Genomic DNA, 57,671 nt, shown 5'->3' with positions numbered 1-57,671 from the left:
TTCACGGCGGCGTCGAGGAGTACGTGCGCGCCAAGGCCCGCATCTTCGATCGGGGAGCGCAGACGCTGATCTGCGAACACGAGGCACTGGCCCAGCTCCGCGCATTGTCCGGTCCCGCAGTGGATTTCCCGCCGGTGATCCTCACCGAGGAGGCGATCGCCGACCGGTGGCCGACGATCGAGACCATCGATCCGCGGTCGACCATGCGGTACCCGCACAATCAGCCCAACGGCCAGTTGGCGGTGCTCGCCGTCGAAGCCTCGCTGGGGCGGCAGCTGACCGCGGCGGAGATCGCCGACGCGCTCGACTCGTTCACCGCGTTGCCGCATCGCCTCGAGGTGGTGCGCACGGTCGGCGGCAAGCGCTGGATCGACGACACCCTGGCGACCACCGCGGAGAGCGTCGTGGTGGCGCTGACCGCGATGCCCGCGCAGCAGCGGGTGGCGGTGATCGTCGGCGGTCTGGACCGGGGCATCTCCTATCGCGAGCTCGACGACTTCCTGCTGACCGGAGTGCGCTCCGTCGATCTGATTCAGATCCCGTCCAACGGTGCCGAGATCGGACGGGGCTACGCGGCCGCGCAGCCCGACCGCGTGCACGCGGCCGAGGACCTGACGGCCGCCGTGCAGGTCGCGGCCGCCCTCGACGTCGACGCGGTGCTGCTGTCCCCGGGCGCCCCGAGCTATGACGCCTACGTGAATTTCGAGGCGAAGGCCGCCGCGTTCATCGCCGCTGTCGATCAGCTGTGACGCGCGGCCGCAGGATCGGGGAGCGACCCCATTTGAGGAAGGCCCGGGGTTTCGCGCGGCGCGGATGCGGCGGCGTGGCAGAGTGGGGCCCATGCGATTGACGGTCCTGGGGTGCTCCGGCAGTGTGAACGGGCCCGGAGCAGCCTGCTCGGGGTATCTGTTGCAGGCCGAAGGCCACGATCCGGTGCTGGTCGATTGCGGGCACGGCGTGTTCGGGGAACTGCTGGAGCACGCCGACCCCAACAAGGTGTCGGTGTTGCTGTCGCACCTGCACGCCGATCACTGCCTGGATCTGCCGGCCATGCTGGTGTGGCGGCGCTGGGCGCCGACGCCCGCGGCCGAACGCTCGCCCCTGTACGGCCCGCCCGGCACCGCCCTGCGGATCGGCGCCGCGTCGTCGGAGTACCCGGGAGAGATCGACGACATCACCGACACCTACGACGTCCACGAATGGGTGGATCGATCGCCGGTGACGCTGAACGGTCTGCACATCGAGCCGTTCCAGGTGAGCCATCCGCCGTGCACGTTCGGCCTGCGGATCACCGGCCCGGACGGCGAGGTCTTCGTCTACAGCGGCGATACCGGCTACTCCGACATCGTCGTAGAACTGGCCCGAGACGCGGACCTGTTCCTGTGCGAGGCGTCGTGGACGCATGAGCCGACGATCCGCCCCCCGGACATGCACCTGTCCGGGGTGGAGGCCGGCATGCTGGCCACCCGCGCGCGGGCGCGGTCGCTGGCCCTGACCCACATCGTGCCGTGGACCGACGTCGACACCATCCTCGACGAGGCCAGCGCCCACTATCAGGGCCCGCTGCAGGTGGTCCACCAGGGGCAGGTCATCGAAGTGCGCCCGCCCTTCCCCGGCTGAGGAGGCGCGGTCCCGGCGCCCCCGGTGCGTGCCGCGGGCTCACGATAGGATCGACGGCGTGAGCACACGAGCAGACGGCCGCGCCGACAACGAGCTGCGGCCCATCAGTTTCACCCGAGGTTTCACCAGCAATCCGGCGGGATCGGTTCTCGTCGCCTTCGGCAACACCCGCGTGCTGTGCACGGCGTCGGTCACCGAGGGCGTACCGCGCTGGCGCAAGGGTTCCGGGGAGGGCTGGCTCACCGCCGAATACGCCATGCTGCCCGGCGCGACCCACGAGCGGTCGAGCCGAGAGTCGGTGCGCGGCAAGGTCGGTGGGCGCACCCACGAGATCAGCCGCCTGATCGGCCGCTCGCTGCGCGCGTGCATCGATCTCGCCGCCCTCGGTGAGAACACCATCGCCATCGACTGCGACGTGCTGCAGGCCGACGGCGGCACCCGCACCGCCGCCATCACCGGCGCCTACGTGGCGCTGGCCGACGCCGTCACCTGGCTCGGGGCGGCCGGCAAGCTGACCGACCCGCAGCCGCTGAGCTGCATCATCGCCGCCGTCAGCGTGGGCGTGGTGGACGGGCGCGTGCGCCTGGACCTGCCCTACGAGGAGGACTCGCGCGCCGAGGTCGACATGAACGTGGTGGCCACCGACGCCGGCACCTTCGTGGAGATCCAGGGCACCGGCGAGGGCGCCACCTTCCCGCGGGGCACCCTCGACAAGCTGCTCGACGTCGCCATGGAGGGCGTGGATCGGCTCGTCGTCGCCCAGCGCGAGGCGCTGGCCCTGCCGTACCCCGGCGAGCTCCCGTCCGCCGAGTGACCCGCTGATGACCAGGGTCCTGCTGGCCAGCAACAACGCCAAGAAGCTGGCCGAGTTGCGCCGCGTGGTGGAGGCGGCCGGCATCACCGGTCTGACGGTGCTCGGGCTGAGCGACGTCGGCGCCTACCCGGAGCCGGTCGAGGACGGCGCGAGCTTCGACGAGAACGCGCTGATCAAGGCCCGCGCCGGGGTCGCGGCGACGGGACTGCCGACGCTGGCCGACGATTCCGGTCTCACCGTCGACGCGCTCAACGGCATGCCCGGCGTGCTGTCGGCGCGGTGGAGCGGTGGCCGCGGCGATGCGGCGAACAACGACCTGCTCCTCGCGCAGCTGCGTGACGTGCCCGCGGAGCGCCGCGGCGCGGCCTTCGTCTCGGTGTGCGCGCTGGTGCATCCGGCGGGGGAGACGGCGGTGGCGCGCGGGGAGTGGCGCGGTCGGCTCGTCACCGAGCCCCGCGGCGCCAAGGGCTTCGGGTACGACCCGCTGTTCATCCCCGACGACGACCTCGCCGCCGGGCGCACGTCCGCCGAACTGACTGCGGCGGAGAAGGATTCGCTCTCCCACCGCGGGAAGGCGTTGGCCGAGCTGGTGCCGGTGCTGCGGGCCCTGGCGAATGAGCCCGATTCCCCCGATGATGCCGACGCAGCCGACAGCGCGGGCGGGTGAGGGGGTGACGGCCGACGATCCGATCGCCGCCGCGCGGGCCAACTGGGAACGCGCGGGCTGGACCGACGCCGCCGTCGGGATGACCGCGGTGACCTCGGTGATGCGTGCGCATCAGATTCTGCTGGCGCGCGTGGAAGCGGCGCTGCGCCCCTTCGATCTGAGCTTCTCCCGCTTCGAACTGCTGCGGCTGCTGGCCTTCTCGCGTTCGGGTTCGTTGCCGATCACCAAGGCCAGCGACCGACTGCAGGTGCACGTGAGCAGCGTGACCCACGGCATCCGGCGCCTCGAAGATGCCGGGCTGGTGCGCCGCGAACCGCACCCCAGCGACGGCCGGGTGACCCTGGTGGAGATCACCGACGCCGGGCGCGAGCTCGTGGAGCGCGCCTCCGTGGTGCTCAACGACGAGGTCTTCGCGCGGCCCGGCATGGACGATGCCGAAGTGCACGCGTTGATCGGCGCGATCGACTCGCTGCGCCGCGACGCCGGCGACTACTGACTCACGGTCGACTCCCGAAACCACGACGCCGGCGACTACTTCCGTAGTCGCCGGCGTCGTGGAGTCGCGGAATCAGCGCAGGGTGTTGATCACGGCGCTGAAGTCCAGGTTCGGGAAGCGGTCGGAGAAGACGCGGTAGATCTGCGCCGCGTGCTCGCCGAGCGGTGCCCGTGCGCCGGTGGAGACCACGGCGTCCATCGCCAGACCGAGGTCCTTGTACATCAGCGCGGCCGCGAAACCGGGAGCGAAATCGTTGTTCGCCGGGGACGCGGGTGCCGGGCCGGGCACCGGGCAGTTGCTCTCGATGGCCCAGCAGTTGCCGGTGGCGCCGGTGATCACGTCGTAGAGCGCCTGATCGGCCAGACCGAGCTTCTCGGCCAGCGTGAAGGCCTCGGCGACCGCGATCTGCTGGACGGCCAGCAGCATGTTGTTGCACAGCTTGGCGGCCTGGCCGGCCCCGGAACCACCGCAGTGGATGATCTTCCCGGCCATCGGGTCCAGAACCGAGCGGGCCGCGCTGACGGCCTCGTCGGTGCCGCCGATCATGAAGGCGAGCGTGCCCGCCGTCGCACCCTTGACGCCGCCCGAGACGGGGGCGTCGATCTGCTCCAGACCGCGTTCGGCGGCCAGGGTGTGCAGGCCGCGCGCATCGTCGACCGAGATGGTCGACGAGTCGATCAGCAGGGCACCCGTCGGCACGAAGGGCAGCAGCTCTTCGTAGCAGCTCCGCACGATGGCGCCGTTGGGCAGCATCGTGATGATGGTGTCCGCGGTGGAGACCGCGTCGGGGATGGCCTCGACCACCACGACACCGTGCTCGGCGGCGGTGGCGCGGGCCTGCGGCGAGAGGTCGAAGCCGATCACGTCGTGGCCGGCCTTCACCAGGTTGGCCGCCATCGGGCCGCCCATGTTGCCGAGCCCGAGAAATGCAATGGTCATGTGCTGCTCCGTCATCGTCGTGTGGTGTGGTGGCGATCGGCGATGGCGCGCCCGATCACCACCTTCATGATTTCGTTGGTGCCCTCCAGAATGCGGTGCACGCGCAGATCTCGCACGATTTTCTCCACGCCGTACTCGTGGAGATAGCCGTACCCGCCGTGCAACTGCAGCGCCTGATCGGCCACCCGGTGGCAGTTCTCGGTCACGTGGAGCTTGGCCATCGCGCAGCGCTCCACCTTGTCCGGCTCGCCGTCGTCGAGCGACTGCGCGGCGCGCGCCAGCAGCAGCCGAGCGGCCGCCTGCGCGGTCGCCATCTCGGCGAGTGTGAACCGGATGGTGGGCTCGTCCAAGAGCGCATGGCCGAAGGCCTTGCGGTCGGCGACGTACGACGCTGCTTTGTCGAACGCGGCCTGCGCGCCGCCCAGCGAGCAGGCGGCGATGTTCAGACGTCCGCCGTTGAGGCCGTTCATCGCGATGCCGAAGCCGCGCCCCTCCTCGGCGCCGAGCAGGTTCGCCGCCGGGACCCGCACCTGCTCCATGATCACCTGGGCGGTGGGCTGGGCGTGCCACCCCATCTTCACCTCGGACGGGCCGAAGCTCAGGCCGGGACTGTCGGCCTCCACCAGGAAGGTGGAGATGCCCTTCGGTCCGGTCTCGCCGGTGCGGGCCATCACCACGTACAGGTCCGACCGGCCGCCGCCGGAGATGAACTGCTTCACCCCGTCGAGGACGTAGTCGTCGCCGTCGCGGCGGGCCCGGGTGGTCAGCGCCGCCGCATCCGAGCCCGCGCCGGGCTCGGTGAGGCAGTAGCTGGCAATGGTGTCGAGCGTGGCCAGGCGTGGAATCCACTGTGCGCGTTGCGCATCGGTGCCGTAGGCGTCGACCATCCAGGCGCACATGTTGTGGATCGAGAGGAAGGCCGCCACCGCCGGATCGGCGTAGGCGAGCTGCTCGAAGATCCGGACGCCGTCGAGCCGACGGAGGCCGGAGCCGCCGTGCTCGGTATCGCAGTAGATCGCGCCCATGCCGAGCTGCCCGGCCTGGCGCAGCTCATCGACGGGGAAGTGGGACTGCGCATCCCACTTCAGGGCGTGGGGCGCGATCTTCCGGTCCGCGAAATCGGCTGCGGCAGCAACGATCTCCCGATCGTCGGCGGAGAGGTCGGCGTCGGTGTATCCGTGCATCGTCGGCTACTTCATCGTCGGGATGACGAACTCGGCACCCTCGGAAGCGCTGACCTGACCGGTGCGCACCGCCGACGACGGGAAGCGCGAGGTGATGGTCTTGGTCTTGGTGTAGAACTGGATCGACGTCGGACCGTGCTGGTTGAGGTCGCCGAAGCCGGAGCGCTTCCAGCCGCCGAAGGTGTGGTAGGCCACCGGCACCGGGATCGGCACGTTGACGCCGACCATGCCGACCTCGACGCGCGCGGCGAAGTCGCGGGCGGCGTCGCCGTCGTTGGTGAAGATCGCGACGCCGTTGCCGTACTGGTGGTCGTTGGCCAGGGCCAGCGCCTCTTCGTAGTCGTCGGCGCGGGCGATCACCAGCACCGGTCCGAAGATCTCGTCGGTGTAGACGGCCATGTCGCGGGTGACGTGGTCGAACAGGCTCGGTCCGACGAAGAAGCCCTTGGTGAGGTCGGTGCCCTCGAAGTCGGCGTCGGCGGCACCGGTGCCGCGGCCGTCGATCACGAGGTCGGCGCCTTCCTGCACGCCGAGGTCGAGGTAGTGGTTGACGCGGTCCAGTGCGGACTGCGCGACCAGCGGGCCGTAGTCCGAACGCGGGTCGAGGCTGTGGCCGACGTGCAGGCCGGCGATGCGCTCGATCATCTTCTCGCGCAGGCGATCTGCGGTCTCGGCGCCGACGGGGACGGCCACCGACAGGGCCATGCAGCGCTCGCCGGCGCTGCCGTAGGCCGCGCCGAGCAGCGCGTCGGCGACCATGTCGAGGTCGGCGTCGGGCAGCACGATGGCGTGGTTCTTGGCGCCGCCGAAGCACTGCGAGCGCTTACCCTGCGCGGCTGCGCCGGTGTAGATGTACTGGGCGATGTCGGAGCTGCCGACGAAACCGAGGGCCTTGACGTCGGGGTGCTCGATGAGGGCGTCGACCGACTCCTTGTCGCCGTGCACCACCTGGAAGACGCCGTCGGGCAGACCGGCCTCGGTGAACAGTTCGGCCAGGCGGACCGGAACCGACGGATCGCGCTCGCTGGGCTTGAGGATGAAGGCGTTGCCGCAGGCCAGGGCCGGGCCGGCCTTCCACAGCGGGATCATGGCCGGGAAGTTGAACGGGGTGATGCCGGCGACCACACCGAGCGGCTGGCGGACCGAGTGCACGTCGATGCCGGAGCCGGCGCCCTCGGTGTACTCGCCCTTGATCAGGTGCGGGATGCCGATCGCGAACTCGATCACCTCGAGGCCGCGCTGGATGTCGCCGCGGGCGTCGGCGAGGGTCTTGCCGTGCTCCAGCGACAGGGTGGTGGCCAGTTCGTCGATCTCGGCGTTGACCAGATCCACGAAGCGCATCAGGACGCGGGCGCGGCGCTGCGGGTTCCAGCTCGCCCATTCGCGCTGGGCCTTGGCGGCCGAATCGACGGCGGCGGCGACGTCGGCGGTGGAGGCCAGCGGCACGGTGGCCACGACGGTGCCGGAGTTCGGGTCGTAGACGTCGGCCTGTCGGGCGTCGGGAGCGTCGACGCGGGTGCCGTTGAGGAAGTGGGGAATGGAACGAAGATCAGCCATGCGAGGAAATATACTAGGACATCCAAGTAAATGAAAGAGGGGCGTCCAAGTAATTTGCCGAGGGGCGTCCGGATACGCGAAAGCGGGGCGCCCCCGTAGGTGGACGCCCCGCCGTCGACGGAAGAAAAGGCCAGGTCAGGACAGGAAGCGGTCCCGCACCTCGATGTTGCGGATGTGCTCGACCCAGAACGACAGCAGTGGAATGGTACCGGCGAGGACGGTCAGGAAGGTCTTCCACACCGACCAGCGGACCTTCATCGCCAGGTCCAGGGTCATCAGGAAGTACAGGAAGTAGATGGCGCCGTGCACCGGGCCGATCCACTCGAGGCCCTCCACGCTGAAGCCGTACTTGGCGATCATCTCGGCCACCAGCACCAGCAGCCAGACGCCGGTGATGTACGCCAGCACACGGAAGCGCTGCAGGGACGTCCGGATCGACGCCGCCGACGCGGTCACCCGCGGCTGGTCGGTGGACGCGGTGGCGGGCGCGGTGGTGGTTTCGGGCGTGTCGGTCACTCTTGATCCTTTTCGAGCGGGCGGGAGTCGGGCTCGCCGCCGAATCCGGCGAGGTAGCGGTTGTAGTCGGAGCGCGCCTGGTCGTCGTCGTCGTCGTCGAGCGCCGCGACCGACGGGTCGGCAGCGGTCGGCCGCTCCGGCAGGATCCCGGCGGGGATCTCGGTGGGGCCGCTGCGGCTCCGTTCGGTTTCGACGGAGTCGGGGTCGGCTTCGAGCATGACGAACCGGCGGTAGGCCCACACGAAGGCGATCGCGAAGACCGGCCACTGCAGTGCGTAACCGAGGTTCTGTGCGGTGCCGGAGGCGGACTCGAAGCGATCGAGCTGCCACCAACCCATGCCGACGCAGACCAGCGCGGCCACCACCACGAGCGCGATCAGCGCCGGGCGATGCCGCTTCCTCGGCTTCTGGGGGGTGTTCTCCACACCCTCGACGGTACCTGTTGTATGCGTGTGACCTGTGCCGCGGCGACTGCCGCCGTCGTCGTTCGCGGTCGGTAGGGTGGCGCTGAACGAGCAGCGGGGAGAAGGAGAGCACGCGATGGCAAGCGATGCGGAGCGCACGGTGCTGCGTCGGGCGCGACCGGCGTTCGTGCTGTCCGGACTCATTGCGCTGGTGCTCGCAGCCCTGACCGTGCTGCCGCTGGTGCTGTTCGCCGAACTCGCGCGGGACCTGATCGACGGCGCGGACCGCGACCGTCTGGTGCGGTTGGCCTCGGTCGGGGCCGGGGTGCTGGTGATCGGTGTGGCAGCGGGTGCGATCTTGCTCACGCTGCTCCATTTCTACGACCAATACTTCGCCGCGGCGCTGCGCCGCACGATTCTCGACAAGCTGGTGCGGCTGCCGCTGGCCTGGTTTCTGTCGCTCCGTCGTATCCGGCTGCGCACCCTGGTGCACGACGATGTGAACGCGCTGCACTACCTCGTCACGCACGCGGTGGTCGACGTGGTGGTCACGGTGGTGACGCCGCTGGCGATGCTCGGCTACCTCTTCACCGTGAACTGGACGCTGACCCTGGTGCTGCTGATCCCGGTGGGCGGCTATCTGGGGGCGATGATGGTGCTGGCCTTCCGTGATCAGTCGCGGCTGACCGAGATGCTGGAGTGGGACCGGAGGCTCCCGGAGGTCACCGAGGAGTACATCCGCGCGCAGCCGGTGAGCCGGATCTACGGCGACGACGCCGTGGTGGATTTACCCGGCGAACTGTCGCAGATGTCCCGCTTTCTGAAGACCTGGCAGAGCGGGACCCTCGGCAGCAAGGCGATCCTGCTGCAACTGAATCGCCCGATGACGGCGATGGTGCTGGTGGTGGTGGTCGGCACCGGCCTGATCGTGACCGGGTGGATGTCCGCGGCGGCGATCGTGCCCTTCCTGATCCTCGGCACCTCGTTCGGCGATCGGATCCTGGCGGCGTCGTACGCGCCCAACGGTCTGCGGGAGGGCCGCGATGCGGCCGCGCGGCTGGACCGTTTCCTGGCGACCGAGGAACTGGCGCGGGCCGCACGCCCGGTGGAGCTACCGCCCGCGGACCGTCCGGCCGTGTTGACCCTGCAGAACGTGGTGGTGACGACAGGGGAGGTCGGCGGCCTCGATCACGTGAGCCTGGCCTGCGTGCCCGGCGGGGTGACGGCGATCGTCGGCTCCGTGGACGGCGGACGCGAGGCACTGGCCGCGGTGGCCGCGCGCTGGCGGGATCCGGACGCGGGCGCGGTGCTGCTCGACGGCTCCGATGTGCGCGACTACGACGAGTCCGAACTGCGCCGACAGGTCGGCGTGCTGCACCGCAGTGTGCGGGTGGTGCCCGGCACCGTCGCCGACAATCTCGCGGTGAGTAGGCCCGAAGCGACGCGCGCGGAGATCGCCGAGGCGGCGCGCGGCGCGCACCTGACCGAACTCATCGACCGGCTGCCGGACGGTTTCGACACGGTGGTGGTGCCGGACCGGCTGTCGGCCGGGGCGCGGCAGCGGCTGGCGCTGGCACGCGTGCTGCTGGCCGATCCGCGCCTGTTGATCCTCGACGAGGCGGTGACGGCCGCGGATCCGGACTCGACGTGGGAGGTCCGCGAGGGCATCTCGCGGCTCGTCGCCGGACGCACCGTGCTGGTCCTCGCCGAGCAGCTGCGCCCGGTGGTCCGGGCCGACCTGATCGTCGTTCTCGCCGACGGACGGATCGTCGAGCAGGGCAGTCATGCCGAACTCATGGCCGTCGACGGGGAGTATGCGCGTCGGTACCGCAGCGAAATGGGGGAGCTCGCGTGATCTACTCCGACATCGCCGCCGTCACCGGACCCGCCGGACGCCGCGACCGCATCGCCTTCGTCGGGCTGACCCTGCTGTCGACGCTCCTGCAGGCCTCGTCGGTGATGACGCTGATCCCGGTCCTGCACGCGCTGTTCGGCGCCGAGCCGACGCAGGCGTGGCCGTGGGTCGGGCTGCTGGTGGGGCAGTTGGCGGCGACGTGGCTGGCCGACAATGCGGCGGCGCGGTTCGGGCTGCGCGTCGGCTTCGGGCTGATCGACGCGATCGAGACCGCGGGGCCGGCGGCGATTCGGCGCCTGGGCGTGGACGAGCTGGCGGGCACGCGGGCCGCACGTCTGCGGGAACTGTTGGCCACGGCGGTACCGGAATCGGTGACCGCGGTGGTGCTGCTGGGCTCGCCGCTCCTGCACGCGTTGGCCCTGACGCCGCTGCTGGCCCTGATGCTGCTGCCGATCGCGTGGCAGCTGTCGCTGGTGGCGCTGGCCGGCGGTCTGGCGATGGCCGGTGCGGTCGCGGCGACCAGTCGGGCGCTCGCCGCCGCCGAGACCGCGTTCGGTGACGTCGACGACCCGGTGCTCGACTTCGCGTGGACCCGACCCGCCCGCCGCGGCGACCAGTCCGGCCCCCGCGCGACGGCGGCCGTGGTGAAGGCGTCCCGTCGCCGCAGCCTGCACCTGCTGGCGTGGCAGCTGCCCAGTCACCTGGTGCTGTCGTCGGTGTTGATCGTGGTCCTGCTGGTCTTCGGCGCGGTGGTGAGTTGGCTGTACCTGTCCGGATCGATGTCCGGGGTCACCGCGGCGGCGATGGCCGTGGTGCTGTTCCGCGTGGTGGAGGCGACCGGCGCGCTGTCGTTGTTGAGTGCGCCGCTGGCGTCGGCGACGAGCATGCTGGCGCAGGTGCGGGCCCTGGTGGAGGCCGAACGCGCCGAGGCCGTCGTCGCACCGGTCACGGCACCGGAACGACCGTGCGCGGTGACGCTGTCGCAGCTGCGGTTCGCCTATCCGGGCCGCACGCCTGCGCTCGACGGGATCGACCTGGAACTGCCCGCGGGCAGCATCACCGCGGTGGTCGGCGGCTCCGGATCGGGCAAGTCGACGCTGCTGGAGGTGCTGTCCGGACTGCGCCGCCAGAGCGGCGGCACGGTGCTCTTCGACGGCGAGCCCGCGCTGCTCGCCGAGCGTCGCGCCCGGACCGCGGTGGCGTTCGCGGAGATCGGTCGGGACCGGGTGCTGGGCAAACCCGCTGGCCTGCTGCTGGTCGACGACGCCGCCGACCCCGAACTGGTCGCGGAAGTGGGACGGCTGCGGGGCACGCGGACCGTCGTGCTGGTGACGCGTCGGCCCGCGGTGCTCGCGACCGTCGATCAGGTGGTGGTGCTCGACGCCGGGCGCGTCGTCGAGACCGGGACGTTCGCCGAGCTGTGGGCCCGCGGCGGTCTGCTGGCCGACCTCGCGCAGCGGTGGGAACAGGCCGAGAACTGGCAGCTGTAGGCGCCCGCGTACGCTGGACCGGCAAGCGTGAGTGGCGGAATTGGCAGACGCGCTGGATTTAGGTTCCAGTGTCTTCGGACGTGAGGGTTCAAGTCCCTTCTCGCGCACCAGAAGCCCCGTCGGCCACCTTCCCGCGAGACGATTCGGTTCCCGCGGCCCGGCGGGGCGCCCGCGGGAACCAGAACCTTTCGCGGGAACGGCGGCCTCTCGCGGAAGTGCGTGCCTCTGCGAGGATGGGGGCGTGGAGAAGGTTGAGCCCGTCAGTGACCAGGTGCGTACCGTCCGCGCCGCCGCCGTCCAGTTCCAGGGCGTGGTCGGCGACGTCCGGGAGAACCTGCGGCGCCTGGAGACGCTGATCGCGGAGGCGCTGGATCGGGGCGCGGAGTGGATCGCGATCCCGGAGTTCGCGACGTCGCCGCTGCCGTTCCTGCCCGACGCCCACCGCAGCGTGCTGCCGCCGGAGAACCCGGCCGTCGACCTGCTGGTACGCACCGCGACGCAGCACGGGGTGCGGATCGGCGGCTCCCTGCTGATCGCCGACGGCGACGAGATCTACAACCGCTACCACTTCGTCGAACCCGACGGCACCGTGCACCGGCACGACAAGGATCTGCCGACGATGTGGGAGAACGCCTTCTACGGACCCGGGCACGACGACGGCCGTTTCGCCACCGCCGACGGCGCGGTCGGGGCGGCGGTGTGCTGGGAACTGATTCGCAATCAAACCGCGCGACGTCTGCGCGGCGTCGACGTGGTGATGACCGGCACGCACTGGTGGAGCGTGCCGGAGAACTGGGGCGGCGCGGTGGACCGCACCTTCGGGCCGCTCGCGCAGTACAACCGCTACCTGTCGGAGAACGCGCCGAGCGAGTTCGCCCGCCGCGTGGGCGCGCCCGTGCTGCAGGCCTCGCACTGCGGCGAGTTCGCCACCGACTTCCTGCTGGTGCCGGGAATGGCCCGGACCGCGCCGTACACGACCCGCTATGTAGGTGCCACGCAGATCGTCGCGGCCGACGGCACCGTGCTGACCGCCCGCAACACCGCCGAGGGACCGGGCGTGGTGGTGGCCGACGTCGAGCTCGGCGCGCAGCAGCCGCGCCTGCCCATCGACGACGACTTCTGGACCCCGCGGCTCCCGCTGGCGCTGCGGCTCTACTGGCACCAGCAGAACGCCTGCGCCACGCGCTACTACCGCGACCGCGGGCGCGCGTTCGGGCTAGCGGCGGCGGGCCGCGCGTAGCGGTTCACCCCACCAGCGGCGCGAACTGTTCGCAGGTTCGGGCCGCTGGTGTCGGCGTCAGCGGCCGACGGTCTGCCGCCGGGGCGCGGTGGACGATGCGGTCGACGGCGCTGCGGGATCCCGCTTGTCCTTCTCCGCTCCGAGGCCGGTGCCGGTGGTGTCGTCTTCGCGCAGGCACATCGACCGCACCACGTCGTGGTAGGTCACCAGGCCGTAGACCAGCGGCACGTTCAGGGCGTTGCCGATGATCCGGAACGGCGAGATCAGCAGCGCGTCGCCCGCCCGGATCGGGTCGACCAGCGCCGAGCCGATTTCGGTGAACAGGTGCACCGACAGGTAGTAGGTGAAGTACGTGGCGGTGAGCGACTTGGTGACCGTCAGCTCGGTCATCGGCACCGTCGCGCCCAGGTCGGCGCCCGTACCGAGGTTGTGGCCGAGGCCGATCAGGATGTCCAGCGGCGCCCCGCCCACGTAGGGGATCGCGCCGCCGATGTAGGAGCCCATCGTTTCGACGGTGGACCAGTCCGCCGGATCGGCCGGAATCAGGTTGTGCGGGATGCGCACCGACTTCATCTGCCGCAGCACCTGCTTGGTCTGCGCCTGGATCCGCCGCTTTGCCGCCGCATCGGGGGCCTGCTGCTGTGCGGCATCGCTGACGCGGCCGACGATGCGGGCCAGCGTCAGGTCGCCGATCGGCGTGCACGTCTCCGAATCGGCGAGCGCGAGCTGGTCGGCGATGCCGGCGATGATCGGATGGATCGGGATGTCGTAGACCACGTCCTCGCTGGGTTTACCGGCGAGGGCCTTCTGCTCGGGCGTCACGCGGGCCATGCAGTTGTCCAGAATCGACTCGCTGATGGCCGAGTACAGCTGGGTCAGCCCCAGCCGGAACACGGCGAAACCGATGGTCAGCAGCATGCTGTACGACGGGAAGCCGAGCTCCGGGATCACCGCGCCGCTCAGATCGAAGACGTTGGGCGCCATCTCCACGCCGATGCGGGCCGGCGCCAGCACGCCGAGGAAGAAGTACAGCCACGCCGACTCCACCGCCTGCGACAGGGTGATGTTGGTGACCGGGATGGCCTCGTTCTGCTTGCCGTCGCGGATCTTGAGCAGCCCCGAGACGATCGCCTGCGACTGCGGCGAACGGTACTTGGTCGACGGGTCGTCGGCGCTCGCCCCGAGCGTCCGCGGATGCTCGGACAGGGCGAGCGTGGAGACGGTGATCCGTTCCATCTCGGACTTGATCTGCGGGTGCTGCGCGAGGACGGCGCTGCGCACCTGCGGCGGCAGGCCGGGCAGCGCGGACTGCACGATCGACTCGTAGATCACGCCGAGGGTGGCGAATTCGCCACTGACACAGATGGTTTCGGTCGACTCGGACGGTCGGGACGGCTGGGTCGGCGACGACGGCGACGAGGGGGCCGAGTGCGGCGCACGATCCGGGGCGGGGAGCAGGGGCGAGACCGGGGTCGGAAAGAACGGCGTCTTCTGCCGGGCGATCCGGTCCTGGCGCTCCTGGTAACTCTCCGGTATGGGCGGAATATTCGGTGAATCTGCGGTGGCCGGTAGGCTCGGGCCGGTGACCTCGCTTCCGCTCCGTGACCAGTCCGTCGTGCAGGCCCTCGGGACCGCGCTCCGCGAGCGCGACTTCACCGCCGCCGGCATTGCCGATCTGCTCGGTGAGCAGGCGGGTGCGGCGCTGACCGTCGGCACGTGGTGGCCGGCCCTGCGCGCGACCGAGCGCGCCGACGAGGCTCGTCGCCCGTTGGCCACGCTGATCCGGCTGTTCCTGCTGGGCGGCCTGGAACCCGAGGCGCACGTGCGCGCGGCCTTCGCGCCGATCGCCCCGGCGATCCTGGTGGAACAGGGCGTCCTCGCCGCCGCCGACGGCGGCTTCCGCGCGGTCCTCGACATCCGGCCGCACGGCAGCGACGATCACGAATACCTGGTGGTCAGCGATCAGGACGCGCTCCTGAGCGCGGCCACCCTGGCGCACGACCATGTCCTCGGGATCGGGGGCGCGTCGATGTCGTTGGCGCACGCGGTGGTGCGCACCCCGGCCGCGCGCGCCCTGGACCTCGGCACCGGCTGCGGCATTCAGGCGCTGCACCTGGACTCGCATGCCGAGACCCTCGTCGCCACCGACACCAATCCGCGGGCCCTGGCCCTCGCGCAGGTCACCGCGGAGCTCAACGGCATGTCCTGGGATCTGCGCGAAGGCAGCCTCTTCGAGCCGGTGGCCGGCGAGCGTTTCGATCTGATCGTCGCCAACCCGCCGTTCGTGGTGGGCGCGGGCGGCCAGGACTACATCTATCGCGACTCCGGCATCGCCGGCGACGGCATCAGCCGCCGGCTGATCGAGCAGGTCGCCGACCACCTCGCGCCCGGCGGCGTGGCCCAGCTGCTCGCGAACTGGGTGGTGCACGACGTCGACGACTGGCAGGCCCGCATCGGGGAGTGGGTGCGGGCCAGCGGCCTCGACGCCTGGGTGGTGCAGCGCGAGCTGGCCGATCCGATCAGCTACATCTCGCTGTGGATCGCCGACGCGGGCGAGACCCCGGAGGCTGCCGCCGAACGCGGCGCGCTCTGGCTCGACTGGTTCGAACGTGAACAGATCGTCGGCATCGGGATGGGGCTGGTGACGCTGCGCAAGCCCGATACCGACCGCGAACCGGACGTGGTGATCGAGGAGATCACCGCGGCCGGCCAGGAAGTGACCGGCTTCGAAGTACAGGCCTGGTGGGCGCGGCGGGACTTCCTGCGCACCACGTCCGACGACGACCTGCTGGCCGCTTCGCTCAGCACCTCGCCGGTCTTCCTCGAAGCGCAGTCGCTGCCCGGATCGGACGGTTGGCAGGAGATCTCGGCGGCGGTGACCCGCCCCGGCGGTCCCGGGGCCGTGCTGCCCGTCGACGAGGTGATGACCGCCCTGCTGGCCGGCTGCCGCGGTGAAGTGCCGCTGAGCGCGCTGATCGGACTGCTCGCGGACTTCCACGGGGTCGACGCCGACGCGCTCGCCGAGGTGACCCTGCCGGTGGTGCGCGAGGCGATCACCCGCGGCATCCTGTTCGTCGCCGGATAGCCGTCGCGCCCGCCGGTTGGAAGGGCGCTCAGGCCGGGCCCACGACGGCGTCGAGGGCCGCGGCGAGGTCGGCGCGGAGGTCGTCGACGTCCTCCAAACCGACCGAGAAGCGCAGGTGGCCCAGCGTGCGGAAGCCCTCGGGGTAGGCGGCCACGCGCGGCCCGGAGGTGCCCACGTGGACGATGAGCGACTCGTCGTGTCCCACCGAGACCGCCGAGGTGATCACCCGGAGTTCGTCGACGAACCGGTTCTGCAGGTCGGGGCCGCCGTCGAGCGCGAAGGCCAGGATCCCGCCGAAGCCCCGGCCGTCGAACAATCGCTGCGCCGTCGCGTGCTGCGGGTGGCTCTCGAGTCCGGGATAGGCGACGTAGGCGATCCGATCGTCGGCCTCCAGGAACCGGGCCAGCGTCAGTGCCGACTCCTGGTGGCGGGCCAGACGCAGCGGCAGCGTCACCGAACCGCGGACGATCAGCCAGGCGTTGAACGGTGACAGCACGCCGCCGACGTCCACCATGGCCTCGGCCCGGATCGGCTCGATGAGTTCGGCGCGGCCGATCACCGCGCCGCCCATGGCGTCACCGTGGCCGTTGATGTACTTGGTGAGGGAATGCACCACCAGGTCGGCGCCGGCCTCGAGCGGGCGCAGCAGCGGCGGCGGGGTGAAGGTGGAGTCGACCATCAGCAGCACGTCGCGGCTGTGCGCCAACGCGGCGAGCGCCGGGATGTCGGCGACCTTGGTGGTGGGATTGGCGATCACTTCGCACGCGATGAGTCGGGTGGTGGGGCGGATCGCGGCGGCGACCGCGTCGAGATCGGTGATGTCGACGAAGGTCGCCTCGATGCCGTACTTGCGCGGCAGCAGTGTGGTCCAGAGCTTGTAGGTGGCCTCGTAGGTGGTGTCGGAGACCACCACGTGATCGCCGGTGCGCAGGTGTGTGAAGAACACCGCGTGCAGCGCCGCCACCCCGGACGCCAGAGCGAGCGCATCCTCGCCGTGTTCCATCGCGGCCAACTTCTGTTGCAGCGCAACCTGATTGACACCGGTGTTGCGCGTGTAGACGAGGTGATCGGGATCCGACCAGTCCATGGTCGAAGGGTCGTAGGGCAGCCGATAGGAGTTGGCCATGGTGATCGGCACCCGGATGGCCTCGCCCTCGCCGTGGACGTGGTTCCCGCCGTGCACGCTCAGCGTGTCGTCGGCGAGGGTGGCCGGAACGGACCGGTCCGGACGGGGCGTGTGCGGGCGCTGCGGGGACATGGCGAACTCCTTCTCGGGTGGATCAGGCCCGCACGAGAGTCGCCCCTCGCTGCGGGGTCGCGGCGGCGTCGGCCAGGATCGCCGGCAGGCGATGCAGTTTGTCCACACCCCGGTGTCGGCGGAACTCCGCCCAACCCCAGCAGGTGGCGAAGACCGCCAGGACGATCAGCGTCGACAGGCCCGCACCCCAGGGACGGGGTGCGAACAGGGTCGGGAGGGCCAGGAGGGCGACGGCCTGGATCACGTAAGCGTCCAGGCTGCGCGTCCCGACCGAGACCAGCGGCCGCAACCAGTCGCGACGCATCCACTGTAGAAGGCGGCCGAAGACGGCGTACACGCACGCCACCACCAGCCACGACGCGAGCGCGCGCAGCGGGCCCAGCTCCACCTTGCCGAGGAGCTCGGGCGCCTGCCACAGCCAGCGCTCGATCCACAGGCCGTGCGCCAGCAGCACGCCGACCAGCACGGTCACCGCCGTCAGGCGGGGGAGCGCAGCGTCGAGACGGCGGCGCACCTGCCACTGCTCCCACTGCCAGCCGACCACCATCGCCGGGATGAACAACACCTGCCATGCGGCCCAGTTCTGGATCGGCCCGCCGTCCGGGGCCGCGTTGAGATACATCCACCAGGCCGGTGCGACCTGGCTGACCACGTACAGCGCGCCGGACGCCGCGAGCACCCAGGTCCACCGGCCGCGCATCAGCAACGGCACCACGGCGAAGGCGAACGTCATCAGCACCAGGTAGACCACCAGGATGTTGCCGCCGCCGGGCAGGAAGCGCAGCGTCAGCGCCCACCAGAGTTGCTGGAGGAAGGGCTCGTCGCCGGGGAGGCGCGCGACCAGGAAGTACTCCTGGCCGGACAGCAGGGTGGCCGTCGCCACCGCCGCCAGTGAGATGGCGACCTGCGCGACGTAGAGGACCAGCAGGCGCTGGGCCAGCCGCTGATAGGCGAACTGCAGGCCGTGGCGCTGCGTCCACCCGCGGTAGACCAGGCCCAGCACCAGGCCGGAGAGCAGTACGAACGCGCTCATGCCGTCGACCAGGGGGAAGGCGTGGGTGGGCAGGGCGATCAGCATGCCGTTGGCGAAATGGAGGCTGATCATGCTCCAGATCGCCAGGCCGCGGGTGGCATCGATGGCCAGATCTCGACTCATGGTGGCCCGACGGTAACGGCGCCCCGCCCCGGTGACCGGGACGACGCGCCGTTACTGGTGTGACTCGTGTTGCAGTTGTTACTTATGTGGCCCGACGGCTACGAGTACAGGTTCGCGATCGCGACCTTGTAGCTGTCGTGGATGACATTGCGCTTGAGCTTCATCGTCGGAGTCAGCTCACCGGAGTCGATGGTGAAGTCGGTGGCGAGGACGTCGAACTTCTTGATCTGCTCGGCGGCGGAGACCTTGGCGTTGGCCTCGGCCACCGCGGTCTCGAACTCGGCGCGCAGGTTCGGGTTCTTGGCCAGTTCCTCCATCGAGGTGTCGGCGGGCAGGCCGTGGCGCTCGAGCCAGCCGGGCGCGGCCTCCGGGTCGATGGTGATCAGCGCGCCGATGAACGGCTTCTGGTCGCCCACCACCAGGCACTGGCTCACCATCGGGTGCGCCCGGATGGTGTCTTCCAGCTGCGCGGGGGAGACGTTCTTGCCGCCGGCGGTGACGATCAGTTCCTTCTTGCGGCCGGTGATGAAGAGGTAGCCGTCCTCCAGTCGGCCGACGTCGCCGGTGTGGAACCACCCGTCGCGGATGGCGTCGGCGGTGGCCGCCTCGTTCTGCCAGTAGCCGGTGAAGACGACCGGTCCGCGCAGCAGCACCTCGCCGTCCTCGGCGATGCCGATGGACACGCCCGGCACCGGGCGACCCACCGAGCCGATGCGGCTGTGCTCGACGTTGTTGGCGGTGACCGCCGCGGTGGTCTCGGTGAGGCCGTAGCCCTCGAAGACCGGGATCCCGACGCCGCGGAAGTAGTGGCCGAGGCGCTCGCCCATCGGGGCGCCGCCGGAGACGGCCGCTTCGCACTGTCCGCCGAGTGCGGCGCGCAGCTTGCCGTAGACCAGCTTGTCGAAGAGCGTGTGCTTCAGGCGCAGCACCAGGCCGGGGCCGCCGGCGTCGAGCGCGCGGCTGTACGCGATGGCCGTGTCGGTGGCCTTGTCGAAGATGTTGCCCTTGCCGCCGTCGACCGCCTTCTGGCGCGCCGAGTTGTAGACCTTCTCGAAGACGCGCGGCACCGACAGCACGTAGTGCGGCTTGAAGACGCCGAGGTGCTCCACGAGGTTGGGCAGGTCGCTGGTGTGGCCCAGTACGACGCCGTTCTCCATGCAGCCGACCGCGATGACGCGGGCGAAGACGTGCGCGAGGGGCAGGAAGAGCAGGGTGGACTTGCCTTCGTTGAGGCCCGGGCCCACCGAGTCGCGCACCGCTGCGGCCTCGGCGATGAAGTTGGCGTGCGTGAGGACCACGCCCTTCGGGCGGCCGGTGGTGCCCGAGGTGTAGATCAGGGTGGCCGCGTCGCTGGACTTGGCGGCTTCCTCGCAGGCGTCGAGGATCGAGTCGGAGATGTCGGCGCCGCGCTTGTACAGCTCGGCGATGGCGCCGCCGTCGATCACGAGGGTCTCGTTCAGCGCGTCCGCGGCCGCGATCACGGCGCCGTGGCGGGTCTGCTGATCGGCGTCCTCGACGATGAGCAGCTTGGTGCCCGAGTCGGTGAGGATCCATTCCACCTGGTCCGGGGCGGAGGTCTCGTAGATCGCCACGGTGGTGGCGCCGGCACGCCAGATGGCGTAGTCGATGAGGCTCCACTCGTAGCGGGTCGAGCTCAGCAGCGCGACCCGGTCGCCGGGGGCGATGCCCGAGGCGATCAGGCCTTTGGCCACCGCGTCGACTTCCTCGGCGAACTGCTGGGCGGTCACCGTGAGCCAGTGGCCGGAGTCGCCGAGGCGACGGAACACCGGCATGGTCGGATTGGTGCGGCGGAGCTGCTGAATCCGCGTGACGGTGGTGACGTCGTCGCCGACGGTCAGCGTGGAGGGAGTGGTGTACTCCTGCATGGCGTGCGATCCCCTCGAAGAGATGTGATGGTGCGTTGCGGTCCCAGGTTCGGGCGAACCTCGTGAAGGGAACCCTACCAGCGAGTCAAGTGGTGCATGTCACAGGGCTTTCGGGGGGTAGAATCAGCAAACGATGACTACTTATGAGCGCGCATGAGCGGCGCCGACAACACCAGTTCAGCGACCGGCTCGTTCGACGACTTCGACATCGACGAGCGGGTACGGGCGGCCCTCGACGAGGTCGGGTACGAAACGCCCTCGCCCATCCAGGCGGCCACCATTCCGCCCCTGCTGGCCGGACGCGATGTCGTCGGCCTCGCGCAGACCGGCACCGGTAAGACCGCGGCCTTCGCCATTCCGGTCCTGTCCCGACTAGACACGTCCGCGCGGAAGCCGCAGGCACTGGTGCTCGCACCGACCCGCGAGCTGGCCCTGCAAGTGTCCGAGGCGTTCGGGCGCTACTCGTCGAAGATGCCCGAGGTGAAGGTCCTGCCGATCTACGGCGGTCAGAGCTACGGGATCCAGCTGTCCGGCCTGCGCCGCGGCGCGCAGGTGATCGTCGGCACCCCCGGGCGCGTGATCGATCACCTGGACAAGGGCACGCTCGATCTGTCCGAGCTGTCGTACCTGGTGCTCGACGAGGCCGACGAGATGCTCAGCATGGGCTTCGCCGAGGACATCGAGCGGATCCTGGCCGACACCCCCGACCAGAAGCAGGTGGCGCTGTTCTCGGCCACCATGCCGCCGACCATCGGTCGACTGGCCCGCAAGTACCTCAACGATCCGCAGGAGGTGAAGGTCAAGGCGCAGACGAGCACCGCGTCGAACATCAGCCAGCGGTATCTGCAGGTCTCGCACCAGCGCAAGCTCGACGCCCTGACCCGCGTCCTCGAGGTGGAGACGTTCGACGGCATGATCGTCTTCGTCCGCACCAAGTCGGCCACCGAGGAACTGGCCGAGAAGCTGCGCGCCCGCGGCCTGTCCGCGCAGGCGATCAACGGCGACATGGTGCAGGCGCAGCGCGAGCGCACCATCAACCAGCTCAAGGACGGCACCCTCGACATCTTGGTCGCCACCGACGTCGCCGCACGCGGCCTCGACGTGGACCGGATCTCGCACGTGGTCAACTACGACATCCCGCACGACACCGAGTCGTACGTGCACCGGATCGGCCGCACCGGCCGCGCCGGCCGCTCGGGCAACGCACTGCTGTTCGTCTCGCCCCGGGAGCGTCACCTGCTGCGCGCCATCGAACGCGCCACCCGTCAGGAACTGACCGAGATCGACCTGCCGTCGGTGGAGGACGTCAACGCCCAGCGCGTGGTGAAGTTCGGCGAGTCGATCACCCGAAACCTGGAGTCCGAGAACCTGGACATGTTCCGCGGTCTGATCGAGGCCTATGCCCGGGAGAACGACGTGGCCCTCGGTGACATCGCCGCGGCGCTGGCGCTCGAGACCCGCGACGGCGGCTTCCTGATGACGCCGGACCCGCCCGGCGGCGACCGTCGCGATCGCGGCGACCGTCGGGAGCGTGCCCCCAAGGGCGGCGGCAACTTCGCGACCTACCGCATCGCCGTGGGCCGCAAGCACAAGGTGTCGCCGGGCGCGATCGTCGGTGCCATCGCCAACGAGGGCGGCCTCACCCGCGGCGACTTCGGCAACATCAGCATCCGCGACGACTTCAGTCTGGTGGAGCTGCCGGAGGACCTCGACAACGAGACGCTGGGGATGCTCAAGCACACCCGGATCGGCAAGCACCCGATCGATATCCGCAAGGACATGGGCGCCCCGCGTCAGCGCGGCGGTAACAAGGGCGGCTACGGCAAGGGCGGCAAGAAGGACCACTGGGGCAAGCGTCCCCCGCGTGTCGCCGGCCGCGGTCGCGGCTGAGCGGGTCCGGACCCCTCGTACACGGGCCCGGGCGGACATCGTCAATCGATGACCGCCCGGGCCCGTGTCTGTCGTCGGCCCGAATCGCGTCGTCCGGTGTGCACGACGCCAGCGGCCTGAACCGTCAGGCGAACAGGAGGGGGAGTCCCTCGGCCGCGGTGGTCTTGATCCGCAGGTTCACCCGGGTGAGCTCGGAGGCCTCCGGATTCACCTCGATCACCTGGACGCCTCGCAGGGCGGCGGTCTCCGGGAGCGAGGCCGCCGGATGGACGACGCCGCTGGTGCCGACCACCACGACGAGATCGGCGGTGTCGAAGGCGGCTTCGGCGTAGTCCCACGCGTGGATGGGCAGGGCCTCGCCGAACCAGACGACCCCCGGTCGCACCCGCCCCGGACACGCCGGACACGCGCTGAGCTCGGCGCGCAGGGCCGCGTCGAGGGCGGCGGGGCGGCTGCATTGATCGCAGCGGGGTGCGAAGAGGCTGCCGTGCAGGTGGCACACTTCGTCCAGGCCTGCGCGTTCGTGCAGATCGTCGACGTTCTGCGTCACCACCCGCACCGATCCGCCGGCGGCGCGGCGGTCCCGGGCGAGCGCGGCGATCGCGTGGTGTCCCGAGTTGGGTTCGGTGGCGCGCACGCCCGCGGCGCGTTCGGCGTACCAGCGCCACACCAACTCGCTGTCGTGCGCCCAGGCCTGCGGCGTCGCCAACTGGCTGACGTCGAACTGCGCCCACAAGCCGGTGCCGGCGTCGCGGAAGGTCGGCACACCGCTCTCCGCCGACATACCGGCACCGGTGAAGACGACGATGTGCTGGGCCTGCGCGATCAGGCGTCGCCCGATGTCCAGGGGGCTCATCGCGCGCTCGGTTCGGCGGGACCGGCGTCGTCCAGCGCCGCACGCAGAACGGCCGCCGTCGCGGCGAGGTCACCGGCTCGGCGAGTGAGGAATCCGGTCACGAAGCGAGCCTTGTCTCCGCGATGGCGCGGGACCACGTGCAGGTGGGAGTGGAAGACGGTCTGGAAGGCCGCCGCCCCGTCGTTCAACGCCAGGTTCACGCCGTCGGCGGCCAGCGCCGAGGAGCGCATGGCGATGCCGACGCGTTGGCCGGCCTGAAAGAGCCGCCCGCCGGTCTCCGGCGGAAGATCGACCAGGCCGTCGGCGTGTGCGCGCGGAACCAGCAGGGTGTGCCCGGGACGCACGGGGGCGATGTCGAGGAAGCCGAGGACGTGCTCATCCTCGTAGACGAGGTACGCGGGCGCGGTACCGGCCACGATCTGACAGAAGATGCAGTGGGTCATAGTGCTTTCGGCGTGAGGTGCATTTCGGGTCGGCGAGGGGCCCCTCGCCGAACGTGTCGCGGGCGAAACGCGGACGGCACCCGGAAGAGCGCATTGCCTTCCGGGTGCCGTTCGCGGGTCCGTCGGCGCGACTAGGCGGAGTGGCCCGAGGTGCACAGCCAGTCGTAGATGTAGCCGCCGCCCGAGTAGTACAGGGCGTACGACTGTGCCGTGTAGAGGTCGTCGGCGGCACCGTAACCCCAATAGGCGTCACCGCGGGCGATGGCGCCGCAGCCGTTCACGAAGGCCGCCACCACCTTGCAGTCGGAGTAGCCGCAGGCCGAGCGGGCGGCGTTGCGGGCGCTCGTGGTGTCGCTGTAGTCCCACGCGCGGCCGGTGGCGCCGGTCGACGGGGAGAGCGCGAGAGCGCCGTAGTAGTTGGCCGCCTGCGCGGGCGCGGGTTCGATGGCCGACGAGACCGCCAGCACCGAGGCCGCACCGAGTACGGCGAGACCGGCACCGGTGAGTCGTGCGCGAAGATTCATGTCGTTCTCCTTGGATGAGGCGGCTGAATCAGCCGTCGACCTTGTCGGTGGTGGGCTGGTCGGAGGCCGGGGGAGTCGAGGGCTTGGCGCTCGGGGTCGCGATCGGGCTCGGAGCCTTGACCTCGCTGGTGGTGTTCCATTTGGAGACGTCGACGGTCAGCTTCAGTTCGTTCGTGGGGGCCACGATGACGCGGGCGACCTGGTTGTCCTCGGTGATCCACACGGTGGTGTCCACGGCGTCGGTGGAGTCCTTGGCGCTTTCGCCGGTGGCGCCGGTCAGGCCGGCGATGGCCTTGGCGGGCACGGTGCCGGTGACCTTGGTGGTGGCCACACCGTCGACCTGCTCGTCGCCCGCGGTGGCGGCGCCCTCCATGGAGCGCAGCACGTTGGGGATGCCGGTGTCGGGGTTGAGCAGCAGCGCGACGTCGTAGATGGATCGGCCGTCGCCGTAGTTGATCCAGCCCTTGTTGTCGACGTTGGCGTAGAAGTTGTCGTTCAGGTAGACGAACGGCGCCTGCACCGAGGTGCCGCCCATGTTCAGGGTGGCGGTGCCCTTGCCCGCGAGGGGCTTGGTGTTGACGTCGGCTTCCACCGCAGTGGCGTTCATGCTCTGGAAGGAGCCGTCGACGGCCATCGTCACATGGGCGCCGGTGAGGGCGGCGGTGGCGTCGGCTGCGGAGTTCAGCAACTCGGTCGCCGCGGGGTCCGACGAGGCCGGAGCGGGCTGGGAGTCATCGGAATCGGAACTGCAGGCGGTGAGGGTCAGGGCGGCGGCTGCGCCGAGCGCCACGACCGCTCCGAGGAGGCGGCGACGTTTCATGGAGAGCTCCTATTCGTCAGGTGGTAGCCATTGAATGTAGCAACTGCTAGTGCAATTTCGAGGGTGTGTACGGTTTTTGGCATCGAGTGCCGGGCACGCCGCACAGATAACGAAATGGTAACGATTTCTGGAGGGTGAAAATCCCTGGTAATGGCGCTTACTCGCCGTTCTACCAGTGGGTATACGCCCGGGTCGGGCCTAAACATGAGGGAAGCCTCATATTTGGCTGTCATCATTGACCGTGTTCAGCGAGTCCTCGCTGCCGCCCGCCCGCGCACCCTTTCAGGAGAGCCTGTGACCCTCGATCAGTTCCGTTCCCGTTCGCGTAACGACCGAAGCTCCGCACCGGAACCGAGTCTGCTCGACCGTCTCACCGCGGGTGAGGCCTATGCCGTGAGCTTCGGCGGACAGGGCGGCGGTTGGCTGCCGTCCTTCGCCGAAGTGGTGATCGACGCCGACCTCGAAGCGGCCATGGCCGCGATCGTCGAGGACGCGAGCCGCCTGCTGGCGCCGGTCGCGGAGGACCTGGCGCGCGCCGGGACGCGCTCCTTCGACCCGATCGCCTGGATGCATGCGATCGACGAGGACCCGCAGGCCTTCGCCGACGCCGATCTCGCCGAGGCCGCGGTCTCGCTGCCCGGCGTGCTGCTGAGCCAGCTCGCCACCATCGCTTCGCTCGCCAAGCAGGGACTGGACACCGTCGCGGTGCCGCCGATCGCCGTCGTCGGCCACTCGCAGGGCGTCCTGGCCACCGAGGCGCTCAACGTCGACGGCTCCGACCGGGACGCCGACGATGCCCAGCTGCTGGCGCTGGCCCAGCTGATCGGTGCGGCCGCCGCGCTCACCGCACGCCGTCGCGGTCTGGCCGGCAACGCCGACACCTCGCCGATGCTGTCGGTGTCGCAGGTGGTGCCCAAGGACATCGAGGTCCTGCTGGCGCAGTACGTGTCGAACCTGCCCGCCGACCAGCGCCTCGGCGCCCCGGCCATCGCCGTGAAGAACACCCGCCGCGCGCTGGTGCTCTCCGGCGCCCCGCGCCACCTCGCCGCCTTCCAGGTGCTGTGCGAGGAAGAGGCCGCCCGCTCGGCCGACGAGCACAAGCGCAAGCTGACCGGCGGCTCGCCGTTCGCGCCGGTCTTCGAGAACGTGATGACCACGGTGCCCTTCCACCACCCGGACATGACCGACGGCATCGCGCTGGTCACCGAGTGGGCGCAGCGTTGCGGGCTCGACCCCGCACTGGCGCACCGGTACGCCGACTCCGTGCTCGTGGAGCACGTCGACTGGGTGGCCCAGATCGGTGAAGTGGTCGCCAGCGGCGCACGATGGCTGCTCGACTTCGGTCCCGCCGACCTGGCGACCCGCCTGGCGTCGTCGCTGGTGCGCGGTCAGGGCCTGGGCGCCGTGCCCGTCGCCACCCGCGGCGGCCAGCGCAACCTCTTCGTCCCGGGCAACGTCCCGGAGATCTCGGCGCCGTGGGCGCTGTACGCGCCGCGCCTCGCGCAGCTGCCCGACGGCCGCACCGTCGTCGACACCCCGTTCACCCGCCTCACCGGCCGGTCGCCGATGCTGCTGGCCGGCATGACGCCGACCACCGTCGACCCCGCGATCGTCGCGGCGGCCGCCAACGCGGGCCACTGGTCCGAGCTGGCCGGCGGCGGTCAGGTGACCGAAGCCATCTTCGCCGACAACGTCGCGCGCCTCACCGACCTGCTGGAGCCGGGCCGCGAGGTTCAGTTCAACTCGCTGTTCCTGGATCCGTACCTGTGGAAGCTGCAGCTCGGCGGCAAGCGCCTGGTGCAGAAGGCGCGCGCCACCGGTGCGCCGATCGACGGCGTCATCATCACCGCGGGCATCCCCGAACTGGAGGAGGCCGTCGACCTGGTGCACGAGCTGAACGACGCTGCGCTGCACTACGTCGCGTTCAAGCCGGGCACCGTCGAGCAGATCCGCGCCGTGGTGCGCATCGCCAACGAAGTGCCCGCTTTTCCGATCATCGTGCAGGTCGAGGGCGGCCGCGCCGGCGGTCACCACTCGTGGGAGGACCTCGACGATCTGCTGCTGGCCACCTACGGCGAGCTGCGTGACCGCCCGAACGTGGTGGTCTGCGTCGGCGGCGGCATCGGTACGCCCGAGCGGGCCGCCGACTACCTCACCGGTGAGTGGTCCACGCGGCACGGTTACCCCCTGATGCCGCTGGACGGCATCCTGATCGGGACCGCCGCCATGGCGACGCTGGAGGCGACCACCGCGCCCGAGGTGAAGCAGCTGCTGGCCGACACCCGCGGCTGCGACGCCTGGATCGGCGCCGGCCACAGCGAGGCCGGCATGGCCTCCGGCCGCAGCCAGCTCGGCGCGGACATCCACGAGATCGACAACACCGCCTCGCGCTGCGGTCGCCTGCTCGACGAGGTGGCCGGCGACGCCGACGCCGTCGCCGAACGCCGCGACGAGATCATCGCCGCGATGGCCGGCACCGCCAAGCCGTACTTCGGCGACGTGGCGTCCATGACCTACCGCGAGTGGCTCGGCCGGTACGCCGACCTCGCCGTCGGCCCCGACACCGCCGAGGCCCTGCCGTGGGCCGACGTGACCTGGGCGCAGCGCTTCACCGACATGCTGCACCGCACCGAGGCGCGCATGCACCACCTCGACTCGGGCGAGTTCGACTCGCTCTTCGACGGTGACGTCGACAACCCGCACACCGCGATCGCGGAGCTGGCGCAGGCCTACCCGGCGATCGAGGCCGACGTGCTGCACCCGGCCGATGTGGCCTTCTTCCTGGAGCTGTGCCGCACCCCGGGCAAGCCGGTGAACTTCGTGCCGGTGGTCGACAAGGACGTGCGCCGCTGGTGGCGCAGCGACTCGCTGTGGCAGGCCCACGACGCCCGCTACGGCGCCGACGAGGTCTGCATCATCCCGGGCCCGGTGGCCGTGGCCGGCATCACCGAGGTCGACGAGCCGGTCGGCGACCTTCTGAACCGCTTCGAAGCGCACGTCGTCGACGTCCTGCGCGCGGGCGGCGAGCACTCGTGGCCCGCGGATACGCGTCGTCGTACCGGCGCGGTGCCCTCGGCCGGGCACATCACCATGCTGCTGGAATCGGCCGACGTCTCGTGGGCCGGTCGCATCGTGGCCAACCCGATCGCGCTGCTGGGCGACCTCGCGGGCTGGGAGGTGTACGACGGCCAGGTGGCCGACCACCTCCCGACCGGCGCCCGCCTGGTGCAGGTGTCCGACGTCGACGAGTACCCGGCGGTCTTCGAGCTGTCGGTCCCGGTGGCCGGCACCGCCGTGCGGATCCCGCTGACGGTGGACGCGGGCTGCCTCGACGGCGCCGTGCCGAGCGTCGGCATCGCCGCCGCCGCCGGCGCCATGCGCGAACTGCTCACCGTGGCCGCGGGCGGGTCGCTGACCCCCGTCGCCGACGGCGTCGCGACCACCACCATCGCCTGGCACGCCGACTCGGTGGCCGACCACAGCGGTGTCACCGCCGCCACCCTGCCGCGTCGGTACGCGCCGGTCACCCCGGCCGAGCCGCTCGGCTTCGCCGTGCCCGACACCCTCGTGACGGCCTGCTGGCCTGCCGTGTTCAGCGTCCTCGGCGCCGCCACCACCGAGGCCGGCGTGCCCGTGGTGGAAGGTCTGCTCGACCTCGTGCACCTCGACCACGCCACCGCGCTGGCCGGTGCCGTTCCCGCCGCGGACACCGACCTGACCGTCGTCGCCCGCCTCGCCGACGTCTACGACAGCTCGGCCGGTCGCGTGGTGGAGGTCGACGTCGAACTGACCGACGCCGACGGCACCCCGGTCGCCACCCTCGCCGAGCGCTTCGCCATCCGCGGACGCAGCGGTGCGGCCGACCTGACCGACCCCCGGCGCGCCGGCGGCGCACCGACCGACGAGGTCAGCGCCGTCCGCAAGCACCTGCGCACCACCACGATCGTGGCCCCGGCCGACATGACCGGTTTCGCCGTGGTCTCCGGTGACCGCAACCCGATTCACACCGATGCGCTGGCCGCGAAGCTGGCCGGCCTCGGTGAGCCGATCGTGCACGGCATGTGGCTGTCGGCCGCCGCCCAGCAGGTGGTCACCGCCGCCGACCTGGACAACCCGGTGCCCTCGCCGCGCGCCATCCGCGGCTGGACCGCCCGCTTCCTCGGCATGGTCCGCCTCGGCGACACCATCACCGTGCGCGTCGACCGCGTCGGCATGGACGCCGGCCGCGACGTCATCGAGGTGACCGCCAAGGTCGGCGACGACCTGGTGATGGCCGCGACCGCGCTGCTCGATGCACCGCGCACCGTGTACGCCTTCCCGGGTCAGGGCATCCAGAGCAAGGGCATGGGTCTGGCCGCGCGCTCGCGCAGCAAGGCCGCCCGCGCCGTCTGGGACCGCGCCGACGCGCACACCCGCGAGGCGCTCGGCTTCTCGATCCTGGCCGTGGTGCGCGACAACCCGACCACCCTCGTCGCCCACGGCGAGACCTACCATCACCCGGACGGCGTGCTGTTCCTGACGCAGTTCACCCAGGTCGCCATGGCGACCCTGGGCGTGGCGCAGGTCGCCGAACTGCGCGAAGCCGGCGGCTTCGTCGACGGTGCGATCACCTGCGGCCACTCGGTCGGCGAGTACAACGCCCTCGCGGCGTGCGCCGGGGTGCTGCCGCTCGAGGCCGTCCTCGAGGTGGTCTTCCAGCGCGGCTCGGCCATGCATCACCTGGTCCCGCGCGATGCGCAGGGCCGCAGCGACTACCGCATGGCGGCCATCCGCCCCAGCCAGTTCGGGCTCGACGACTCGCAGGTCATCGGCTTCGTCTCCGGTCTGGGCGAGCAGGTCGGCGAGTACCTGGAGGTGGTGAACCTCAACCTGCTGGGCTCGCAGTACGCGATCGCCGGCACCGTCCGCGGCCTGGAACTGCTCCAGGAGGAGGTGGAGCGTCGCGTCGCCGAGCACGGCGGCAAGCGCGCCTTCATCCTGGTGCCCGGCATCGACGTCCCGTTCCACTCCACCGTGCTGCGCGCCGGTGTGCCGGAGTTCCGCGGCAAGCTCGACGAGCTGCTGCCCGCGCACATCGACCCGGCCATCCTGGTGGGCCGGTACATCCCGAACCTGGTGCCGCGCCTGTTCAACCTGGAGCGCGAGTTCATCGCCGAGATCGCCGATCTGGTGCCGTCCGAGCCGCTCGACGCGGTGCTCGCGGACTGGTCGTCGTGGTCGTCCCGCCCGGCCGAGCTGACCCGCGTGGTCCTCATCGAGCTCCTGGCCTGGCAGTTCGCCAGCCCGGTGCGGTGGATCGAGACGCAGGATCTGCTGTTCTCGGCCCCCGAGCAGGGTGGTCTGGGCACGCAGCGCTTCGTCGAGGTCGGCGTCGCCACCGCGCCCACGCTGAGCGGCCTGGCGCGCAACACGCTGAAGCTGCCCGACTACGCCACCGCGGCCACCGAGGTGGTCAACGCCGAGTCCGATGCCGCGCTGCTCACCGCCCAGGATGCGGGCGCCGAGCCGGAGGCGGAGGAGCTCGACGAGCCCGCCGCTCCCGCCGCCGAAGCTGCCGCACCGGCCGCCCCCGCCGCTGCCGCCGCACCCGTGGCGACCGCCGCCGCGACCGGCCCGCGCCCGGACGACATCGCGTTCGGTCCCACCGACGCGGTCCGCGCCGTGATCGCGCTCTGGACCAAGATGCGGACCGACCAGATCGGTGCCGCCGACACCATCGAGGCCCTGTGCGACGGCGTGTCCTCGCGCCGCAACCAGCTGCTGCTGGACGTAGGTGCCGAGCTCGGCCTCGGAGCCATCGACGGCGCGGCCGAAGCCGACATGACGGCCCTGTCGACCACGGTGAACTCGCTGGCCCGCGGCTACCGCCCGCTCGGCGATGTCCTCACCGATGCCGTCGGTGATCAGTTCCGCAAGATCGCCGGCCCGGTCGGCAAGCGCCAGTCGCACGTCATCGACCGCGTCACCGGCACCTGGCAGCTGGGCCCGGGCTGGGCGCAGCACGCGCTCGTGGCCCTCGCCCTGGGCACCCGCGACGGCGCTAGCGTGCGCGGCGGCGACCTCGGTGACCTGCTCGACGGCCCGGTCGGCAACGTCGATGCCCTCGACGCCGTGATCGACCGCGCCGTGCGCAGCGTCGGCGCCGCCCGCGGCACCGCCGTGGAGATCCCGGCCGCCGCCGGTGGCGGCGGGGCAGCGGTGGACGCCGCGGCCCTCGGCGAGTTCGCCGAGCAGATCACCGGCCCGGATGGTGTGCTGGCCGCGGCCGCGCAGACCGTGCTGGCCAAGCTGGGTCTGACCGACGCCGCGTCGGCGCCGGAGTCGGACACCGAGGCCGCCGAACTGGCCGATCGCGTCAGCGCCGAGCTGGGGGCGGACTGGCAGCGCGCCGTCGCTCCCGTCTTCGACGCCGAGCGCGCCGTGCTGATCGACGACCGCTGGGCCACCGCCCGCGAGGACCTCGCGCGGCTGTGGCTGACCGAGGTCGACGCGACCGTCGTCGACCGTTTCGCGGACGCCGGCGAGACCGTCGCCGAGCACGCGACCTGGTGGGCCGGCAAGGCCCGCGCCGAGGGACGCGCGGCGCACGCCGACGTCTACGCGGGCATCGCCGAGGCCGCTCGCCGCACCGTGGTCGGCGAGTTCGCCGACGACATCGCGGTGGTGACCGGCGCTTCGGCCGGCTCGATCGCGGCCGCCGTCGTCGGCCGACTCCTGGCCGGCGGCGCCACCGTGGTGGCCACCACCTCGCGCCTGAACGGCGAGCGCCTGGACTTCTACAAGAAGCTCTACCGCGAGCACGCCGCCACCGGCGCCGCACTGTGGGTGGTACCGGCGAACATGGCGTCATACACCGACGTCGACGCGCTGACCGAATGGCTCGGCTCCGAGCAGACCGAGAATCTCGGTGCCAGCACCGCGGTGGTCAAGCCGGTCCTGCGGCCGAGCCTGCTGTTCCCGTTCGCCGCACCGCGCGTGGCCGGTGACCTCACCGATGCCGGCGCCCGCGCCGAGCTGGAGATGAAGGTGCTGCTGTGGTCGGTGGAGCGGCTGATCGGTGGTCTGTCGGCCATCGGCGCCGATCACGACATCAACGGTCGCCTGCACGTGGTCCTGCCGGGCTCGCCCAACCGCGGCATGTTCGGCGGCGACGGTGCCTACGGCGAGAGCAAGGCCGCCCTGGACGCGCTCGTCACCCGCTGGGGTGCCGAGGACTCGTGGAACGGCCGCACCAGCCTGGCGCACGCGCTGATCGGGTGGGTGCGCGGCACCGGCCTGATGGGCGGCAATGACGTGATGGTCGACGCCATCGAGGCCGCCGGCGTGCGCACCTGGAGCACCGAGGAGATGGCCGCCAACCTGGTGGACCTGTGCACTCGGGCGGCCCGCACCCAGGCGCAGACCGCGCCGCTGCTGGCCGACTTCACCGCGGGCCTGGACGGGGCTTCGCTGGACATGAAGGCGCTGGCCGAGCAGGCCCAGGCCGCCGCGGACCGCGTCGACGAGGCGCCCGCGGAGGCCGAGGTCACGCAGGTCGCCGCACTGTCGGCACCGGCGCGCGCCGAGCTGGGCCACCGCATCGACTGGGCCGAGCTGGACACCCGCCCCGAGGACCTGGTGGTCATCGTCGGCGCCGGCGAGGTGGGCCCGTACGGTTCGGCCCGCACCCGCTTCGAGATGGAGGTGGACGAGAAGCTGTCCGCCGCCGGTGTGCTGGAGCTGGCGTGGAGCATTGGCCTGGTGCAATGGGACACCGCGCCCAAGCCCGGCTGGTACGACGTCGAGTCCGGTGACCCGGTCGCCGAGTCCGACATCGCCGAGCGCTACCACGACGCCGTGCTCGAGCGCTGCGGCATCCGCCGCTACGCCGACGACGGGGCGATGGTCGACAACGCCGCGCCGCTGCTCGAGTCGGTCTTCCTGGACCAGGACCTGAGCTTCTCGGTGCCGTCGGAGGCACAGGCTCGCGCCTTCGCCGCCGCCGACCCCGAGCGCACCCGGATCACTCCGGCCGGCGACACCGGCGACTGGACGGTGACCCGCCTGGCGGGCACCGAGATCCGCGTGCCGCGTCAGTTCGAGCTCTCGCGCACCGTGGGCGGCCAGATCCCCACCGGCTTCGACCCGGTTCGCTGGGGCGTCTCGCCGGACATGGCCGAGTCGGTCGACCGCGTGGCCCTGTGGAACCTCGTCGCCACCGTCGACGCGTTCATCACCGCGGGCTTCTCGCCGTCCGAGCTCATGCGCTGGGTGCACCCGAGCCTGGTGGCCAACACGCAGGGCACCGGCATGGGCGGCATGACCTCGATGAGGTCGCTGTACATCGACACGCTGCTGGGTGAGGCCAAGGCCAACGACATCCTGCAGGAGGCGCTGCCGAACGTGGTGGCCGCGCACGTGGTCCAGTCGTACATCGGCTCCTACGGCGCCATGATCCACCCGGTCGCCGCGTGCGCCACCGCCGCCGTCTCGGTGGAGGAGGGCGTCGACAAGATCCGCCTCGGCAAGGCGCTGTTCGCCGTCGCCGGCGGGTTCGACGACATCGGTATCGAGGGCATCGTCGGCTTCGGCGACATGTCGGCCACCGCCGACTCGGCCAAGATGACCGCCCGCGGCATCGAGGAGCGTCGTTTCTCGCGCGCCAATGATCGACGACGCGGCGGCTTCGTGGAGTCCGCCGGCGGCGGCACCGTGCTGCTGGCCCGCGGCGACGTCGCGGCCCAGATGGGTCTGCCGGTCCTCGGTGTGGTGGCGTGGGCGCAGAGCTTCGGCGACGGTGTCCACACCTCCATCCCGGCGCCGGGTCTGGGCGCCCTGGGCGCCGCGCGCGGCGGGGTCGACTCGCCGCTGGCCGCGTCGCTGGCCGCGCTGGGCGTGACCCCGGACGAGGTCGCCGTCGTCTCCAAGCACGACACCTCGACCCGGGCCAACGACCCGAACGAGTCGGAACTGCACGAGCGTCTGGCGTCGGCCATCGGCCGCACCGAGGGGGCGCCGCTGTTCGTGGTCTCGCAGAAATCGCTGACCGGTCACGCCAAGGGCGGCGCCGCCGCCTTCCAGCTGATCGGTCTGTGCCAGGTCCTGCGCGACGGCGTCATTCCGCCCAACCGCAGCCTGGACTGCGTCGACGAGAAGATGGCCGAGTACCCGCACCTGGTCTGGCCGCGCACGCCGATCGCGATGGGCGAGCGCTTCGGGCTCAAGGCCGGTCTGCTGACCAGCCTCGGTTTCGGACACGTCTCCGGACTGATCGCCGTCGTCCATCCCGAGGCCTTCCTGGCGAGCCTGCCCGCCGAGCAGCGCGAGCAGTACCGCGCGCAGTCCGCCGAGCGTCTGCGCGCCGGTCGCCAGCGTCTGCTGGAGGCCATGTGCGGTGGTGACGCGGCGTACGTGCGTCCGCCGAACCGTCGGTTCGACGACGCCGTCGACGAGCACGACGCCGAGGCCGCGCTGCTGCTGGATCCGCAGGTCCGCCTCGATCAGGCCGGGTCGTACCGATGAGCGTGGTGGGCGTCGGGATCGACGTGGTCAGTGTGCCCGGCTTCGCCGAGCAGTTGGAGCAGCCGGGTTCGACGATGCTGATGAGCTTCCGCGTCGGTGAACGACGGGACGCGGCCGCCGGCAGCGGTGCGGATGCGCAGCACCTCGCCGCCCGGTGGGCGGCGCGGGAAGCGGTCATCAAGGCGTGGTCGTCGAGCCGGTACGCGCAGACGCCGGTGCTGCCGGAGACGGCGGTCAACGACGTCGAGATCGTCTCGGACAACTGGGGTCGCCCCAAGGTGCGCCTGCACGGCGACCTGGCGCGCTACCTCGCCGACGTGACGATTCACATCTCGCTGACGCACGACGGCGACACCGCCGCCGCCGTCGCGATCCTGGAGGCCTGAGCCTCGACGAATTGCTAGCCGCCGGCTGTCTCCTCCAAGAGGAGATAGCCGGCGAGCATGCGTTTGAGCTCCTGCACGGTCAGTTCGTGATCGTGGCCGTCCTGCACCGAGAAGCTCAGCAGCGAGTAGGCGGTGTGCACCAGCACCTGCGCCATCATCTCGCGGCGTGCGCGCTGCGACGGCGTGAGCGGCGCCAGGATCCGGGCCACCTGCTCGGCCAGGATCTGCTCGTTCAACGACGCGGTGAGGCGGGTGGCCGGGGTCGACTGCACCGCCAGCCACACCGCCCGCCGGGACGGGTCGTTGCGCCACAGCGCGGCCAGGTGGTCGAGGAACTTCTCCAGCAGCGCCGGCCATTCCAGCGACGGGATCGCGCCGGCGAACTCGGTCAGCTCGTCGCGCACGGACGCGGTGTCGACGCGATCGAGCTCGCACACGATCACGTACTTGTTCGCGAAGTACTGGTACAGCGTGCCGATCGGCACGTCGGCGCGCGTCGCGATCTGCTCGCAGGTGAGCGAGTCGAAACCGTCGTCGATCAGCACCTCGCGGGCGGCGGTGAGGATGTCCTCGAACTTGCGTCGGCTGCGCTCCTGCGCGGGCCGCTTGCGGGGGACCAGCGGTTGCGCCGCGGCATCAGCGGTCATGGCGGGCGGCTACAGGGACAGGTCGCGACGGATCTTCGCGACGTGCCCGGTGGCGCGCACGTTGTACATCGCCGCGGCGATGCGGCCCTCTTCGTCGATCAGGAAGGTGGAGCGGATCACGCCGGTCACCACCTTGCCGTACAGCTTCTTCTCGCCGAACGCGCCGTACGCGGTGAGGACTTCCTTCTCCGGATCCGACAGCAGCGGAAAGTTCAGTTCGTCGCGCTCGACGAACTTGGCGAGCTTGGCAGGCTTGTCCGGGGAGATACCGACGACGGCGACGCCCGACTCGTTCAGCTCGGCCAGATTGTCGCGGAAGTCGCAGGCCTGCTTGGTGCATCCCGGGGTCATCGCGGCGGGGTAGAAGTACACCAGCACCTTGCGTCCGGCGTAGTCGGACAGCGAGACGGGGTTGCCGTCGGCATCGGGCAAAGTGAACTGGGGGGCGAGGTCGCCGACTTCGAGTCGTCCATTGGCTGCCATGCATCAACCCTAACCGGACCGACGGGCCGACCGAACGCGAGCGTGTCAACTGCTCTTTCGCGGCGGGTGGGTAGGCTTCTGCTCATGCGGGTGAGATCCCCGTGCGAACATCCGACCCATCTTTTGGAGGACCGCGTGGCCGACGAGACCCAACGTATCGAGCAGGAGATCGCGCGGGCGCGCGAAGAGCTGGCGACGACCCTGGACCAGCTGGCCGAGCGGGCCAACCCGCAGCGACTGGCCGACGACTTCAAGACCAAGGCGCTGACCTTTCTGGCCAGCCCGCCGGTCAAGTTCTCGCTGATCGGCGCCGGCGCCCTCACCGTGGTGATCGTGGTCCGCAAGATCGTCAAGAACTGACGATCCGCGCGAAGAGGCCCCCGCAGCGCAGCGCGAGAAACCGTCTCTGACCAGGCGATTTCATATTCCGGCAGATGTGCTGTTAATGTTTCTTCTCGCAAGGCCAAGCGCCATTAGCTCAATTGGCAGAGCAGCTGACTCTTAATCAGCGGGTTCGGGGTTCGAGTCCCTGATGGCGCACAGTGAATCCCCTCCCACCAGTCGGTGGGAGGGGATTTTCGCATGTCGCGACCCTGTTAGCGGGTCGCGGTCGGGGCTCGGGTCGCGCGGCGGCGGACGGGTCGCGACACGCCAGCCAAGGGGCGTGGGGCGCGTGGGGCAGGTGTGAAAACGGGGGCGCGGCGGGCGAATTACCCGCGTGTGATTCGGCCGACTTCCGCGTGGCGGGGGCGGGCGCGGAGAGTGTACTCTGAGCGCCGTGCGATGCGGGTGTGATTCCCGCGCGCGGGAATGCGTCAGCGTCGATGGTTCCCTACAATGGCAATATCCGGGTGACCGGTCCGTTTAGTCGGGGCCTAGACGTGCTGCGTCCGGGGCGATTTCAGGTTGGAGCAAAATGGGGATCAGTCGTCTGCGTCATCGCCGCGCCCGCAGAGGGGCGATGGCGGTCAGCACGCTCGTGGCGGCCGCGGTGGTGCTCACCGCGTGCGGCAGCCAGTACAGCGACGTGGTTCACGCCTCGGGTGAGTTCACCGACATGGTCAAGCCGGCCATCTCGGTGACTGATGAAGCGGGCAAGCCGCTCGACAAGGACGCCGTCGGCGTCCAGCCGGGCAAGCCGATCGTGGTCAAGGCCTCCGAGGGCGCGCTGTCGAACGTCACCATCCCCAAGGCCGACGGTAAGCCGCTCAAGGGCAGCTTCAGCGACGACAACGCCACCTGGACCAGCACCGAACCCTTCGGCTACGGCCGCGAGTACACGGTGACCGCGGACGCGGTGGGCGTCGGCGGGCAGACCACGTCGAGCCAGTCGTTCACCACGCAGGCGCCGAACAACCTGACCCAGGCGTACATCCTCCCGGGCAAGGGTGAGGACGTCGGCATCGCGCAGACCGTCGGCGTGCGCTTCGACGAGGCGATCCCGGACCGCAAGGCCGCGCAGGATGCCATCAAGGTCACCACGACTCCCGAGGTCAAGGGCGCCTTCTACTGGATCAGCGACCGGGAGGTCCGCTGGCGTCCGGAGCACTTCTTCGCGCCCGGCACCAAGGTCGACATCGCGGTGAACACCTACGGCGTCGACCTCGGCGACGGCATGTTCGGCCAGGAGAACGTGAAGTCGAACTTCACGGTCAAGCGCGCCATGGAGCTGTTCGCCGACGACCGGACCAAGACCGTCGTCATCAAGAAGGACGGCAAGGTCGTCCGCACCATGCCGACGTCGTTCGGCAAGCCCGGGCACGACACCCCCAACGGCATTTACATGATCGGCGATCGCGTCGACCACATCATCATGGACTCGTCGACCTACGGCGTTCCGACGTCGGCGGCGGAGGGCTACCGCACCCCGGTCGACTGGGCGGTCCAGATGTCCTACAGCGGCATCTACCTGCACGGTGCGCCGTGGTCGGTCTGGGCACAGGGCAACACGAACACCAGCCACGGTTGCCTGAATCTGAGCCCGGAGGACGCGCAGTGGCTCGTCCGCAACACCCTGCGCGGTGACCCCGTCACGGTCCGCTACACCGGCGGCGAGACGCTGTCCGGCTTCGACGGCCTCGGCGACTGGAACGTGCCCTGGTCCACCTGGCTCAAGGGCAACGCGACCGACAACAGCTGACCTCGCGCGGAACCACCCGCTCTACGTTTTTCGGCCGATCCTCCGCCTGGAGGGTCGGCCGAATTCGTCGGGTGGGCCGACTGCAACGTTGACAACGGTCGTTGGTTAGGATTCCGAAGGAGTTTCACCCGAGACATCATTCACCGAGTTCTAGTTAGGCAGGCAAGACATGGGCAAGCCCTCCTGGGAGACCGAGGAACTGACGGCGCTGCGCGAGATGGCGCGCGCGTTCTGCGAGAAGGAGATCGCTCCGAACAGCGAGCGGTACCTTGAGCAGCATCACGTCGATCGGGACCTGTGGACCAAGGCCGGTGAACTCGGCCTGCTGTGCATGTCCATCCCGGAGGAGTACGGCGGCGGTGGCGGCACCTTCGCGCACGAAGCGGTGCTCATCGAGGAGCAGGCGCGGGTCGTCGACTCGTCGTGGGGCCAGAGCCTGCACAACGGCATCATCGCGCACTACATCCTCGCCTACGGTTCCGAGGAGCAGAAGAAGCACTGGCTGCCCAAGCTCGCCTCCGGCGAAGTGGTCGGCGCCATCGCGATGACCGAGCCCGGCACCGGCTCGGACCTGCAGAACGTCAAGACCAAGGCGGTCAAGGACGGCGATGACTACGTGATCGACGGCAACAAGACCTTCATCACCAACGGCGGCCAGGCCGACCTGGTGATCACCGTGGTCAAGACCGACACCGGAGAGGGTGCCAAGGGCATCTCGCTGGTGCTGGTGGAGACCGACCGGGAGGGCTTCAGCCGCGGCCGCATCCTCGACAAGGTCGGCATGAAGGGGCAGGACACCGCCGAGCTGAACTACACCGGCGTCCGGGTGCCGCAGTCGAACCTGCTCGGCGACCAGGAGGGCCTCGGCTTCATCCAGCTCATGACCCAGCTGCCGCAGGAACGCCTGATCATCGCCGTCGCAGCGGTGGCCGGCATGGAGGTCGCACTCGCCAAGACCATCGAATACACCAAGGACCGCACCGCCTTCGGCAAACCGGTCTTCGCCTTCCAGAACACCAAGTTCAAGCTGGCCGAGGTCGCCACCGAGGCGCACGTGGCTCGCGTCTTCCTCGACGACTGCATGGAGAAGCACCTGCGCGGCGAGCTGGACATTCCGACGGTCGCCATGGCCAAGTGGTGGACCACCGACCGTGCGATGGCGGCCGCCGACACCTGCCTGCAGCTGTTCGGCGGCTACGGCTACATGAACGAGTACCCGATCGCCCGCCTGTGGGCCGACAACCGCGTGCAGCTGATCTACGGCGGCACCAACGAGATCATGAAGGAGATCATCTCGCGCTCGCTGTAGTGCCATCCCGGCGCGCCGGAATGGGGAAGAATGGGCACGTCGAGCCGCGGGGCGCGGCCGACGACTCGTTCGAAGGGGAGTGCGCGTGGTGGAAGCGATCGTGTTGGCGGACGTGCGAACGGACGCTGAGCAGGCGGTGATCGCCGATTGGGCGGCCATCAATCATCCGGACGCGCGGGTGTCGACGCTGGAGCAGATCGACTTCGCTGCGCAACCGGACTCCACCGAGCTGATCCCGGTGCGCGTGGTCTGGCTGCCTCCGGTCCGGCGCGGCGAACGCCGCGTGTCTCTCGCCGACGCGGTGGTGCTGTCGAATCCGCGGAAGCCGCCGGCCTGGCGGCAGCCGAGCATTCGACGGCGCCACCCCGACCGGGTGCGCGTCGTCGAAGGCGCGTCGGCCACGATCGCCGAACTCGACGAGGCCTATCAGCGGCAGCAGGCTGAAGGGGAGTCGTTCGCGGCCTTCGTCGGCATGCGGGCGGCGCTCTCGGCCGAGCGTTCCGAGTTGGCACTGGTCGGCGATCGCTACAAGGTGCCGCGGCTGGTGGCCGAGCAGATCTCCTCGTCCGCACGGTTCCAGGCGTCCATCGCCGAGCTCGCCGCCGAGTTGGGCCGACCGGCCTCGTCGGTCGCCCGTGAGGCGACCGACAAGATGAGCACCTTCGTCGCGACCCAGAGTCGCCTGATGCGCGACGTCTTCAACTCCACCTTCCGCGGCCTCTACGAGCGGGCCTGGACGGTGTCGGTGGACCTGGACACGCTGGGCCGCCTCCGCACGCTGAACAAGTCCACGTCGCTCGTCTTCCTGCCGTCGCACCGCTCCTACGTGGACCCGCTGGTGCTCAGCGGCGCTCTGGATCAGCACGACTTCCCGCCCAACCTGGTGCTCGGCGGCAACAACCTGGCGTTCTGGCCGATGGGACCCATCGCCCAGCGCGCGGGCACCATCTTCATCCGCCGCCAGTTCGGCTCCGATCCCGTCTACAAGCTGGCGATGCGGTCGTACCTGTCGTTCATCGTGGAGAAGCGCTTCAACCTGGAGTGGTACATCGAAGGCGGGCGCAGTCGGACCGGGAAGCTGCGTCCCCCGATGCTGGGCCTGCTGTCGTACGTGGCCGAGGCCGTCGAATCGCTCGACGACGCCGACGTGACCGTGGTGCCCACCTCCATCGTCTACGACCAGTTGCCCGAGATCACCGCGATGGCGCAGGAGGCGGCGGGCGGCACCAAGCGGCCCGAGGACCTCAAGTGGCTGCTGCGCTATGCGCGCGGTCAACGCGTGCACCGCGGTGAGGCCCGGGTCCGGTTCGGCGAGCCGTTCTCGCTGCGCGAGCAGCTGGCCGCTTCCGGCCAGGGGCGGGCGCGCCTGGAGAAGGTGGCGTTCCGGGTGATGGACGAGATCAACACCGCCACGCCCATTTCGTCGACGTCGCTGGCCGGTTTCGCGGCGCTCGGAGCGGCCGACCGCGCGTATACGGCGGCCGAGATCGAGGTGATCCTGGCGCCGCTGCTGACTTACATCGCCGATCGTGGCCTGCCCGGGCCGGATCCGTCCCGCTGTCGTGGGCTGGGCCTGCTGGTGACGCTCAGCGAGCTGACCGAGGCCGGCGTGCTCTCCACCTACGACGGCGGTCCCGAGAAGGTATGGGGCATCGCTCCCGACAACCACGCGATCGCCGCGTACTACCGCAACGGTGCGCTGCATCACTTCGTCGACCGGGCGATCGTGGAGGTGGCCATGCTGGCCGTCGCCGACGGCACGGTGAGCCCCGCGAGCTCGGACGACATGCTGGCCGTCTCGCAGGCCGAGGCGTTGCGTATCCGCGATCTCCTCAAGTTCGAGTTCTTCTTCCCGCCGAAGAAGGAGTTCCTGCATCGCCTCGGCGCCGAACTCGACCTGCTCGCACCGGGGTGGCGGACCACGGTTCCCACGCAGAAGTGGGTGCACCAGTCGCTGCTGGCCAATGCGGGCAAACTGTTCGCGCGCCGGACCCTGCAGACCTTCTTCGACGCCCAGCTGGTGGTGGCCACGCTGCTGGCCGACCGCGGTAACGCACCCATCGACAAGGCCGAGTTCTTGATGGAATGCCTCGGGCTGGGGCGGCAACTGTCGCTGCAGGGCGTGGTGCAGAGCAAGGATTCGGTCTCGCGCGAACTGTACGACGCCGCGTTCCGGCAGGCGGAGAACATGGGCGCCATCGGCGGCGCCGAGGACGAGCAGGAGCGCATCCGCGCCGAGTGGCTCGCGGAAGTACACGAACTGCGTGACCGGTTGGCGCGCATCGCGGCGATCGAGGCCGAACAGGCCGCCGCGGCGGGACAGGAGGAAGATCGATGAGCGCGCTCGCCGACCGTCTACAGGAGATCAAGGATGCGCCCGCCGGCGACCGGGTCTGCGCGTTCTTCGACTACGACGGCACGCTGATCGAGGGCTTCTCGGCGACGGCCATCCTCCGGGCCCGCCTGCGCAGCCTGGAGTTCACCACCGAAGAGGTGACCGACGCCCTGCTCATCGCGCTGCGCGGCTGCACGTCCGAACAGGACTACGCCGAGGTGCTGGCCGCGACCCGACCGGCCTTCGCGGGCAAGACCTACGACGAGCTGCTGGCCTTCGGGGAGACGCTGTTCAAGACCGAGACCGCGGCCAAGCTGCGGCCGCAGATGTGGCAGGTGATCCGCGCGCACCGCGAGCGGGGGCACCGGATCGTCATCGCCTCGTCGGCCACCCGGTTCCAGATCGAGCCGATCGCCAAGGAGATCGGCGCCGACCGCGCCCTCGCCACCGACGTGGAAGTGGTCGACGGGATCGTCACCGGTGAGATCAAGGGCCGACCGCTGTGGGGCCCGGGCAAGGCCGCCGCCGTCCGCAGGCTGGCCCGCGAATGGGACCTGGACCTGGACGCATCGTTCGCCTACAGCGACGGCAACGAGGACGTCCCCTACCTCGAAGCGGTGGGACACCCGGCCGCGGTCTCGCCGCAGCGCGGGCTGCGCGGGGTGGCGGAAGCGCGCGGCTGGCCGATCCTGGACCTGCGCAATCCGTCGGCCAATCCGCTGGCGATGGCGGTGCGGACCGGCGCCTTCTACGGCACCTTCCTGGGTTCGGCGGCCGTCGGGTTCGCGAGCGGCCTGCTGGGCCGCGACCGTACCGAGGCCATGCAGGGTGCCGTCGCGAGCGGCCTCGACGCCGGGCTGGCGCTGGCCGGGGTCGACGTCGCGGTGCTCGACGGTGAGCAGTACCTGACCTCGGACCGACCGTGCGTATTCGTCTTCAATCACCAGTCCAAACTCGATCTGCCGGTGCTGATCCACCTGGTGCGCGGGCAGGCGACGGGGGTGGCGAAGAAGGAGATCCGCGACCTGCCGCTGTTCGGCTCCATCCTGTCGGCCGGCGGCGTGGTCTTCATCGACCGCGGCGACGCGGGTAAGGCGATCGAACAGCTGGAGCCGGTGGTCCGCAAGATTCAGGACGAGAAGTTCTCGCTGGTCGTCGCCCCGGAAGGCACCCGCTCGGCCACGCCGCGGATCGGCCCGTTCAAGAAGGGGCCCTTCCACATCGCCATGCAGGCCGGCGTCCCGGTGGTGCCGGTGGTGCTCCGCAACGCGGGCGAGATCATGTGGCGCGGTTCGCAATTGATCAAACCGGGCACCGTCGAGGTGCAGGTGCTGCCGCCGATCGACACCTCGGTTTGGCGCCCGGAGACGGTCGACGAGCACGCCGAGGAAGTGCGCCAGCAGTTCATCTCCACGCTCACCGACTGGCCGGTCACGGCCTTCGACGACGGGCGGATGACCAGAACGATGGGGATCTTCGAGTGGCGGGACAATTCCGATGACCAGTGAGGAGACGGCCGTGGCCCACACCGACGACACGGTGGACAAGCCGATCGCATGGGGCGAAGCGACTGAGATGAGCCCGGTCGACACGGTGATGTGGCGCGGTGACGCCGATCGTCGCCTGCGTTCGACCATCTGCATGCTCGAGATCTACGACACCGCACCGGGCTGGGACCGGCTGGTCGCCGCGCACGAGTGGGGCAGCCGCATGGCCCCGCGCTTCCGCGAGCGGGTGATCGAGTCGCCGCTGCGCACCGGTACCCCGAGCTGGGCCGTCGACCCCGACTTCGACCTGCATTATCACGTCCGACGGCTCCGGCTGGGCGGGGACAACAGCATGCGGGAACTGCTGAGCACCTGCGAGCAACTCGGCATGACGCCGCTGGATCCGGCCCGTCCGCCGTGGGAGGGCTACCTGATCGAGGGCCTGCCCGGCGGTCAGGCCGCCTACTTCCTGAAGGCGCACCACGCGCTCACCGACGGCTTGGGTGCGATCCTGGCGCTGGCGCAGCTGCATTCGACCAGTCGCGATCCCATCCCGGGCAAGCCGCAGCCGCCGGCCCCGCCGATCGTCGAACCGACCGCGCTGGAGGTGCTGCGGCGTCAGCTCGGCGAGGAGGCGCGACGTGTGCCGCGGCTGGCCGAGATGGCGGTCGACGGGGCGCTGGCCCTCACCTCGCCGCGTCGCGCGCTCAGCAGGGTGCTGCGGTACGGGCGCTCGGTGCCGCGGGTGGCCGGGATGATCAGCCCGCCCGGATCGCCGCTGCTCGCCGAGCGCGGGGTGGCGCGCCGCTTCAGCGCCTTCGAGGTGCCGTTCACCGCGCTCAAAGCCGCGGCTGATGCCACCCGCGCCTCTATCAACGACGTCTACCTGGCCGGTCTGATCGGCGGCTTCCGCCGCTACCACGAGCAGATGGGCACCATGGTGGAGGCCATTCCGATGGCGATCCCGATCTCGGTGCGGCAGCCCGACGACCCGGCCGGCGGCAACCGCATCGCGGTGGGTCGCCTGGCCGGCCCGGTCGGCATCGACGATCCGTTCGAGCGGGTGCTGACCATTCGCGAGCAGGTGCGGGCCGCCCGCAACGAGCCCGCGGTGGACATCTTCAACACCGCTGGACCGCTGCTGGCGTGGCTGCCCGGGCCGGTGCTGGCCCAGTTCAGCGGCACCACGGCGCAGAACGATCTGCAGGCGAGCAACGTGCCGGGCATTCCGTGGGAGACGTTCGTGGCCGGGGCGCGCGTGGAGCGGATGTTCCCCTTCGGTCCGCTGCCGGGCTGCGCGGTGATGGCCACCATGATCACCCACAACGGCGTCGCCTGCCTCGGGCTGAACTCGGACGCGGCGGCGATCGTCGATCTCGATCTGTTCGCGCAGTGCCTGGTGGAGGGCTTCAACGAGGTGATCGACCTGGCCGTCGACCCGGACGATCCGGACGTCGAGCCGCTGCCGCGGATGACCCGGTTCGGCTGAGCCCGCTCGTACGCGCCGGTACGACGACGCGGCTCAGGGGTTGGCGTACGACGCGAGGAACTCGGTCAGCATCTTCGCGGTGACCGGGCGCGGCAGCAGTTCGATGGCCGCGATGATCGCCGGCAGGTCGAGCGCGTCGCCCGCGACGGCGGGATCGGTGTGCGGATCGATACCGGCCGCCACCAGCGCAGCTTCGGTGGACGCCGAGTCGAGGGCGAGTGCATCGTCGACGGTGAGGGCGCCGGCGTCGAAGGCCTGCGCCAGCCCGGCGAGCGCTTCGGGAGCGGCGGCGCGGTCCTGACCGCGGGCCTGCGCGGCGCCGTCGGTCAGGGCGGCGATCAAGTCGTCGAGCACTGCCGCGGTCACCGGGGTCACCGTCAGGTGCGTGCTGGCCGGCAGTACGGTGCCGTCGTTCTGGGTGTAGCTCGGCTGTTCCTGCAGGGTGAAACCGTGGTCGGCCACCGCGGCCGACCAGCGGTGCGGGTCGATCGGTGCGGCCGACGTCGGATCGGCCACCACCGCGAAGACCGGTCCGTCCGGAGCTCCGACCACCGCGAGACCGTCGATGGCATCGACGGCGGCGCGCAGGGAAGCGGTGGCCCGAGCGATGGGCGCGACCAGTGCGGCGAAACCGTCGGGGCCGAGGTAGTCGGTGATGGCCCATGCGGACGCGAGTCCGGCCGCCGACCGCGATCCGAGCAGCGTCGGATTCACGATCGGATAGCCCGGCCACTCGGTGGTGGCGAAGAAGCCGGCGCGGTGCCGGTCGCGGTCGGTGTGCAGGATCACCGACGCACCCTTGGGGGCGTAGCCGTACTTGTGGAAGTCGGCCGAGATACTGGTGACCCCCGGAACGCGGAAGTCCCAGGCGGGCAACGGCTCCGGCCACCAGGCGAGAGCGAAGCCGCCCAGACAGGCGTCCACGTGCAGCGGCAGGTCGCGGGCCCGGGCCAGGTCGGCGATCTCGGCGATCGGATCCAGGGCGCCGGTCGGGTAGTTGGGGGCCGACGCGATCAGCAGGAAGGTGTCGTCGTCGATCGCCGCAGCCAGATCGGCGGGGCGCACGCGCGTGGTGGCCGGGTCGACGGGGACTCGCACGGCGCGGACGCCGAGGAGGCGGGCCGCCTTGTCGAAGGCGGCATGCGCGGTCGCGGGGAGCACGATGGATCCGGTGCCGGGGGTCGGGCCGGCGTGGTCGCGGGCCGCCTTCACGGCCAGCACGCAGCTCTCGGTGCCGCCGGAGGTCACCGAGCCGACGGCATCGGGACCGTGAAAGGCGGTGCGCGCGAACGCGATCAGGTCGCGTTCCATGGTGGCCACCGACCCGAAGACGGTGGGGTCGAGGCCGTTGACCGGCTGCACCAGTTTCGCGGCGGCGCCGGCGAGATCGTCGAGTTCGGCCAGCCCGGAGTCGTACACGTACGACAGGACGCGGCCGCCGTGGGTCGGTGCGTCGGTGGCGCGACGTCGAGCCAGCTCGGCGAGGGTGCGATGGTACTGCTCGGAATGGGTGCTCATGCGGGCTGCTCCGATCGGCGGTAGCGGGACAGGATCACCAGGCTCACCGCGATCAGGGCGGCGGGGACGAGGGCGAACCCGACGGTGATGCCGGTGAGAGCACCGTCGGTCTGGACCACCACTTCGTCGCCGGTGGAGGAGCGGAAGCCGGCGGCCGCCAGGACCAGCAGGTACAGGCCGGGTCCGATCGCCAGCCCCATCGTCTCCGACGCGGTCCACAGCCCGGAGAGGGCGCCGCCCTGATCGCGGCCCACAGCGGCGGACTGCTCGTCGATCACGTCCGGCAGCATGGCCAGCGGGAAGGTCTGCATGCCCGCGTAACCGATGCCGGCCACCGCGACCGAGGCGTAGATCCAGACACCGGGCGTCACGATGGCCGCGCCGAGTGAGGCGGCGGCGAGCATGAACAGGACCGACGCGGCAGCCAGTGCGCGCTGCTTGCCGAAGCGGCCGCCGATCCGCACCCACAGCGGCATGATCAGGATCGCGGGGGCCACCAGCGCGATGAACAGCGGTGTCAGTGCGTCCTTGTCCTCGAGGATGTACGTCGCGACGTACTGCGTGCCGGCCAGCATCACGGCGGTCGCCAACGCCTGCATCACGTAGACCAGCAACAGGATTCGGTAGTGGTGGTTGTGCTTGAGCGCCTCGAAACCGTCCCGGGTGCGCGAGGTGGCGGGGGGGATCGTCGGGTCCACCGCGGTGGCGCCGGCGCGGCCGGCCCAGTGCGTCGCGGCCGCCATGCCGAGCGTCATCAGCGCGGTGGTGGCCACCGCCATGGCGAGGTAGCCGCGGAAGCCGCCGTCGAACGCGTTGCGGATGGCGGGTGCGCCGGCACCGACCACCAGAATGGTGAGCGCGAGGACCACGATGCGGTCGGAGATCAGCTTGGTGCGTCCGTGATAGTCCGTGGTCAGGTCGGCCGGAAGCGCGATGTAGGGGACCTGGAACAGCGCGTAGGCCACCGCGGTCAGGGAGAAGAAGATCAGCACCCACAGTGCCGCGCCGCCGGACGACAGGCTGGTGGGGGTGGCGAAGGTGGCGATGAACAGCGGGACGATGGTGATCGCGCCCCACCACATCAGGCGGGTGCGGCGGCCGGTGGTGCCGAAGTCACGGTCGCTGCGGGCGCCGACCATCGGGTTGATCACCACGTCGATGATCTTGGGGAAGACCACCACGAACGACGCGAGTAACGGGCCCACGCCGAGAGTGTCGGTCAGGTAGTACGCCAGCACCAGACCCGGCAGGACGCCGAAGGTGCCGGTGCCGACGCTCCCGGCGGCGTACCCGAGGGACGTGCCGCGCGAGAGCGTCGGAGCGGTCATCGCTGATAGGACTCCACGGTCGCCCACTGATCCACCTTGCTGTTCGCGGCCCGGTACATGTCGGCCACCAGTGTGTCACCCTGCGCGCCGGCTTCCAGACGCATGCTCTGGATCCAGTCGGGGATCAGCCCGTAGTGGGCGTTGCCGTCGACGTTGACGTCGAACGACTTGGTGCCGGAGACCTGCCGGTACATCAGCGTGCCGTTCTCCGAGCGGTACGGGTAGCGGACCGGGTCGGCCGCGGCGTTCTCGCGCGGGGAGCCCTGGGTGCCCAGGCCGTTGGTGTCGGCGCCGAACGACAGTCCGAGGGGCGCGGCGCCCGACTTCAGGTGGCTGCGGAGGGTCCGCCAGTCCTGCACGAAATCCTCGGGTGCGCCGCCGTACAGTCCGACGGTGCCGCCGAGTGCGAGGATCCGGTTGTACACCGACTTGTCGGTCCACGAGTGGGTGCTCGTGACGCCCGGGTACTTGTGGGCCTCGGCGATCTGCAGGACCCGGTTGAGCGACTTCACCGACAGGTGGTCGACGTCGATCATCATGTTCCGCTTGATGGCGCCTTCCACGGCGTACGCGCCGAGAGCGGTCAGGCCCATCGCGTTGCAGCGATCGGGGCCGTCGAGCGGCGCCTGGTTGTCGCGCAGCGGGGTGCGGCAGGGTTCGGTCTGCCACGGGACGGCGGTGGCCAGCACCTGGCCGATGCCCACGGCGGCGCCGGTGAGATCGCTGTCGATGCGGGAACCGCCGAGCGCGTTGTCGAACTTGTGGGTGAGGATCATCTGCCGCACGCCCATGGCCTTGAGCTCGTCCATGCCGCGGTCGATGTCACCCTTGTCGCACTGTGGGACGTTGTTGATGATGCGGCAGCCGAAGGGCTCGGAGATCTCGATGCCCAGCGACACGGCGAGCTTGCCGGAGGCGATCACCGCGCGCGCCTCGGCGGCGCTGCGCACGATCCGCATGAAGCCCTTGCCGGGTCCGCCGGCCTGGGCGTCGATGTAGTCGATGAGCTTGTTGAGGCGACGGTGCTGCACGCGCACCGACTCCATCTCATCGCACGTCTCGTCGCCGAGCGGGTACAGCTCGCAGAGCACCCGGTTCTGGACGTAGTAGTTGTTGATCAGCCGCACGCCGCCGCGCCACGCGCGCTCGACCCACCGGTAGTAGGTCTGCTCGTGGGTCAGCGAGTACCACTTGGGCCAGCCCTCGAAGGTCGGCCAGCCGTCGCTGCTGTGCGGGCCCGGCTTGGACAGGACGTGCTCGAGCAGGGCGGGCATGCCGTCGGTGCCGTGGTCGGCGCAGTCCTTCAGTGCCACCGTGATGCCCAGCGGGCTGTACGGCTTGCCGCAGTGGATGCCGCCGCCGAGGAACTGCTCGGCCATCAGGTGGGCGTGGCCGTCGACGAAGCCGGTCAGCTCGCCCTGTGCGTTCACGCCGGGCGTCGGGCCGCCGTCGACGTTCAGCTGCGCCTCGGGGAAGGTGCGGCAGCCCTGCGCGGGGGTCAGCGCGACGGTGCGGGCGGTGGACCGCTGCGTCGTCGACGTCATCCGGTAGCCGTCGCCGGTTGCGCGCACCGACCAGATCGCGTCGTTGGACAGCTGGTGCTGCGCGGCGACGGTCTTGCCCGCGGCGGTCAGCACGCGTCCGGCGGTGTCGTAGAAGAGGAATTGGCCCAGGTCCGCGGCCTTGGCGTAGTACTTGCCCGCGGGCACCTTGGGGCCGGTCAGCTGGTAGCACTTGCCGGCCAGCGAGTAGGCGGGTGACCCGGTGGGCTCGGCCTGGGCCGGGCCGGTGAGAGCGCCCGGCACGGACGCGGCGACCAGCACCGTGATGACGCTTACCAAGAGGATACGAAGGTGTCGCGCCACTCCCCGAGATTCATTCATATGCAAGAACCTACTAGAACGCGTTCTAGTCAGATGGGAGGGTCCGTTCGTCGGAATGTCCGCGGTTTCCCCGCGCGGGGAGATAGCGTGCGGTAGTGACCGATTCCCTGGCCGAACGAGTGGCGAATCTCGAGGCGATAGAACAGATCAAGGCCCTGAAGTACCGGTATTGGCGAGCGTGTGACGGTAAGGATCCCGCCGGATTCTCCGCCTGCTTCGTGTCAGAAGACGCGGTGATCGACTACGGCCGGATGGGTTCCTTTACCGATGCGGCGCCGATGGTGGACGTCTTTCGGCGGTTCGCCTGCGCGGAGGTCGACGAGCAGTACGTGGTGCTCGACATGCACCACGGCACGCACCCCGACATCGAGATCACCGGGGACGGCACCGCGCGCGGCCGGTGGTCGCTGCAGTTCCGCCAGATCAACGTGATGAACCGCACCGAGACGTTGGCCGTCGGCGAGTACGTCGACGAGTACGTGCGCGTGGACGGTCGCTGGCTGATGTCGGTCTGCCGCTTCACCGAACAGTGGTGGCACGTCCGCGCGCTCGGCGAGGATGAGAAGGTCATGCAAGGCCAGGTTTCGGTGAACTAGGCGTACCCATGAGCGTCGCGCCGAAGACCTTCGATGCGCACATGCACATCATCGACGCGGCGCACCCGCTGGTGGAGAACAACGGCTATCTGCCCGACGAGTTCACCGTCGCGGACTACCGCGCGCATCGACGGACTGGGCGTGACCGGCGGAGCGGTGGTCTCCGGGTCGTTTCAGGCCTTCGACCAGGGCTACCTCATCGACGCGCTGGACGAGCTCGGCCCGAGTTACGTGGGCGTCACGCAGATTCCCGTCGACACCGACGATGCGCAGATCCGGGCTCTGCACGACGCCGGGTTCCGCGCGGTGCGGTTCAACGTCGCGCGCGGCGGCTCGGCCGATCTCGACGATCTGGAACTGCTCGCCCGCCGGGTCCATGCCCTCGCCGGCTGGCACGCCGAGTTCTACATCGACGCCGCCACCGTCGACGACGACCTGGCCGAGCGCATCGCGGGCCTGCCCGCGGCGAGCATCGACCACCTCGGCATGCGCGCCGAGGGCCTGCCGCGGCTGCTGCGGCTGGTGGAGCGTGGGGTCAAGGTGAAGGCCACCGGGTTCGGCCAGATCGAGCTCGACCCGGCGGCGGCGATCGCGGCGATCCTGGCCGTCGACCCCACCGCGCTCATGGTCGGCACCGATCTGCCGTCCACACGGGCCCGTCGCCCGTTCCGCGACGACGACTTCGACCGCATCGCGCAGGCGGTCGGGTCCGGGCACCTCGACGACGTCTTCTGGAACAACGCTGCGGCCTTCTACCTGGGTGAATAGGCGAGGGAATGAACCGGACCGCGGTTCGGTTAGTTCGAGTATGAAGAAGATTGGCTTTCTGTCCTTCGGTCACTGGTCCGACTCGCCGGGGTTGCAGACCCGTTCCGCCTCCGATACGCTGCTGCAGTCCATCGACTTGGCGGTCGCCGCCGAGGAGTTGGGCGCCGACGGCGCCTACTTCCGCGTGCACCACTTCGCGCAGCAGCTCGGTTCGCCGTTCCCGCTGCTGTCGGCGATCGGCGCCAAGACGTCGAACATCGAGATCGGCACCGGCGTGATCGACATGCGTTAGCGCATGTCTGAGTTATGGCGTTGGACGGAACACCTATTGCTTGCGGGCACGCGCAGCCCGCAGTCCGTTGGCGATGACGACGACTTCGGCGACCTCGTGCACGAGGACGACCGCTGCCAGGCCGAGCACGCCGGTGATCGCCAGCGGCAGCAGCACAGTGATGATCGCCAAGGACAGCACGATGTTCTGGTTGATGATCCTGCCGCCGCGGCGGGCGTGGCGCAGAGCCTGCGGGATGAGGCCGAGGTCGTGGCCGGTGAAGGCGACGTCGGCGGACTCGATCGCGGCGTCGGAGCCGGTCGCGCCCATCGCGATGCCCACGGTCGCCCCGGCCAGGGCGGGCGCGTCGTTGATGCCGTCGCCGATCATCGCGGTCGGCGACGTCTCCGAGAACCCGGCGACGATGCGAGCCTTGTCCTCGGGACGCAGCTCGGCGTGCACGTCGCCGATCCCGGCCAGCTTCGCCAGCGCAGCAGCGGTGCGGGAGTTGTCGCCGGTGAGCATGCTCACCTCGACGCCCTGGTCGCGCAGGGTCCGCACGACCTCGGGGACCTCGGGGCGCAGCTCGTCGCGGACGCCGATCGCCCCGGCCAGGAAGCCGTCGACGGTGACGAGCACGCAGGTCTGCCCCTCGGCCTCCAGGTCCTCGACCCGGGCCTTGAGCGGACCGGCGTCGATCCAGCGCGGACTGCCCACCGCCACCCTGCGGCCGTCGACCAGGCCACCGATGCCGTGCCCGGCCTCCTCGGCCACGTCCTGCGCGGCGGGGGTTCCCCGGCCCGCGGCGGCGATGGCGGCGGCGAGTGGGTGCGTCGAGTGCTGCTCCACGGCGGCAGCCCAAGCAAGCACCTGCGCATCGTCGAACCCATGGGCGGCGACGATGGCGGTTACCTCGGGCCGGTTGCGGGTCAGAGTGCCGGTCTTGTCCACGGCCAGGTGCCGGATGCCGCCGAGGCGCTCGAAGGCGGCCCCGCTCTTGATGACGACGCCGAACTTGGTCGCCGCGCCGATCGCGGAGACCACGGTGACGGGCACCGCGATCGCCAGCGCGCAGGGGCTGGCCGCGACGAGGACGACCAGGGCGCGGGTGATCCAGGTCTCCGGGTCGCCGAGCAGGGACCCGAGCACGCCGACGAGGACGGCGAGGACCATCACGCCGGGCACCAGCGGGCGGGCGATCCGGTCAGCGATCCGGGCTCGGTCGCCCTTCTCGGCCTGGGCCTGCTCTACCAGCTCCACGATCGTGGTCAGCGAGTTGTCGGTGCCCGCGGCGGTCGCCTCGACCTCCAGCACGCCGGCGCTGTTGATCGCGCCCGCCGACACCGCTTCTCCGGGCGCGACCTCGACCGGGATCGATTCACCGGTGATCGCCGAAGTGTCCAGGCTCGACCGGCCCGAGCGGACCAGCCCATCGGTCGCGACCCGCTCGCCAGGGCGGACCAGCAGCACGTCGCCGACGGCGATCTCCCTGGCCGGGACCGAGGCGGAGGTCCCGTCGCGCAGCACGGTCGCGGTCTCCGGCACGAGCTTCAGCAGCGCGCGCAGCCCGCCGCGGGCGCGGTCCATCGCCTTGTCCTCCAGGGCCTCGGCGATCGAGTAGAGGAACGCCAGCGCGGCCGCCTCCTCGACGTAGCCGAGGATCACCGCGCCCACGGCGCTGATCGTCATCAGCAGCGCGATCCCGAGCTTGCGCTTCACAACGAGATTCCGGATCGCACCGGGCACGAACGTATACGCGCCCAGCAGCAGGCCCGCCCAGAACGCGACCAGCGCCGCGATGTGCAGCCCCGACCACTCCAGCGCCAGGCCGGTGCCGAACGCGACGCCGGAGAGGATCGGCACGACCAGGCCGGGATCACGCCACCACGGGCGCTCTGCCTCCTCTGCCTCGTCCGCGGGGCTGGTCGTCGGCTCGTCGCAGCCGCAGGCGGCGCTCACGAGGCGTCCCCCGAACTGCTCGCGGCGCAGCAGCCCGGCACCGAGCAGGCCGGGTCGATGCACGGCGCGCTCTCGTCCACGGCGAGGGTCACATCGACCAGTGCCGTCAGCGCCGCGGCCAGGTGCGGGTCGGCGATCTCGTAGCGAGTCTGGCGGCCCTCGGGCTCGGCGACCACGATCCCGCAGTCGCGCAGGCAGGTCAGGTGGTTGGACACGTTCGAGCGGGTCAGCCCCAGCTCGCGCGAGAGCACCGCGGGGTGGCTCGGGCTGTCGAGCAGGGACATCAGGATGCGGGAGCGCGTCGGGTCGGCCATGGCCCGGCCGAGCCGGTTCATGACGTCAAGACGCGAAGCAATGGTCAGCATGCACTGAACTATACAGCAGCCGCTGACCTAACGTCCAGTTGTCGCGGCTGCCGCACGCGCTGCGCGCGCTTGCCCTCGTGAGGCGTGATCACCTCTTGCGCCAGCGGGGCCACTTCGGCATCCCGCGGCCCTTCCAGGTCTCCACGAGACCCGCAACCCAGCGGACGGACGCGAAGAGCCCGTAGCCGGCCCCGGCGAGGCCAGCGCCGACCACGAGCCACCGGCCGATGCCGAGCCACACGCTCCCGTCCACGTCCAGCGCCCACTGAACACCCGTGATGAGCCCGGCGATGCCCATCCAGAGACCGGCGACGACCACGGCCACCGGCAGGAGAACGAGGCACATCGCGGCGGCGGCGGACCAGAGCTGTCGCGCCTCCAGCTTCGCCGTCGCGGCGATGATCCGCTCCGCCCGCGCGTTCGAGGCGTCGAGGCTCGCGGTCATCGTGGCCGAAGCCTCCCCGGCGACCTGCTCGACAGCCTTCTCGACCCGTTCCTCGGTGCGCTTCTCGATCCGCTGGACCGCGCCGCCGACCTGGCTCACGAGCTTCTGGTTCGCTGTGACCTGCGCCTTCAGACCCTCAATCGCCGAGGCCGTAGCCGCGCGATTCTTCTGCGCCTCCGCGACCAAGCTCCGCGACGCGGCGTTCAAGCTCTCGCCGTTGAGACTCTGCGCGAACTCGCCGAGCGTGCTCGCGATCTCGTTCTGCCTGCTCTCGACGCTCGCGATCCTCACGGACATGTCGCTGGAGAGCGAGGAGGTCGACGGTGGGGCCGTGATCCGCTCCAGTCGCCTCGTCGTCTCCTCGTCCATGACCTTCACGAACCGCGCGAGCCTCTTCTGCTGCTCGTTCAGCGTGGCGAGCCGCGTGTTCTGCGCCTCGACGGCGGTGAGGATCGAGGTCAACAGCTCCGTCGTCTCCGGGCTGCCGAGCTGCTGCGGCGACTGCTCGGGCTCGTTCTGCTGCTTCAGCCTGTCGAGCGCTGCGCTCATGTTCCTGCTCCTTCTGCTGCTGGTGGTAGTCGAAGAACGCCTGCGCGCCCTCCGGGGTGAAGTCCGCCGAGAGCGCAGACGTGCGCTTGCGGCGCTCGGCGCGCCAGGACTCGCCGCGGCGGTCCTCGATATAGAGCGTCCAGGTCTCCTGACCGGCGCGCTTTCCCTTCTTGCTGACGGGGCTGTGCAGACGCATCCGCGGCACGCGCTTCCCGTCATCGCCGAGCTGCTGGTTCTGCTCCGCGATCACCGCTTCGAGACCGGCCTTGTCCACCGCACGGGGATCGGCCAGTGCGGCGCTCATCCGGTCGCCCATCTCGCGGTCGAGCCCGCCCTCGGCGAAGTCCTCGCGGCGCAGTTCCCAGTCCTTCGGCGCGTGCTCCAGCCGCTTCACGACCGAGAGCCCGTGCTCTCGCATCAGCTCGTCGTTCGCCGACTGCACGCCCCGCTGGTTGCCGGCTTTGCGATCGTGGAACGTCCGGTAGTCCGAGAGCGCCTTTCCGGTCCGGTTGTTGTGGTTTATCACGAGAATGTGGTTGTGCGGCTTCTTCCCACGCCCATCGACATGACTCACGACGAGGCAGTCAGAATCCGGGTGCATCTTCTTCGCGAGCTGATAACCCAGATCGTTCACCCGCTGCACGTCCTCCGGATTCTTCGGGTCGAACTCCTCGTCGCTGAACGACTGACGGTAATGCAGCGCCTCGACCTCGCGCGTGGTGTTCTGCGTGAGGGCCCTAGCGCGCACCGAGAACGCACCGGGGCCGCCCGGCACGTCGCACGTGATCGCGACCCCGCGCTCGTCCTCCTTGCCCCGGATGTAGCGTTCCGTGTCTCCGGCGCTGGCGCTCGGGCTGTAGTGCGTCGTGCTCACGATGCCGTCCGATCCCCGAGTAGAGCGCGGACCTCGCGCAGCAGCTCGATCAGCTCGGGCACGTCCTCCGAGAGCGTCACGGGCTCACCGGCCCGTGCGCGCCGGTCCAGGTCGTTGACGTTGATCGCCAGCGGGCGCACCTGAGCGGCCAGCTCCCGAGCGTCCGCCGAGACCTGCACGCGCGCCTCGAACCCGAGCAAGTGCGCGGCCACGGCGGCGTCCAGCTCCTCCGAGCGGGAGGCGTGCAGGGCATCGCGCACGACGGTCCGCACCCACGTGCTCGGAGCCAGCCCGAGCCGCTTCGCACGAGTGCGAAGCGCCGCGAGCGTCTCCTCTCCGAAGTCGGTATCGAGCTTCGCGCGGCCCCCACGACGACGCTTCGCGCCGCCGTGACTCTGCCGCACAGCCTCCGCATCAGACCGACCGGTGTTCACCTGGGAGTCGGTCTGCTGCTCCACCTGTACGCCAGAGTGGCAAGCAGTAGCCGTGTCGGACATATCGCTGACGCTCATGTCCTCCCCGGCTGCTTGCGAGGGGCCTCCGGCCCCCTCGACCCCCTGGAAGGGCGCAGCGCGTTCGGTGCTCATGCGGCACCTCCCATCAGCGCCAGCGGCACGTCAGGGCTCCGCACCGCGAGCCCGCCCAGCAGCTCAGCGACCGCGCCCTCCGCGTCGTGTTCCGCCGAAGTCTCCGGACCGTAGGTCAGTTCCCGCGACCCGACGTTCTGGTGGTACGCGTTGCCGTACATGCCGGGCGTGTGCGGGGCGGTCGGGATGCTGCACTGGTGCCACTCGTAGGGCTCGATCTTCCCGATGTGCTGCACGAGGTAACGATTGATGTCGTCGGCACGATAGACCTTCACGACCGAGGCCAGGCGGCGGATGAACTGGTCCAGCGCCTCGTCCACGTTGCCCTTCTGGCGGGCGTAGTAGAAGAACTCGACAGGCTCGATCGTCGCCGTGATGACGATAAGGCGCGGGGCCACCTCGCCCTTGTTCTTGTACCGAGCCTTCGCAGGCGAGGCGTTGTACGGATCAAGCAGCAGCAGCCAGTCGTTCGCATCCATCGCCGAGGCCCGCAGATCGTCCAGCAGCAGCAGCACCTCCTCGCCTCGCCAGTCATCAAGCGGGTTCCCCGTCGCGGCCCGGTAGACCTGCCACCGCTCGCCGGGTGTTGCAACCGCTACATGCGCTACGAGAATCCGCCGGCGGCCGGCTGCAGCTGGGCATCTCGCGGGGATCGCCCGAGCAGGTGGTGGAGGGTTACAAGTACTTCGGCTACGTACCCGGCGAGGGGGAGACCGACGCCGATCTCGCGCGCCAGCACACGTCCGTGTTCCTCGACGTGGTGTCGGGGCGCAAGTTCGCCCAGCCGAGTCCTCGGCCGATGTTCCCCAACCCGCCCGGTCTGCTGCGCGTGGAGCCGTACTCGCACGGACTGCGGGAGCGGATCTGGTGGGGTTCGGCCTCGCGCGCCACGGCCAAGTGGACCGCGGAGCAGGGCATGAACATGATGTCGTCGACGCTGCTCACCGAGGACACCGGCGTGCCGTTCCATCAGCTGCAGGCCGAGCAGATCCAAGTCTTCCGCGATGAGTGGGCGCAGCAGGATCACGGTTTCGAGCCGCGAGTCTCGGTGAGCCGCAGCATCTTCGCGCTCGTCGACGACCGGGACCGCGCCTACTTCGGTCCTCGCGGCGACGATCAGGATCAGATCGGGTACATCGAGGGCGACGTCGCGCGCTTCGGCAAGTCGTACGCGGCCGAGCCGGACGTGCTGATCGAGCAGTTGCGGGAGGACGAGGCGATCGCCGCGGCCGACACGCTGCTGCTGACCGTTCCGAACCAGTTGGGCGTGGAGTACAACGCCCACGTGATCGAGTCGATCCTGACCCACGTCGCGCCCGCCCTCGGCTGGCGCTAGTACGCGGGACTCGGCCGATCAGCCGCGGTCGGCGAGAAAGGCGGTGATCCACGCGTGGATCACCGCCTTCTCGCGTTCCGGGCGGTCGCGCAGGACTGCGCCGATGGCGAGGCCGCGGAGCAGACTCAGCAGACCGTCGACGAAGACGTCGCGGTTGTCGTCGGACAGGTCGCTGGTCAGTGGGCCGAGGATCTCGCGGATCTGCTCGAGGAGTCGATGGGCGCCGGGTCGCAGGGCGTCGCGCAGTTCGGGCTGAGTGCGCGCGGCGGTCCACAGTTGCAGGCCGGCGATGAACGTCGGTCGGCGGGTGATCTGGTGGATCACCTCGACGGCGCTGTCGAGGGACTGGCCGGGGGTCAGCGCGGCGCGGACTTCGGCGGCCTGCGTGTCGGCCAGATGGTCGACGGCCGCCACCGCGATCGCCGACATGGAACCGAAGTGGTGGGTCAGCGCGCCCCGGGTGACGCCGGCCGCGGTCTGCACCCGCTGCATCGTCATCCCCGCGTAACCGTGGTCCACCAGCACGTCGACGGCGCCGAGCACGATCGCTTCGCGGGTGCGCAGCGCTCGCTCTTGACGGGGTGGGGTGGTCACGGCAGAATCATGTCACAAGCAAAACAGACCAAATGATCTGTTTTGAATCCGGAGAGATGAGGACTGACGCAATGGCGATGGCAGTGACCCATATCCGCAGGGGAGCGGCGGCGCACGCCGA

The 57,671-nt window shown here is 70.2% G+C and carries 46 protein-coding genes, 2 tRNA genes and 2 pseudogenes (2 of these 50 cut by a window edge); 25 read left to right on the top strand and 25 right to left on the bottom strand.

Annotated elements, in window-relative coordinates:
• The 5 genes from murD to ABD989_RS11350 all read left to right on the top strand — a co-directional run.
• Positions 1 to 749: the 3' portion of a UDP-N-acetylmuramoyl-L-alanine--D-glutamate ligase gene (murD, locus tag ABD989_RS11370; RefSeq protein WP_345313568.1), read on the top strand. 568 nt of this gene lie to the left of the window's left edge; 749 of the gene's 1,317 nt are visible here — the last part of the coding sequence; its start codon lies off the left edge, out of view; the stop codon is at positions 747 to 749.
• A gap of 91 nt (positions 750 to 840) precedes the next feature.
• Positions 841 to 1,620 (top strand): cyclic nucleotide-degrading phosphodiesterase, encoded by a 780-nt coding sequence (locus ABD989_RS11365; RefSeq protein WP_345313567.1) that lies wholly within the window; start codon positions 841 to 843, stop codon positions 1,618 to 1,620.
• A 58-nt stretch (positions 1,621 to 1,678) separates the two neighbouring features.
• Positions 1,679 to 2,434 carry a ribonuclease PH gene (rph, locus tag ABD989_RS11360; RefSeq protein WP_246995104.1) on the top strand — a complete coding sequence of 252 codons (756 nt, stop codon included), beginning with the start codon at positions 1,679 to 1,681 and terminating at the stop codon, positions 2,432 to 2,434.
• Positions 2,435 to 2,441: 7 nt separating this feature from the next.
• Positions 2,442 to 3,101: an RdgB/HAM1 family non-canonical purine NTP pyrophosphatase gene (rdgB, locus tag ABD989_RS11355; RefSeq protein ID WP_345313566.1), complete on the top strand. Its 660-nt coding sequence runs from the start codon at positions 2,442 to 2,444 to the stop codon at positions 3,099 to 3,101.
• Positions 3,070 to 3,597, top strand: a complete 528-nt coding sequence (locus tag ABD989_RS11350; protein WP_425556527.1) for a MarR family transcriptional regulator — start codon at positions 3,070 to 3,072, stop codon at positions 3,595 to 3,597. Before rdgB ends, ABD989_RS11350 begins: the two co-directional genes overlap by 32 nt.
• A gap of 72 nt (positions 3,598 to 3,669) precedes the next feature.
• On the opposite strand, the gene mmsB is transcribed toward ABD989_RS11350, so the two are convergent.
• The 5 genes from mmsB to ABD989_RS11325 all read right to left on the bottom strand — a co-directional run bounded on the left by mmsB (position 3,670) and on the right by ABD989_RS11325 (position 8,218).
• Positions 3,670 to 4,536 carry a 3-hydroxyisobutyrate dehydrogenase gene (gene mmsB / locus ABD989_RS11345; RefSeq protein WP_345313565.1) on the bottom strand — a complete coding sequence of 289 codons (867 nt, stop codon included), beginning with the start codon at positions 4,534 to 4,536 and terminating at the stop codon, positions 3,670 to 3,672.
• Between the two features lie 11 nt (positions 4,537 to 4,547).
• Positions 4,548 to 5,720, bottom strand: a complete 1,173-nt coding sequence (locus ABD989_RS11340) for an acyl-CoA dehydrogenase family protein (RefSeq protein ID WP_345313564.1) — start codon at positions 5,718 to 5,720, stop codon at positions 4,548 to 4,550.
• A gap of 6 nt (positions 5,721 to 5,726) precedes the next feature.
• Positions 5,727 to 7,277 carry a CoA-acylating methylmalonate-semialdehyde dehydrogenase gene (locus ABD989_RS11335; protein ID WP_246995114.1) on the bottom strand — a complete coding sequence of 517 codons (1,551 nt, stop codon included), beginning with the start codon at positions 7,275 to 7,277 and terminating at the stop codon, positions 5,727 to 5,729.
• Positions 7,278 to 7,412: 135 nt separating this feature from the next.
• Positions 7,413 to 7,793 carry a DUF3817 domain-containing protein gene (locus tag ABD989_RS11330; RefSeq protein WP_345313563.1) on the bottom strand — a complete coding sequence of 127 codons (381 nt, stop codon included), beginning with the start codon at positions 7,791 to 7,793 and terminating at the stop codon, positions 7,413 to 7,415.
• On the bottom strand, positions 7,790 to 8,218 hold the full coding sequence (locus tag ABD989_RS11325; protein WP_345313562.1) for a transcriptional regulator: 429 nt from the start codon (positions 8,216 to 8,218) through the stop codon (positions 7,790 to 7,792). The genes ABD989_RS11330 and ABD989_RS11325 overlap by 4 nt, the downstream gene beginning before the upstream one ends.
• Positions 8,219 to 8,333: 115 nt before the next feature.
• Here ABD989_RS11325 and ABD989_RS11320 point away from each other — a divergent pair, with 115 nt between their 5' ends.
• From ABD989_RS11320 to ABD989_RS11305, 4 genes are all read left to right on the top strand, one after another.
• Positions 8,334 to 10,052, top strand: a complete 1,719-nt coding sequence (locus ABD989_RS11320; RefSeq protein ID WP_345313561.1) for an ABC transporter ATP-binding protein — start codon at positions 8,334 to 8,336, stop codon at positions 10,050 to 10,052.
• Entirely contained in the window at positions 10,049 to 11,542 is a 1,494-nt protein-coding gene (locus ABD989_RS11315; protein ID WP_345313560.1) for an ATP-binding cassette domain-containing protein, read from the top strand. Before ABD989_RS11320 ends, ABD989_RS11315 begins: the two co-directional genes overlap by 4 nt.
• A 25-nt stretch (positions 11,543 to 11,567) precedes the next feature.
• Positions 11,568 to 11,652: transfer RNA gene (locus ABD989_RS11310), tRNA-Leu, on the top strand.
• A gap of 131 nt (positions 11,653 to 11,783) precedes the next feature.
• Positions 11,784 to 12,782, top strand: coding sequence for a carbon-nitrogen hydrolase family protein (locus ABD989_RS11305; protein ID WP_345313559.1), 999 nt, complete (start codon positions 11,784 to 11,786; stop codon positions 12,780 to 12,782).
• A gap of 57 nt (positions 12,783 to 12,839) precedes the next feature.
• Here ABD989_RS11305 and ABD989_RS11300 read toward each other — a convergent pair whose 3' ends face one another.
• On the bottom strand, positions 12,840 to 14,114 hold the full coding sequence (locus ABD989_RS11300) for a hypothetical protein (protein ID WP_345313558.1): 1,275 nt from the start codon (positions 14,112 to 14,114) through the stop codon (positions 12,840 to 12,842).
• Positions 14,115 to 14,316: 202 nt separating this feature from the next.
• Here ABD989_RS11300 and ABD989_RS11295 point away from each other — a divergent pair, with 202 nt between their 5' ends.
• Positions 14,317 to 15,867 (top strand): DUF7782 domain-containing protein, encoded by a 1,551-nt coding sequence (locus ABD989_RS11295; RefSeq protein ID WP_425556525.1) that lies wholly within the window; start codon positions 14,317 to 14,319, stop codon positions 15,865 to 15,867.
• 28 nt (positions 15,868 to 15,895) lie between these two features.
• Here the strand turns inward: ABD989_RS11295 and ABD989_RS11290 are convergent, their stop codons facing one another.
• From ABD989_RS11290 to ABD989_RS11280, 3 genes are all read right to left on the bottom strand, one after another.
• Positions 15,896 to 17,125, bottom strand: coding sequence for a trans-sulfuration enzyme family protein (locus ABD989_RS11290; RefSeq protein WP_345313556.1), 1,230 nt, complete (start codon positions 17,123 to 17,125; stop codon positions 15,896 to 15,898).
• Between the two features lie 22 nt (positions 17,126 to 17,147).
• Positions 17,148 to 18,281 carry an OpgC domain-containing protein gene (gene opgC / locus ABD989_RS11285; RefSeq protein WP_345313555.1) on the bottom strand — a complete coding sequence of 378 codons (1,134 nt, stop codon included), beginning with the start codon at positions 18,279 to 18,281 and terminating at the stop codon, positions 17,148 to 17,150.
• Positions 18,282 to 18,379: 98 nt separating this feature from the next.
• The gene (locus ABD989_RS11280) at positions 18,380 to 20,167 is read right to left on the bottom strand and encodes an AMP-dependent synthetase/ligase (protein WP_345313554.1); all 1,788 of its coding nucleotides are present in this window, start codon (positions 20,165 to 20,167) and stop codon (positions 18,380 to 18,382) included.
• A 153-nt stretch (positions 20,168 to 20,320) separates the two neighbouring features.
• Here ABD989_RS11280 and ABD989_RS11275 point away from each other — a divergent pair, with 153 nt between their 5' ends.
• Positions 20,321 to 22,057 (top strand): DEAD/DEAH box helicase, encoded by a 1,737-nt coding sequence (locus ABD989_RS11275; protein ID WP_345313553.1) that lies wholly within the window; start codon positions 20,321 to 20,323, stop codon positions 22,055 to 22,057.
• A 124-nt stretch (positions 22,058 to 22,181) separates the two neighbouring features.
• Here ABD989_RS11275 and ABD989_RS11270 read toward each other — a convergent pair whose 3' ends face one another.
• The 4 genes from ABD989_RS11270 to ABD989_RS11255 form a co-directional block, all read right to left on the bottom strand.
• The gene (locus ABD989_RS11270) at positions 22,182 to 22,913 is read right to left on the bottom strand and encodes an NAD-dependent protein deacylase (protein ID WP_246995137.1); all 732 of its coding nucleotides are present in this window, start codon (positions 22,911 to 22,913) and stop codon (positions 22,182 to 22,184) included.
• Entirely contained in the window at positions 22,910 to 23,356 is a 447-nt protein-coding gene (locus ABD989_RS11265; RefSeq protein WP_345313552.1) for an HIT family protein, read from the bottom strand. Before ABD989_RS11265 ends, ABD989_RS11270 begins: the two co-directional genes overlap by 4 nt.
• Before the next feature lie 131 nt (positions 23,357 to 23,487).
• Complete coding sequence (locus tag ABD989_RS11260; RefSeq protein ID WP_246995141.1) at positions 23,488 to 23,880, bottom strand: DUF4189 domain-containing protein; 393 nt, start codon at positions 23,878 to 23,880, stop codon at positions 23,488 to 23,490.
• 28 nt (positions 23,881 to 23,908) lie between these two features.
• Positions 23,909 to 24,700 (bottom strand): LppX_LprAFG lipoprotein, encoded by a 792-nt coding sequence (locus ABD989_RS11255; RefSeq protein ID WP_246995143.1) that lies wholly within the window; start codon positions 24,698 to 24,700, stop codon positions 23,909 to 23,911.
• Between the two features lie 294 nt (positions 24,701 to 24,994).
• On the opposite strand from ABD989_RS11255, the gene ABD989_RS11250 reads away from it, so the two are divergent.
• A complete protein-coding gene (locus ABD989_RS11250; protein ID WP_345313551.1) occupies positions 24,995 to 34,201 on the top strand; it encodes a fatty acid synthase subunit beta domain-containing protein in 9,207 nt (3,068 codons plus the stop codon).
• Positions 34,198 to 34,587 carry a holo-ACP synthase AcpS gene (gene acpS / locus ABD989_RS11245; protein ID WP_246995145.1) on the top strand — a complete coding sequence of 130 codons (390 nt, stop codon included), beginning with the start codon at positions 34,198 to 34,200 and terminating at the stop codon, positions 34,585 to 34,587. The genes ABD989_RS11250 and acpS overlap by 4 nt, the downstream gene beginning before the upstream one ends.
• A gap of 14 nt (positions 34,588 to 34,601) precedes the next feature.
• Here the strand turns inward: acpS and ABD989_RS11240 are convergent, their stop codons facing one another.
• Both ABD989_RS11240 and bcp read right to left on the bottom strand, forming a co-directional pair.
• Positions 34,602 to 35,234, bottom strand: coding sequence for a TetR/AcrR family transcriptional regulator (locus ABD989_RS11240; RefSeq protein ID WP_246995148.1), 633 nt, complete (start codon positions 35,232 to 35,234; stop codon positions 34,602 to 34,604).
• Positions 35,235 to 35,243: 9 nt separating this feature from the next.
• Complete coding sequence (gene bcp, locus ABD989_RS11235) at positions 35,244 to 35,717, bottom strand: thioredoxin-dependent thiol peroxidase (RefSeq protein WP_246995150.1); 474 nt, start codon at positions 35,715 to 35,717, stop codon at positions 35,244 to 35,246.
• Positions 35,718 to 35,852: 135 nt separating this feature from the next.
• On the opposite strand from bcp, the gene ABD989_RS11230 reads away from it, so the two are divergent.
• The 7 genes from ABD989_RS11230 to ABD989_RS11200 all read left to right on the top strand — a co-directional run bounded on the left by ABD989_RS11230 (position 35,853) and on the right by ABD989_RS11200 (position 44,477).
• A complete protein-coding gene (locus ABD989_RS11230) occupies positions 35,853 to 36,077 on the top strand; it encodes a DUF3618 domain-containing protein (RefSeq protein WP_246995152.1) in 225 nt (74 codons plus the stop codon).
• 107 nt (positions 36,078 to 36,184) lie between these two features.
• Positions 36,185 to 36,257 (top strand) — tRNA-Lys (locus ABD989_RS11225).
• A gap of 376 nt (positions 36,258 to 36,633) precedes the next feature.
• Positions 36,634 to 37,857, top strand: a complete 1,224-nt coding sequence (locus ABD989_RS11220) for a L,D-transpeptidase (RefSeq protein WP_372493211.1) — start codon at positions 36,634 to 36,636, stop codon at positions 37,855 to 37,857.
• A 169-nt stretch (positions 37,858 to 38,026) separates the two neighbouring features.
• Positions 38,027 to 39,166: an acyl-CoA dehydrogenase family protein gene (locus tag ABD989_RS11215; RefSeq protein WP_246995155.1), complete on the top strand. Its 1,140-nt coding sequence runs from the start codon at positions 38,027 to 38,029 to the stop codon at positions 39,164 to 39,166.
• An 88-nt stretch (positions 39,167 to 39,254) separates the two neighbouring features.
• The gene (locus tag ABD989_RS11210) at positions 39,255 to 41,504 is read left to right on the top strand and encodes a glycerol-3-phosphate 1-O-acyltransferase (RefSeq protein WP_345313584.1); all 2,250 of its coding nucleotides are present in this window, start codon (positions 39,255 to 39,257) and stop codon (positions 41,502 to 41,504) included.
• Complete coding sequence (locus tag ABD989_RS11205) at positions 41,501 to 43,009, top strand: HAD-IB family hydrolase (protein WP_246995157.1); 1,509 nt, start codon at positions 41,501 to 41,503, stop codon at positions 43,007 to 43,009. The genes ABD989_RS11210 and ABD989_RS11205 overlap by 4 nt, the downstream gene beginning before the upstream one ends.
• The gene (locus ABD989_RS11200) at positions 42,999 to 44,477 is read left to right on the top strand and encodes a wax ester/triacylglycerol synthase domain-containing protein (protein ID WP_246995159.1); all 1,479 of its coding nucleotides are present in this window, start codon (positions 42,999 to 43,001) and stop codon (positions 44,475 to 44,477) included. The genes ABD989_RS11205 and ABD989_RS11200 overlap by 11 nt, the downstream gene beginning before the upstream one ends.
• 33 nt (positions 44,478 to 44,510) lie before the next feature.
• On the opposite strand, the gene ABD989_RS11195 is transcribed toward ABD989_RS11200, so the two are convergent.
• Genes ABD989_RS11195 through ABD989_RS11185 form a run of 3 tightly spaced genes read right to left on the bottom strand, consistent with a single transcriptional unit; the run spans position 44,511 to position 49,164 of the window.
• Positions 44,511 to 45,995 carry a pyridoxal phosphate-dependent decarboxylase family protein gene (locus ABD989_RS11195; RefSeq protein WP_345313550.1) on the bottom strand — a complete coding sequence of 495 codons (1,485 nt, stop codon included), beginning with the start codon at positions 45,993 to 45,995 and terminating at the stop codon, positions 44,511 to 44,513.
• Entirely contained in the window at positions 45,992 to 47,323 is a 1,332-nt protein-coding gene (locus tag ABD989_RS11190; protein ID WP_345313549.1) for an MFS transporter, read from the bottom strand. The genes ABD989_RS11195 and ABD989_RS11190 overlap by 4 nt, the downstream gene beginning before the upstream one ends.
• The gene (locus ABD989_RS11185; RefSeq protein WP_345313548.1) at positions 47,320 to 49,164 is read right to left on the bottom strand and encodes a sphingolipid ceramide N-deacylase; all 1,845 of its coding nucleotides are present in this window, start codon (positions 49,162 to 49,164) and stop codon (positions 47,320 to 47,322) included. Before ABD989_RS11185 ends, ABD989_RS11190 begins: the two co-directional genes overlap by 4 nt.
• A gap of 137 nt (positions 49,165 to 49,301) precedes the next feature.
• Between ABD989_RS11185 and ABD989_RS11180 the strand changes: the two genes are divergently transcribed.
• The 3 genes and pseudogenes from ABD989_RS11180 to ABD989_RS11170 all read left to right on the top strand — a co-directional run.
• Positions 49,302 to 49,802 carry a nuclear transport factor 2 family protein gene (locus ABD989_RS11180; protein WP_246995167.1) on the top strand — a complete coding sequence of 167 codons (501 nt, stop codon included), beginning with the start codon at positions 49,302 to 49,304 and terminating at the stop codon, positions 49,800 to 49,802.
• A gap of 8 nt (positions 49,803 to 49,810) precedes the next feature.
• Positions 49,811 to 50,570 (top strand): annotated as a pseudogene (locus ABD989_RS11175) (amidohydrolase family protein).
• Positions 50,571 to 50,610: 40 nt separating this feature from the next.
• Positions 50,611 to 50,859, top strand: a pseudogene (locus ABD989_RS11170) (LLM class flavin-dependent oxidoreductase); the annotation flags it as partial.
• 36 nt (positions 50,860 to 50,895) lie between these two features.
• Here ABD989_RS11170 and ABD989_RS11165 read toward each other — a convergent pair.
• The 6 genes from ABD989_RS11165 to ABD989_RS11140 form a co-directional block, all read right to left on the bottom strand.
• Positions 50,896 to 52,800, bottom strand: coding sequence for a heavy metal translocating P-type ATPase (locus tag ABD989_RS11165; protein ID WP_003780583.1), 1,905 nt, complete (start codon positions 52,798 to 52,800; stop codon positions 50,896 to 50,898).
• Complete coding sequence (gene cmtR, locus ABD989_RS11160; RefSeq protein ID WP_003780589.1) at positions 52,797 to 53,165, bottom strand: Cd(II)/Pb(II)-sensing metalloregulatory transcriptional regulator CmtR; 369 nt, start codon at positions 53,163 to 53,165, stop codon at positions 52,797 to 52,799. Before cmtR ends, ABD989_RS11165 begins: the two co-directional genes overlap by 4 nt.
• Before the next feature lie 88 nt (positions 53,166 to 53,253).
• Positions 53,254 to 53,709, bottom strand: a complete 456-nt coding sequence (locus tag ABD989_RS11155; RefSeq protein WP_017195603.1) for a hypothetical protein — start codon at positions 53,707 to 53,709, stop codon at positions 53,254 to 53,256.
• A gap of 37 nt (positions 53,710 to 53,746) precedes the next feature.
• Positions 53,747 to 55,033 carry a relaxase/mobilization nuclease domain-containing protein gene (locus ABD989_RS11150; RefSeq protein WP_345313547.1) on the bottom strand — a complete coding sequence of 429 codons (1,287 nt, stop codon included), beginning with the start codon at positions 55,031 to 55,033 and terminating at the stop codon, positions 53,747 to 53,749.
• A complete protein-coding gene (locus tag ABD989_RS11145; RefSeq protein ID WP_345313546.1) occupies positions 55,030 to 55,545 on the bottom strand; it encodes a hypothetical protein in 516 nt (171 codons plus the stop codon). Before ABD989_RS11145 ends, ABD989_RS11150 begins: the two co-directional genes overlap by 4 nt.
• Before the next feature lie 71 nt (positions 55,546 to 55,616).
• Entirely contained in the window at positions 55,617 to 56,135 is a 519-nt protein-coding gene (locus ABD989_RS11140; RefSeq protein ID WP_345313545.1) for a hypothetical protein, read from the bottom strand.
• Between the two features lie 68 nt (positions 56,136 to 56,203).
• Between ABD989_RS11140 and ABD989_RS11135 the strand changes: the two genes are divergently transcribed.
• The gene (locus tag ABD989_RS11135) at positions 56,204 to 56,956 is read left to right on the top strand and encodes an LLM class flavin-dependent oxidoreductase (RefSeq protein WP_308221356.1); all 753 of its coding nucleotides are present in this window, start codon (positions 56,204 to 56,206) and stop codon (positions 56,954 to 56,956) included.
• Positions 56,957 to 56,974: 18 nt separating this feature from the next.
• Here ABD989_RS11135 and ABD989_RS11130 read toward each other — a convergent pair whose 3' ends face one another.
• Positions 56,975 to 57,550, bottom strand: coding sequence for a TetR/AcrR family transcriptional regulator (locus ABD989_RS11130; RefSeq protein WP_345313544.1), 576 nt, complete (start codon positions 57,548 to 57,550; stop codon positions 56,975 to 56,977).
• Between the two features lie 56 nt (positions 57,551 to 57,606).
• Here ABD989_RS11130 and ABD989_RS11125 point away from each other — a divergent pair, with 56 nt between their 5' ends.
• Positions 57,607 to 57,671 carry the 5' portion of an AMP-binding protein gene (locus tag ABD989_RS11125; protein ID WP_345313543.1) on the top strand. 1,480 nt of this gene lie beyond the right edge of the window, so the window shows 65 of its 1,545 coding nt (coding positions 1-65); its start codon is at positions 57,607 to 57,609; its stop codon lies off the right edge, out of view.

It is taken from the genome of Gordonia alkaliphila, from assembly GCF_039542465.1.
Lineage (GTDB): Bacteria > Actinomycetota > Actinomycetes > Mycobacteriales > Mycobacteriaceae > Gordonia > Gordonia alkaliphila.
Note: the sequence above shows the minus strand (reverse complement) of the source record. Positions and strands in the feature narration are given on the sequence as shown.

What these genes read in the sequence shown, in the direction of transcription:
- ABD989_RS11365 (WP_345313567.1), top strand. Translation starts at nt 841, where the DNA reads ATGCGATTGACGGTCCTGGGGTGCTCCGGCAGTGTGAACGGGCCCGGA.
- rdgB (WP_345313566.1), top strand. Translation starts at nt 2,442, where the DNA reads ATGACCAGGGTCCTGCTGGCCAGCAACAACGCCAAGAAGCTGGCCGAG.
- ABD989_RS11350 (WP_425556527.1), top strand. Translation starts at nt 3,070, where the DNA reads ATGCCGACGCAGCCGACAGCGCGGGCGGGTGAGGGGGTGACGGCCGAC.
- mmsB (WP_345313565.1), bottom strand. Translation starts at nt 4,536, where the DNA reads ATGACCATTGCATTTCTCGGGCTCGGCAACATGGGCGGCCCGATGGCG.
- ABD989_RS11340 (WP_345313564.1), bottom strand. Translation starts at nt 5,720, where the DNA reads ATGCACGGATACACCGACGCCGACCTCTCCGCCGACGATCGGGAGATC.
- ABD989_RS11335 (WP_246995114.1), bottom strand. Translation starts at nt 7,277, where the DNA reads ATGGCTGATCTTCGTTCCATTCCCCACTTCCTCAACGGCACCCGCGTC.
- ABD989_RS11320 (WP_345313561.1), top strand. Translation starts at nt 8,334, where the DNA reads ATGGCAAGCGATGCGGAGCGCACGGTGCTGCGTCGGGCGCGACCGGCG.
- ABD989_RS11295 (WP_425556525.1), top strand. Translation starts at nt 14,317, where the DNA reads ATGGGCGGAATATTCGGTGAATCTGCGGTGGCCGGTAGGCTCGGGCCG.
- ABD989_RS11290 (WP_345313556.1), bottom strand. Translation starts at nt 17,125, where the DNA reads ATGTCCCCGCAGCGCCCGCACACGCCCCGTCCGGACCGGTCCGTTCCG.
- opgC (WP_345313555.1), bottom strand. Translation starts at nt 18,281, where the DNA reads ATGAGTCGAGATCTGGCCATCGATGCCACCCGCGGCCTGGCGATCTGG.
- ABD989_RS11280 (WP_345313554.1), bottom strand. Translation starts at nt 20,167, where the DNA reads ATGCAGGAGTACACCACTCCCTCCACGCTGACCGTCGGCGACGACGTC.
- ABD989_RS11275 (WP_345313553.1), top strand. Translation starts at nt 20,321, where the DNA reads ATGAGCGGCGCCGACAACACCAGTTCAGCGACCGGCTCGTTCGACGAC.
- ABD989_RS11270 (WP_246995137.1), bottom strand. Translation starts at nt 22,913, where the DNA reads ATGAGCCCCCTGGACATCGGGCGACGCCTGATCGCGCAGGCCCAGCAC.
- ABD989_RS11265 (WP_345313552.1), bottom strand. Translation starts at nt 23,356, where the DNA reads ATGACCCACTGCATCTTCTGTCAGATCGTGGCCGGTACCGCGCCCGCG.
- ABD989_RS11260 (WP_246995141.1), bottom strand. Translation starts at nt 23,880, where the DNA reads ATGAATCTTCGCGCACGACTCACCGGTGCCGGTCTCGCCGTACTCGGT.
- ABD989_RS11255 (WP_246995143.1), bottom strand. Translation starts at nt 24,700, where the DNA reads ATGAAACGTCGCCGCCTCCTCGGAGCGGTCGTGGCGCTCGGCGCAGCC.
- acpS (WP_246995145.1), top strand. Translation starts at nt 34,198, where the DNA reads ATGAGCGTGGTGGGCGTCGGGATCGACGTGGTCAGTGTGCCCGGCTTC.
- ABD989_RS11240 (WP_246995148.1), bottom strand. Translation starts at nt 35,234, where the DNA reads ATGACCGCTGATGCCGCGGCGCAACCGCTGGTCCCCCGCAAGCGGCCC.
- bcp (WP_246995150.1), bottom strand. Translation starts at nt 35,717, where the DNA reads ATGGCAGCCAATGGACGACTCGAAGTCGGCGACCTCGCCCCCCAGTTC.
- ABD989_RS11220 (WP_372493211.1), top strand. Translation starts at nt 36,634, where the DNA reads ATGGGGATCAGTCGTCTGCGTCATCGCCGCGCCCGCAGAGGGGCGATG.
- ABD989_RS11215 (WP_246995155.1), top strand. Translation starts at nt 38,027, where the DNA reads ATGGGCAAGCCCTCCTGGGAGACCGAGGAACTGACGGCGCTGCGCGAG.
- ABD989_RS11205 (WP_246995157.1), top strand. Translation starts at nt 41,501, where the DNA reads ATGAGCGCGCTCGCCGACCGTCTACAGGAGATCAAGGATGCGCCCGCC.
- ABD989_RS11200 (WP_246995159.1), top strand. Translation starts at nt 42,999, where the DNA reads ATGACCAGTGAGGAGACGGCCGTGGCCCACACCGACGACACGGTGGAC.
- ABD989_RS11195 (WP_345313550.1), bottom strand. Translation starts at nt 45,995, where the DNA reads ATGAGCACCCATTCCGAGCAGTACCATCGCACCCTCGCCGAGCTGGCT.
- ABD989_RS11190 (WP_345313549.1), bottom strand. Translation starts at nt 47,323, where the DNA reads ATGACCGCTCCGACGCTCTCGCGCGGCACGTCCCTCGGGTACGCCGCC.
- cmtR (WP_003780589.1), bottom strand. Translation starts at nt 53,165, where the DNA reads ATGCTGACCATTGCTTCGCGTCTTGACGTCATGAACCGGCTCGGCCGG.
- ABD989_RS11145 (WP_345313546.1), bottom strand. Translation starts at nt 55,545, where the DNA reads ATGAGCGTCAGCGATATGTCCGACACGGCTACTGCTTGCCACTCTGGC.